At 39.3% G+C, this 43,430-nt stretch carries 40 protein-coding genes and 1 tRNA gene; 21 read left to right on the forward strand and 20 right to left on the reverse strand.

What is annotated here, in order from left to right; genetic code table 11:
- Positions 1-384: 384 nt before the first annotated feature.
- Positions 385-1,131 (forward strand): YciK family oxidoreductase, encoded by a 747-nt coding sequence (locus ON073_RS10010; protein ID WP_274761749.1) that lies wholly within the window; start codon positions 385-387, stop codon positions 1,129-1,131.
- A 67-nt stretch (positions 1,132-1,198) separates the two neighbouring features.
- On the opposite strand, the gene ON073_RS10015 is transcribed toward ON073_RS10010, so the two are convergent.
- On the reverse strand, positions 1,199-2,269 hold the full coding sequence (locus ON073_RS10015) for an AI-2E family transporter (RefSeq protein ID WP_274761750.1): 1,071 nt from the start codon (positions 2,267-2,269) through the stop codon (positions 1,199-1,201).
- Between the two features lie 384 nt (positions 2,270-2,653).
- On the opposite strand from ON073_RS10015, the gene ON073_RS10020 reads away from it, so the two are divergent.
- From ON073_RS10020 to ON073_RS10040, 5 genes are read left to right on the forward strand one after another with little or no spacing between them, the layout of a single operon-like run.
- Complete coding sequence (locus ON073_RS10020; RefSeq protein WP_274761751.1) at positions 2,654-3,322, forward strand: hypothetical protein; 669 nt, start codon at positions 2,654-2,656, stop codon at positions 3,320-3,322.
- Position 3,323: 1 nt separating this feature from the next.
- The gene (gene bepA / locus ON073_RS10025) at positions 3,324-4,772 is read left to right on the forward strand and encodes a beta-barrel assembly-enhancing protease (RefSeq protein ID WP_274761752.1); all 1,449 of its coding nucleotides are present in this window, start codon (positions 3,324-3,326) and stop codon (positions 4,770-4,772) included.
- Between the two features lie 51 nt (positions 4,773-4,823).
- Positions 4,824-5,171, forward strand: coding sequence for an arsenate reductase (glutaredoxin) (gene arsC / locus ON073_RS10030; RefSeq protein WP_274761753.1), 348 nt, complete (start codon positions 4,824-4,826; stop codon positions 5,169-5,171).
- Entirely contained in the window at positions 5,171-5,719 is a 549-nt protein-coding gene (locus tag ON073_RS10035) for an NAD(P)H-dependent oxidoreductase (RefSeq protein WP_274761754.1), read from the forward strand. Before arsC ends, ON073_RS10035 begins: the two co-directional genes overlap by 1 nt.
- Complete coding sequence (locus ON073_RS10040; RefSeq protein ID WP_274761755.1) at positions 5,716-6,150, forward strand: DUF2069 domain-containing protein; 435 nt, start codon at positions 5,716-5,718, stop codon at positions 6,148-6,150. Before ON073_RS10035 ends, ON073_RS10040 begins: the two co-directional genes overlap by 4 nt.
- Positions 6,151-6,172: 22 nt before the next feature.
- Here the strand turns inward: ON073_RS10040 and ON073_RS10045 are convergent, their stop codons facing one another.
- From ON073_RS10045 to ON073_RS10055, 3 genes are read right to left on the reverse strand one after another with little or no spacing between them, the layout of a single operon-like run.
- Positions 6,173-6,619 (reverse strand): flavodoxin domain-containing protein, encoded by a 447-nt coding sequence (locus ON073_RS10045; protein ID WP_274761756.1) that lies wholly within the window; start codon positions 6,617-6,619, stop codon positions 6,173-6,175.
- 41 nt (positions 6,620-6,660) lie between these two features.
- Positions 6,661-7,419 (reverse strand): tRNA pseudouridine(65) synthase TruC, encoded by a 759-nt coding sequence (gene truC, locus ON073_RS10050; RefSeq protein ID WP_274761757.1) that lies wholly within the window; start codon positions 7,417-7,419, stop codon positions 6,661-6,663.
- Complete coding sequence (locus ON073_RS10055; protein ID WP_274761758.1) at positions 7,419-7,709, reverse strand: YqcC family protein; 291 nt, start codon at positions 7,707-7,709, stop codon at positions 7,419-7,421. The genes truC and ON073_RS10055 overlap by 1 nt, the downstream gene beginning before the upstream one ends.
- A 98-nt stretch (positions 7,710-7,807) precedes the next feature.
- On the opposite strand from ON073_RS10055, the gene ON073_RS10060 reads away from it, so the two are divergent.
- Complete coding sequence (locus ON073_RS10060) at positions 7,808-8,830, forward strand: DUF3549 family protein (protein ID WP_274761759.1); 1,023 nt, start codon at positions 7,808-7,810, stop codon at positions 8,828-8,830.
- A 15-nt stretch (positions 8,831-8,845) separates the two neighbouring features.
- Positions 8,846-9,148 (forward strand): DUF3301 domain-containing protein, encoded by a 303-nt coding sequence (locus ON073_RS10065; protein WP_274761760.1) that lies wholly within the window; start codon positions 8,846-8,848, stop codon positions 9,146-9,148.
- Positions 9,149-9,742: 594 nt separating this feature from the next.
- Here the strand turns inward: ON073_RS10065 and ON073_RS10070 are convergent.
- Positions 9,743-10,405 carry a GNAT family N-acetyltransferase gene (locus tag ON073_RS10070; RefSeq protein WP_274761761.1) on the reverse strand — a complete coding sequence of 221 codons (663 nt, stop codon included), beginning with the start codon at positions 10,403-10,405 and terminating at the stop codon, positions 9,743-9,745.
- 379 nt (positions 10,406-10,784) lie between these two features.
- Between ON073_RS10070 and ON073_RS10075 the strand changes: the two genes are divergently transcribed.
- Together ON073_RS10075 and ON073_RS10080 are read left to right on the forward strand one after the other, a co-directional pair.
- Positions 10,785-11,057 (forward strand): hypothetical protein, encoded by a 273-nt coding sequence (locus tag ON073_RS10075; RefSeq protein ID WP_274761762.1) that lies wholly within the window; start codon positions 10,785-10,787, stop codon positions 11,055-11,057.
- A 6-nt stretch (positions 11,058-11,063) separates the two neighbouring features.
- Positions 11,064-11,837, forward strand: coding sequence for a Zn-ribbon-containing protein (locus ON073_RS10080; RefSeq protein ID WP_274761764.1), 774 nt, complete (start codon positions 11,064-11,066; stop codon positions 11,835-11,837).
- A gap of 63 nt (positions 11,838-11,900) precedes the next feature.
- Here the strand turns inward: ON073_RS10080 and syd are convergent, their stop codons facing one another.
- On the reverse strand, positions 11,901-12,449 hold the full coding sequence (syd, locus tag ON073_RS10085; protein WP_274761765.1) for a SecY-interacting protein: 549 nt from the start codon (positions 12,447-12,449) through the stop codon (positions 11,901-11,903).
- Between the two features lie 60 nt (positions 12,450-12,509).
- Here syd and queF point away from each other — a divergent pair, with 60 nt between their 5' ends.
- A complete protein-coding gene (gene queF, locus ON073_RS10090) occupies positions 12,510-13,358 on the forward strand; it encodes an NADPH-dependent 7-cyano-7-deazaguanine reductase QueF (RefSeq protein ID WP_274761766.1) in 849 nt (282 codons plus the stop codon).
- Between the two features lie 32 nt (positions 13,359-13,390).
- On the opposite strand, the gene ON073_RS10095 is transcribed toward queF, so the two are convergent.
- Genes ON073_RS10095 through ON073_RS10105 form a run of 3 tightly spaced genes read right to left on the reverse strand, consistent with a single transcriptional unit; the run spans position 13,391 to position 19,628 of the window.
- Positions 13,391-14,284, reverse strand: a complete 894-nt coding sequence (locus ON073_RS10095) for a peptidylprolyl isomerase (RefSeq protein ID WP_274761767.1) — start codon at positions 14,282-14,284, stop codon at positions 13,391-13,393.
- A 2-nt stretch (positions 14,285-14,286) separates the two neighbouring features.
- Positions 14,287-17,991 carry an autotransporter assembly complex protein TamB gene (gene tamB, locus ON073_RS10100; protein WP_274761768.1) on the reverse strand — a complete coding sequence of 1,235 codons (3,705 nt, stop codon included), beginning with the start codon at positions 17,989-17,991 and terminating at the stop codon, positions 14,287-14,289.
- Positions 17,988-19,628 carry an autotransporter assembly complex protein TamA gene (locus ON073_RS10105; RefSeq protein WP_274761769.1) on the reverse strand — a complete coding sequence of 547 codons (1,641 nt, stop codon included), beginning with the start codon at positions 19,626-19,628 and terminating at the stop codon, positions 17,988-17,990. The genes tamB and ON073_RS10105 overlap by 4 nt, the downstream gene beginning before the upstream one ends.
- Before the next feature lie 207 nt (positions 19,629-19,835).
- On the opposite strand from ON073_RS10105, the gene ON073_RS10110 reads away from it, so the two are divergent.
- A complete protein-coding gene (locus ON073_RS10110; RefSeq protein WP_274761770.1) occupies positions 19,836-20,162 on the forward strand; it encodes a ribonuclease E inhibitor RraB in 327 nt (108 codons plus the stop codon).
- A 49-nt stretch (positions 20,163-20,211) separates the two neighbouring features.
- Here ON073_RS10110 and ON073_RS10115 read toward each other — a convergent pair whose 3' ends face one another.
- The gene (locus ON073_RS10115; RefSeq protein ID WP_274761771.1) at positions 20,212-21,162 is read right to left on the reverse strand and encodes a sensor domain-containing diguanylate cyclase; all 951 of its coding nucleotides are present in this window, start codon (positions 21,160-21,162) and stop codon (positions 20,212-20,214) included.
- Positions 21,163-21,166: 4 nt separating this feature from the next.
- Positions 21,167-22,171, reverse strand: a complete 1,005-nt coding sequence (locus ON073_RS10120) for a response regulator (RefSeq protein WP_274761772.1) — start codon at positions 22,169-22,171, stop codon at positions 21,167-21,169.
- A 266-nt stretch (positions 22,172-22,437) separates the two neighbouring features.
- Here ON073_RS10120 and tpx point away from each other — a divergent pair, with 266 nt between their 5' ends.
- On the forward strand, positions 22,438-23,040 hold the full coding sequence (gene tpx, locus ON073_RS10125; RefSeq protein ID WP_274761789.1) for a thiol peroxidase: 603 nt from the start codon (positions 22,438-22,440) through the stop codon (positions 23,038-23,040).
- Positions 23,041-23,094: 54 nt separating this feature from the next.
- Here tpx and adk read toward each other — a convergent pair whose 3' ends face one another.
- A complete protein-coding gene (gene adk, locus ON073_RS10130) occupies positions 23,095-23,739 on the reverse strand; it encodes an adenylate kinase (protein WP_038642041.1) in 645 nt (214 codons plus the stop codon).
- 245 nt (positions 23,740-23,984) lie between these two features.
- Between adk and ON073_RS10135 the strand changes: the two genes are divergently transcribed.
- Positions 23,985-25,673: a carbon starvation CstA family protein gene (locus ON073_RS10135; protein WP_274761773.1), complete on the forward strand. Its 1,689-nt coding sequence runs from the start codon at positions 23,985-23,987 to the stop codon at positions 25,671-25,673.
- A 73-nt stretch (positions 25,674-25,746) separates the two neighbouring features.
- Here the strand turns inward: ON073_RS10135 and htpG are convergent, their stop codons facing one another.
- Positions 25,747-27,657 (reverse strand): molecular chaperone HtpG, encoded by a 1,911-nt coding sequence (gene htpG, locus ON073_RS10140; RefSeq protein WP_274761775.1) that lies wholly within the window; start codon positions 27,655-27,657, stop codon positions 25,747-25,749.
- A 193-nt stretch (positions 27,658-27,850) separates the two neighbouring features.
- On the opposite strand from htpG, the gene ON073_RS10145 reads away from it, so the two are divergent.
- Entirely contained in the window at positions 27,851-29,041 is a 1,191-nt protein-coding gene (locus tag ON073_RS10145) for a hypothetical protein (RefSeq protein WP_274761777.1), read from the forward strand.
- A 58-nt stretch (positions 29,042-29,099) separates the two neighbouring features.
- Positions 29,100-29,702, forward strand: a complete 603-nt coding sequence (gene recR / locus ON073_RS10150) for a recombination mediator RecR (protein ID WP_274761778.1) — start codon at positions 29,100-29,102, stop codon at positions 29,700-29,702.
- 65 nt (positions 29,703-29,767) lie between these two features.
- Here the strand turns inward: recR and ON073_RS10155 are convergent, their stop codons facing one another.
- The 3 genes from ON073_RS10155 to ON073_RS10165 all read right to left on the reverse strand — a co-directional run bounded on the left by ON073_RS10155 (position 29,768) and on the right by ON073_RS10165 (position 31,557).
- Positions 29,768-30,454 carry a hypothetical protein gene (locus ON073_RS10155; RefSeq protein ID WP_274761779.1) on the reverse strand — a complete coding sequence of 229 codons (687 nt, stop codon included), beginning with the start codon at positions 30,452-30,454 and terminating at the stop codon, positions 29,768-29,770.
- Positions 30,447-30,782, reverse strand: coding sequence for a PadR family transcriptional regulator (locus tag ON073_RS10160; RefSeq protein ID WP_274761780.1), 336 nt, complete (start codon positions 30,780-30,782; stop codon positions 30,447-30,449). Before ON073_RS10160 ends, ON073_RS10155 begins: the two co-directional genes overlap by 8 nt.
- Before the next feature lie 229 nt (positions 30,783-31,011).
- A complete protein-coding gene (locus ON073_RS10165; protein WP_274761781.1) occupies positions 31,012-31,557 on the reverse strand; it encodes a hypothetical protein in 546 nt (181 codons plus the stop codon).
- 325 nt (positions 31,558-31,882) lie between these two features.
- Between ON073_RS10165 and ON073_RS10170 the strand changes: the two genes are divergently transcribed.
- From ON073_RS10170 to ON073_RS10180, 4 genes are all read left to right on the forward strand, one after another.
- Positions 31,883-33,250: a HAMP domain-containing sensor histidine kinase gene (locus tag ON073_RS10170; protein WP_274761783.1), complete on the forward strand. Its 1,368-nt coding sequence runs from the start codon at positions 31,883-31,885 to the stop codon at positions 33,248-33,250.
- Positions 33,250-33,501 carry a response regulator transcription factor gene (locus ON073_RS20585; protein ID WP_446728523.1) on the forward strand — a complete coding sequence of 84 codons (252 nt, stop codon included), beginning with the start codon at positions 33,250-33,252 and terminating at the stop codon, positions 33,499-33,501. The genes ON073_RS10170 and ON073_RS20585 overlap by 1 nt, the downstream gene beginning before the upstream one ends.
- 259 nt (positions 33,502-33,760) lie before the next feature.
- On the forward strand, positions 33,761-34,657 hold the full coding sequence (locus ON073_RS20590; protein ID WP_446728524.1) for a sigma-54 interaction domain-containing protein: 897 nt from the start codon (positions 33,761-33,763) through the stop codon (positions 34,655-34,657).
- Between the two features lie 79 nt (positions 34,658-34,736).
- Positions 34,737-34,979, forward strand: coding sequence for a hypothetical protein (locus ON073_RS10180; RefSeq protein ID WP_038642059.1), 243 nt, complete (start codon positions 34,737-34,739; stop codon positions 34,977-34,979).
- 44 nt (positions 34,980-35,023) lie between these two features.
- Here the strand turns inward: ON073_RS10180 and ON073_RS10185 are convergent, their stop codons facing one another.
- The 4 genes from ON073_RS10185 to ON073_RS10200 all read right to left on the reverse strand — a co-directional run bounded on the left by ON073_RS10185 (position 35,024) and on the right by ON073_RS10200 (position 41,985).
- Positions 35,024-37,519 carry an acylase gene (locus ON073_RS10185; protein ID WP_274761785.1) on the reverse strand — a complete coding sequence of 832 codons (2,496 nt, stop codon included), beginning with the start codon at positions 37,517-37,519 and terminating at the stop codon, positions 35,024-35,026.
- A 137-nt stretch (positions 37,520-37,656) separates the two neighbouring features.
- Positions 37,657-38,586: a class I SAM-dependent methyltransferase gene (locus ON073_RS10190; RefSeq protein WP_274761786.1), complete on the reverse strand. Its 930-nt coding sequence runs from the start codon at positions 38,584-38,586 to the stop codon at positions 37,657-37,659.
- Positions 38,579-40,594: an excinuclease ABC subunit UvrB gene (uvrB, locus tag ON073_RS10195; RefSeq protein ID WP_274761787.1), complete on the reverse strand. Its 2,016-nt coding sequence runs from the start codon at positions 40,592-40,594 to the stop codon at positions 38,579-38,581. Before uvrB ends, ON073_RS10190 begins: the two co-directional genes overlap by 8 nt.
- An 8-nt stretch (positions 40,595-40,602) precedes the next feature.
- A complete protein-coding gene (locus ON073_RS10200) occupies positions 40,603-41,985 on the reverse strand; it encodes an MATE family efflux transporter (RefSeq protein WP_274761788.1) in 1,383 nt (460 codons plus the stop codon).
- Between the two features lie 1,367 nt (positions 41,986-43,352).
- On the opposite strand from ON073_RS10200, the gene ON073_RS10205 reads away from it, so the two are divergent.
- Positions 43,353-43,429, forward strand: a tRNA-Asn gene (locus tag ON073_RS10205).
- Position 43,430: the final 1 nt, after the last annotated feature.

The raw sequence follows: 43,430 nt of genomic DNA on the forward strand, positions 1-43,430 counted from the left end.
TGTACCTAAGAAAAGTAAATCATTAGGAACCGAGACAACTCCGTTTGAGGGATCAAATGCGACAGAACCAGCAACTGTAGGTACAACTGTTTCTGACTCATTTTTAACATCTTCTAAGCTTTCACCACAGCCGTATAATGCTGTTGTAATTGCCATTGTGAGTAGCACTTTTTTCATTTTATTGCTCCAAACCCGATCTTTTTTATTGTGTGTATTTGGTAATAAATTACCAAAATTTAATTTGTCGGTGGTTATTATTAAGACATTAGACCAGTTAAAGTTAACTTAAACAAAGCAATTTCTCCACCTAAATTTAAATAAATCGCAAAACTATTTTACTTGACTATGGTATGATGGCGAAAATTTTTAAGTACCATAACTAATATGCATGATTATCAAGCAAGTAATGACGCTTTAAAGGAAAAAGTCATTCTCGTAACAGGTGCCGGTGATGGCATTGGTAAAGTTGCGGCTATCGAATTTGCCAAGCATGGCGCAACCGTAATTCTTTTAGGTAAAACAGTTGCTAAACTTGAAGCTGTTTACGATGAAATTATCGCTCTTGGTGCTCCGCAGCCAGCAATCGTTCCATTAGATATGAAAGGTGCAACTAAACAGCATTACCGCGATTTAGCAGCAACCATTGAGAATGAATTCGGTCGTTTAGATGGATTGTTAAATAATGCTTCAATTATTGGCTCACTCGGTCCGTTAGAGCATTTCTGTGTATCTACTTTCGAAAATATCATGAAAGTAAATGTGACTGCTCAAGCAGTATTAACGAAATCGCTTTTCCCATTACTACGCAAAGCCCCTCATGCATCAATCGTATTTACTTCAAGTGGTGTTGGTCGTGAAGGTCGTGAGTTCTGGGGCGCATATGCCATTTCTAAATTTGCCACAGAAGGCATGATGCAAACTTGGTCAAAAGAAGTGGGTAAAACCAATATTCGCATTAACTGCATCAACCCAGGTGCAACGCGCACTGCAATGCGTGCAATTGCTTTCCCTGGCGAAGATAAAGCCAAGCTAAAAACACCAGCTGACTTAATGCCAACTTACCTCTACTTGATGTCAGATGATTCAATTGGGGTGAACGGTCAGTCAATTGATGCTCAACCAAAAAATTAATTTTTTGATCTGACAAAAAAAGCGCATATAAAAATATGCGCTTTTTTAATGCGATTAATTTGTCAAATTATGCACTTTCGGCTTTTTCATGATTTGATAACGACCACGCATTTAAAAGCGCTCTTACTAATGAAGCCAATGGAATTGCAAAAAACACCCCCCAAAATCCCCATAAGCCACCAAAGAATAATACCGCAACAATAATGTACACTGGGTGCAAGTCCACAGCTTCAGAAAACAATAGTGGTACTAGTAAGTTTCCATCTAGCGCTTGAATAACCCCATAAGCAATAATCACATACCAAAACTCACTGCCAACACCAAACTGGAACAGCGCAACAAGGGCAACAGGAATAGTTACAAGTGCCGCACCAACAAATGGGATCAAAACCGAAAATCCAACGAGTGTGCCAAGTAATGCCGCATACCTTAAATCAAGAATTGTAAAAGTAATAAATGTGGTTGAACCAACAATCAAAATCTCGAATATTTTGCCTCGGATATAGTTCATAATTTGCTGATTCATTTCTTGCCATACTTGGCTGATTAACTTTCGCTCTTTTGGAATAAATTGCTCAAAGCCGGAAACCAACACATCTTTATCCTTAAGCATAAAAAACACTAAAAGTGGCACTAAGATCAAGTATACGAGCCAAGCAACCACATTTTTTAATGAATTTAATGATGTTGTTAACACCGTTTGACCAATTGTAACAACATGCCCTTCTACTGAAGATAGAATTGTTTTTATTTGTTCTGGATTTACCAATTCAGGGTAATTGCTAGGCAAAGTTAATAAATAGGTTTTACCTTGCTCAACCATCGAAGGTAAATCCTGCACAAAGTTTGACAATTGCTGCCAAAGCACTGGAATAATGCCAACGATGATGGATATTGCTACACCACTAAATAACAACATCACAATCGTGCTTGAAACAATACGGGACGAGCCCATTCTCATCAACTTAGAGACCGGCCAGTCTAGCAAATAGGCAATCACTAGAGCTACCATTACGGGGATGATATAAGTTCCAAAAAAGTATAGTGCTGCCGCCAAACCCAATGTCAGCATAAGTAAGGTAATGGCATTAGGATCTGAAAACTTTCGTGTATACCACTGTTTAAAAATATGAAGCACTAAAAATGTTCCTTACCAAAATGAGACACAGTTAACTGATTTTCTTTATATGAATACTGTAATTGATGATTTTCTAAATAACGTAGCACATCATTTATCTGTGCATTATCAGCAAATAGAAACACCAAAGCTTCGTTTGTATCATGCCTTTTCAAAATATATTTAAATTGAACAAATAGCTGTGGACATACAAACTGAGTTAAATCATACATATTTGTTATTTCTGATAGCAAAAAGCGCTGCTAAATTAACATATTATTTTTCTTTAAACAGCCTACCTTTGTTAGCTAAAGGTATTAATTAATAAACCGCAAGCAAGTTTTTGATGATTATGCTAAATTCTCATTATAAACGTGGAATGTGATGATAGTAGTTTTCTTTTTTATGACGAATCAAAGTAAGAAAAATGATTTACCTAAAAATCCTACCTTAAAAGACATTAACTGGTTCAAAAAACAGCTTAATTGGGGGGAGCTACCACCCTTTTATCATATGGTGGCATCATCGGTAAGTGAAGCAGAAGGCATTTTCAGTCATGGTTTCGATAACGCTATCAAACGGATAACCAATAAGCGCAACTGGAATATAGATTTACTCGGAGGCGAGGAGCTAGATACTGGTGAAATAATCTGCGAGACCCCACCTCGTATTTCACTATACCAAGTATTTACCGACCGCGGATTTGAACTTTTAGCCTTTCCATATGCCAAAGAAAAAGAAATTGATCAATACGTAAAAGACAACAAATTAATGGAGTTTAGACTTTGGGATCCGCACAGCATGCGCAGCATTTTACGTATTAACCAGTTACACAAATACATTCAATTTTATTTTCAACGCGGTGATGAAGCCGACAAAGCGTTAATATTACATTCACATAAAGTAGTGCATAAAACCATTGAATTTTTAAAGAGTGAACTCAACGTCGTAAAACTTTCCGGTGTTTCCATTAAAGAATACTACCAAAAAGCGGAACGTACAGCGGCTGCATGCGAAGATGAGCTTGCACTCACACAGTTAATGGCAAACGAAATGCTACAAAAAAAGGACTAATATGCCAAAACCGACTCTTTTAAAAAAACTTGCTTGTTTTTGTTTTGCACTCTCACTGCCAGTAGTTGCGCAAAGTAATTTCAAGCTGCCCGACTTAGGCACTTCGGCAGTGCAAGTTTTATCCATTGAGAAAGAGCGCGCAATTGGTGAAGTAATGATGATGCAGGTGCGCGGTACATCGCGTGTTATGCAAGACCCAGTACTTGACGAATACCTCACAAACATTGGTAATCGCCTGGTCGCCCATGCTGATGATATAAGATTCCCCTTTGAGTTTTTTTGGATAAACAATAAAGACATAAACGCCTTTGCTTTTTATGGTGGCCATGTTGGAGTGCATACGGGACTTATCATTAACGCCGACAACGAAAGCCAGCTTGCATCGGTAATTGGTCACGAGATTGCACACGTTACACAAAGACACTTAGCAAGGCGATTACAACAAGCTAAAGATAATCAAGGTTTAACCATTGCAGGGATGATAGCTGGTATTCTAACCACCATGGTTGCTCCTGATGCAGGTATGGCCATTTTGGCAGCCAGCCAAACCCAAGCGCAGTTAAGCCAATTAACCCATAGCCGCGGTGCAGAGCAAGAAGCTGATCGTGTAGGCATGCAAACACTTAATAGCGCAGGCTTTGATCCTAGAGAATCCAGTGAATTTTTAGCAAAACTTTCTGACCAAATGCGTCATATGCCAAAACCACCGGCATTTTTACTAACTCACCCACTGCCAGACTCGCGTGTTTCTGACGTGCGCATGCGTGCTTTACAATACCCAGAACGTTTTATCGATTCGTCACTGGATTTTTCCCTTGCAAAAGCCCGTGTTTTAGCGCGTTATGGGCAAGAAAGCGCTAAAGCTGAAGAGGAATTTCGTAAATACCTTCGCATCAACCGTTTTGCACACACTACTGCAGCTGAATATGGCTTAGCACTTACTTTGATTGATCAAGAAAAATATGATGAAGCCGCTGAGTTACTTGATTCCCTTGAGAAAAAAGTGCCAGGAAGCTTGTTTTTATTAGATTCACGAACTGATTTATTGCTTGGTCAAAAGAAGTATGATGAAGCACTTAAAATGCTTAAAAAAGAATACCAGCGCCAACCTAACAATCAAGTGGTAACTCTCAATTATGCAAATGCAGCAATTACAGCTGGTAACTTTGAGCTTGCACATAAACTCTTGAAGTATTTCTTATTGGAGAAGCCCGAACATGTATTGGGTAAAGAGTTAATGGCGCAAACTTATAAAGAACAAGATGACAAAGCTTCTTACCACGAATTACGTGCAAGTATTTTGACCGATTATGGCGCCTATTCACAAGCATCGAACGAAGTACAAAAAGCATTAAACCATGTTGATACCGATGATGATATCAAGCAACAACGTTTAAAAGCGCGATTAAAAGAATACCGTTTAATGCAAAAAGAGCTCGCTAAACTTTAATTTAAAGTACAGTCGAATTACAATCACGCAAAAAATTGATTTGAGATTTTTATGACAATTAAAATTTACCATAACCCACGCTGTTCAAAATCACGTGAAACACTTGCCCTACTCGAAGAAAATTCAGTGACACCTGAGATAATTGAGTATCTTAAAGACGTGCCAAGTGTTGATGACATTAAACAACTTCTTTCAATGTTAAATTTTGACTCAGCACGTCAGTTAATGCGCACCAAAGAAACTATTTATAAAGAGCTTGAATTAATTAATGAATCTGACGAGACGAAATTAATTGAAGCAATGGTAGCTAATCCAAAATTGATTGAGCGCCCAATTGTTGTAAATGTTGATAAAGCCGCAATCGGTCGTCCTCCAGAAAGCGTATTGGCAATTATTTAATGTCTTACTTATTAGTGCTGTATCACTCTCGTACGGATTCAGTGAAAAACATGGCATACGAAATAAGTGATGCAGCACAACATGCCGGTGTTGATGTAAAAATACGCAGTTTCACTGATGATAGTGATGAGCTAAAAGTTTCAATTGATGACTTAAAGCAGTGCGCTGGCCTTGCTTTTGGCAGCCCTACTCGCTTTGGTATGATGGCAGCTCCTGCCAAACAATTTTGGGAAACCACCAGCGATATTTGGCTTGCAGGAGAGCTTATCGACAAGCCTGCAGCCGTATTTACTTCTTCAAGCAGTCTTCATGGTGGCAATGAATCTACCTTACTTACCATGTCTCTGCCTCTACTACATCACGGTATGTTACTTTGCGGTGTACCATATGATGTACCTGCACTTAGCGCAACACAAACCGGCGGTACCCCATACGGTGCAAGCCATGTTTCTGGGTTAACAAATTCAAGTCAGCTAAGCGCTGAAGAGATCAGTATTTGTCACAGTGTTGGCAATCGCCTAGCTAAATTAATTAAGCAATTACAATGAGCAACATAGAAAAGAAAGCAATCACCAAGCGTTATCAAAAAATCGCGTTACTCGGCTTCATAGGATTACTCATCTTAATGCCTGTTTGGCTGTTATGGCTGGTGCCTCGTGAGGGTTACAGTATTGGCTTTATTATTGGTTTATACATTGTGCCTTTATTGTTGCCGCTTAAAGGTATTATTCAAGATAAACCATACACTTACGCTTGGGCTAATTTTATCGTAATCATCTACTTCCTTCACGGTTTTACATCGCTATGGGTGGCTGAAGGCGAACTAGTGTTTGTACTTTTAGAGTTATTCTTTGCCAGCTGCATGTTTATCGGTTGTACCTATTACGCGCGTTACCGCGGTCAGGAATTAGGGCTAAAAATTAGAAAATTAAAAGAAGAGCTAGCTGAAGAGAAAGCAGCTTTTGAAGAAAAAGAATAAAAAAGCGGCATTTGCCGCTTTTTTAATTTAATGCTGTTAAAAATGTATTAAACCAAGGTAATGCAACTGGTGCAGGGTCGTAATTTTCAGTCGCGTCAATCTTTAACATAGCGACCGCCTCACTACCTTGCAATGAAAGTAATAATTCTCGAAATTTCTTACCTGCACCACAAAAGGTGTCTCCATAACTACTATCACCCATCGCAATAACAGCAAACGGCTTATTTTGCATTGTTGGCAATTCCGACTCTAACGCAAGATACAAGGATTCTAATTCATAAGGAATATCGCCTTGACCTGTCGTGGATGTGATCACCAAAATCACATCACTTTCAATAAAGTCAGCAACTGTGCCTGGATTAAATAGCGATAAGTCGTGGCCTTGTTTATCTGCGATTGGTTTTAATTGCTCTGCTAACGCTTCTGCACCACCATAAACTGTACCTATGAAGCACTTAATGTTTGCCATTTTCTTTCCTTGATTTAATACCTTAGCTAAGTTTATGCAGACTAATCTATTTTTGCCAACTGATAAGCTTGTTCATTACTAGGCCAACCCAATTTTTCAAATAATGCCAGCTCTTGTTCACCAATAGATGCACTTATATGAATTTTTTCATTTGTAATTGGATGCGCGAAGGTTAAATCTTTAGCAAACAGCATTAACCGATTCATTTCAAACTCTTGCTGAAAAAAATGGTTTTGCTTGTTATCACCATAATTTGCGTCATTTAAAATGGGATGGTTGATATGGTTCAAATGGCGTCTAATTTGATGTTTACGGCCGGTTTTAGGAAAACATTCAATAAGCGAATAACGAACCGTTGGGAACTTACCTAATGGTTTATCAATGACCGCCTGATGCAAACAATTAAAGCTCGTTTGTGCTTCTTGTGCAGGTTTATCTTTATCTGCAAATTTATCCGCAATTTTGTCATGCTTAAATTTAAGAGGGTGATCAACCTCTATTGATGTTGGCGCAAAGCCGCGTGTTAGCGCCAAATAACGTTTACTAATTTTATGCTCTGAAAAAAGAGCGTTCGCGATGCGCGCTACGTCACTGCTAAGTGCAAATAAGAGCACACCAGAAGTAGGTCTGTCTAAACGATGAAGTGGAAAAACGTGTTGACCAATCTGGTCTCGCAACATTTGCATAGCAAAGTAGATTTCACGTTTATCTAAAAATGATCGATGAACTAATAAACCTGAAGGTTTATCGACCGCAATAAAGTACTCATCACGGTATAAGATGGTCAGTTCCCCATACATTAGCTAAGTGCCTTATCAATTTTTTTAATTACGGTAATAACATCAACATATTCTGCAAGCATTTGTTCTGCCATTGGAGAGATATTTGCGCCCCTTGGCAGGGCTTGTTTTGCAGCAATTAACTGCTTAATACGCACTATAAAAACATATTGAAGCCAGTTTTCAAATGACATGGAGTCATAGCAAAAAGGCGCTGTAGACATAAAAGCATCTGCTTTGGGTGGCGTTTCTGACCAGAGTCCATGTGTTTTCATGGTTTGCTCTAGTTCAATTAACAAAACATCTATCATTTTACAATTCTAGTTTTAAATTTATATCGCGGCATTTTATCAAAACTTACCTGTATTTCATTGTATAATAGCCAAAACGCACTAATGGGTCTTTTTTAATGCAACAATCTATTTCAAGCCTTGCTGAACTTCTTGATAATGCAGGTACAAGTTGGCGTGTGTATGATATGGGTCGCCGAATTCAAAAAATTGATAAATCAACGTTTCTTCAGATAGAAAATAATCAAATCCCCTATCCATTTCCACTGCAGCAGCATGCTTTTTTAGCCATCCAGTTTTGGAATAGCCAGGAGTCACAAACTCCTTACATTTGGTTTTTAAAAATGCCTCTGGATGAACAAAGTAAACTTATTTTGGCAAGTCGTAATCATTTTGCCTCAATGGTACTTGAAGCATTAGGCACTCAATTAACAGGCGATGATAAAGCGCAAAGTAAACTCGATAATAACCCTTATGTATTTACACCGAATGCTAATAAGCTTGCGGCCTTCAATGCGATTATTAAAAATGAATTAAAGCAAAGTGCTTCTGCCTATTATGAACATGTTGAGCTTTATTTTAGTGGAAAGTTGGGCTTTGATGATTGGCAACAACTTGGCTTACAAGGAATTGCCGATTTTGCTATCCGCCTCACTGAGCGCAATCAGCAAAATCTAATTAATGCGCTTGGAAAACTACCTCAGCCTGTGGTTCAGTCGCTTGCTGCAACCCTTGAACATAGCACCATTTCTGTATCATTAACTGAAGCTCTTTATGCCCAGTTTGAACAAGCATTAAAACAGCAAAGTACTGAAAACATCATTAATTACTTACGAATGATGTCAAATACGAGTGCGCTCGGTATTTTACAGCGTGCAGTCGCTGAAATTATGGCAGACGAACATTGCCTTAATCTTGATCTTGTATTAACACTTACAGGCCGTTGTTGGCATGTACTTGAACCCCATTTAGTCGTACTCATGGAATATTTAGCAACACATCAAGAACAAGATGTCTTTTCTGGCATTTTTGCAGATCTTGTTGCAATTCCAAGTTTGCGCCCACATATGTTAGCTATGATCCGAATGCAAAATCGCAGCGAGCAGCTTTCAAGAGCAATCGGAAAACTATTTCAACAATAAACGTTTGGTAACTTTATGGCGTCGATTTGGCTTATTCTTGGTGTGACATGTGTTATTTATCTGTTTTGGCTTGACCGACAAGCCGCAGAGAGCGCGCGCGAATACGCCAATCGCCATAGCAAGCAACTTAATGTGCAGTTTTTAAGTATTGCCTGCATTAAAAAGCGTGTGGGCATTCTTAAAAATGGCAAACCTGGCTTAAAGTCCAGTTTTGCGTGGGAATTTTCCAGTAATGGGCAAGACAGTTATACCGGGATTGTAAATCTTGAGAATGATAAAATTGTCAGTGTAGATGTGCCACCACACAAACTAAATTAGAAATTCATTTTCTGGCATCAAAAAAACTAAGGCGCAACATAAAGTCGCGCCTCAAATCCGAAAAAATATCCTTTTTTCAGTGGTTTTCCTTCACCAATAGTGCCGAAGCACATCCTTTCTCATCCATTGAAGGAAACCATTCCTTGATCCCCTTGCCTTCCTTGTCCTAATTCCAAACCTCTTCCTGAGGTGTCCTTTCGCGTCCTAGCCTTTCCATGAATTTTGGTTTGTCCAAAACCATCCTTGAAACGCTCCTGCGTTTATCCTTTTTGCTTCCAGCAAAACGCTAAATCATTTAGCGCACAATCGTCCTTGCGTCCTTGTCCTTCGATCCCTTGATACACCCTGTATCAATGCCTAAGTCCTTTCCTTGGCAAGAAGAACATAATTCCGTTATGTTCGCTTCCTTGTTGTGGTAATAATAGGGGCAATTTTTCTTGAGAGTAATAAGGTAAATTCAATTTAAATTTATTAATCTTTTAGACATATTTGGATTATTCTTTAATTACATAAGGTTACATTTAATTGTGGTATTATTTCGAGAAGTAAAACATCACAAACTTACATCTATGTGAGATATTTCCTACAACAAAATTACCCATTAACGACTTTTTCCTTCACAAATAATTTTCCGGATACTTTGGTAAATGTCAGTTCCTGCTCGGCATGATAGCCTTCACTGATAAAAAGAGCGCTGTATCTGTCGCGCGTTATAAAAACAGCACTGTAGTTTGCATCATCGCTTTTTACCACATCATCAATCGCCCTTAATAAATAACGGCCAATACCCTGATGTTGTACATGGGGATCAACTGCAAATAATGAGATAAAGCAACAGTTAGGAAAAGAAGCGAGCGCTTGATGGATGGCTTTTTCTTTTTCGATTAGCTGGTTAGTGGATAGCATGCCAGTATTTAACATCAATTTTAAACGCCAATGCCACACCCTATCCGCAGCAAGTGCATCATTCGCTTTTTGCACACAACTTACTGCAAGTAGGTTGTCATCCGAAAAAACCCCAATTAAATGCTGGTGATTTTGCCAAAAAGAAGCCAGTTCTTCGCGAATAAGTAACCTTAGCTTTTTTTCATAAACAGCAGGTTTAGAGCTGTCGTAAGCCAATATTTGTTTAAAAAGTTCATCATCATGGTATGCCTGGTAAAGAACACTCGCCGCAATTTTACAATCTTCCGCAGTGAGATAAGAGGCTTTGAGTTGTTCACTGGTTTCGCTTTGTTCAATAGTTACATCCGACATAATCGCTTCCTTTATTATTATTGTTCACATCTCAAGTTAGCACATTATTTGAGCTATTCTATAATTATTATTGTTTTATATTGACTTAAACAAGGCTACTAGGTGAACAAATGGAGTCCGGCTCGCACACAATGGCAGATTTCTTTTCACAGCTTGGATTGAGTTAAAGCGAGCATGTAATCGATGAGTTTGTCAGTTCGCATAAAATAGCACCTAGCCTTCATTGAGTAGATGCGACTTTTTGTAATAAGAGCAAATCAGCTTTTATAAGTGGGTCATTAGAGCTTGTTGCTGATTGGTGTGAAATTATTGAGCAACTTGATAGCTTGCTTAGTTAGTTTAAAGTAAAATTGCCCGAATATTTAAAAAGGGCAATATTATGCAAGACATCGTTATTGCTGCTATCAGCAAACTTCTAGCTGCAAAAAAGCAACCGAATGTTGCTTTAGTAAAGGCTAATTTATCCCAGCCAGTGCCTATGCCAATTATTATTGATGTTTTGGCGCGTTATAAACAAAACCCATCTGACTTTGAGCAAAACGCTACTCAGGTTACTGCACAACCAAATAAGCAAACTGAGCAAACACAAAGTCAACTCGACCGCATCGAAGCAAAGCTCGATAAACTTCTTTCGCTTTTAGAAACTAAATAACGATTTATGTATATTGTTGATCTCACTTTTGACTGTTATCAAGACACTACGCTAGAAGCAGCAGAGCAAGCGATTGTCCGCCTTGTAAATGCACTTCGTTTTAATGGCCAAATAATTGGTGAAGAATTCCCAACCACCTTGAAAGATGGCTTTTTTATTACCCGTGTAATGTGTCCAGAAGAAGATGCACTACACCCGTTAAATCACAGTCCATTTGTTAAATTTAGCTTAGACAAATTAAATGAAGCCGGCTTACTTCAGCCAAAAGTAAAAGTAATTGGCCAAGATATTCATTCTAATGGCTCTGATACCTGCACATCCCCTTCTAGCTATATTTTATACACGACCTATTTACATACCTGTAGTCCGCTGTATTGTGGTGATGATTTTATGCCAGTACCGCTTTACAAAGTACCCGCCGTTGCCAATGGCGATTTTAAAGCACTACTAAAATGGCAAGAAGATTGGCAAGCCTGTGACCAAATTCAAATTAACGGCGCTACCCGCTGCGAGTTTGCAGCAATTAAAGAACTCGCTGATATTGATAGTGATTTATTCAGACGAGGTATGGATCTCTCTAAACGTATTCGTTATTTAACCAAAAAGCCTGTGTATTACTATTTATACCGTGTAGGCGGGTTATCCAAAGAACAAGAGCTCTCGCGCAAGTGCCCAAAATGTCATGGTGATTGGCGATTAGATGAGCCTTGGTTTGGCTTATTTGATTTTCGCTGTGATGATTGCGAGTTGGTATCAAATATTTCGTGGGACTTTCAGTAATATCAATACAGCAATAAGGCGCATTATGCGCCTTATTGTTTTGTAATACGTTTTAATAATTCATTATTGAACGTAATAAAGCCCTTTACACTCGCATAAAAACGCATCCATCGAATCAGCTAATTTGTGATGCGGTGCTTTGCCTAAATACTCCAACCAAATACTGCCATCAGATAAATCCATTACAAGTAACAAATCATCTTCTTCACAGGTGGCAAAAAATACCGTATCTGCTTGTTTTAATCGGCGCTTCATTAATACATGACCCGTGATATTTTGCTGTAATCGGTCAAAATCTTGCTCACTCCATGCCTGTAACAAACACAGGTTATGCTCTTGATAGCTAACAAATAAATTATCACTGTAAAAACTAGCAAAGTACGCTTTAAGCTGCTCTGGAAATTGTGTTTCTAGCGCTTCTTCTAGTTTATCTAAACTGCCTTGTTGCGCTACTTGCTGCCAAGCCACACTGTCATTTTCAACTGAATCTGCAATTTCGCATGGACTTGGCCACTGAGTATCATGGAAGACACGCGGTGCCTGACCTGTATTTTGTTCTGCTAATTGTTTTATCTCGCTATAAATGCGTTGTAAGTTTTCGCTAATTGACATACTGCCTTTGCCTAATTTATTCGTTACAATAGTAAATTATTTATCGATTCTAATCTGATTATGTCACATTACCAAGATGCACCTGAGCTAAAAGGTGCTTTACTCGGTCAACAAACCGAATATAAAGATAGCTACGATGCTTCGCTACTGTTTCCAATTGCCCGTAAACTCAATCGCGACGATTTAAATATCGATGAAAGTGCATTGCCATTTAAAGGTGAAGATACTTGGACAGGCTACGAGCTTTCTTGGTTAAATCAAAAAGGCAAACCTGTTGTTGCGGTTGCTGAATTTATTTTTCCTGCCACCAGCAGTCATATTATCGAATCAAAGTCATTCAAACTGTATTTAAATAGCTTTAATCAAACAAAGTTTGATTCAATGGCGCAAGTAGCGCAAATACTCACTGACGACTTATCAAAAGCCGCAAACTGTAATGTGGTAGTGAAACTATTTAATGCCGACGAGTTTGATTGTTTAATGCCAACGCCATTTTCGGGAGTTTGTTTAGACGATTTAGATATTGAAGTAACTGAATACGATTTAAATAGCCATTTATTGCAAGCGGATGAGAGTGCTGAAGTTGTCACTGAAACACTATACAGCCATCTGTTAAAATCGAACTGCTTAATTACTTCTCAGCCAGATTGGGCCTCTGTCGTAATCCGTTATACCGGCAAAAAAATCAATCACGAAAGTTTATTAAAGTATTTAATCTCGTTTAGAAACCATAATGAATTTCATGAGCAATGTGTTGAGCGTTTGTACTGTGATTTACAAAACGCCTTTGCGATGAGCAAATTGGAAGTATATGCGCGCTATACTCGCCGTGGTGGCTTAGATATCAACCCATATCGTTCTAGCGATTATGCTACAACCCAGTTTAAATTAAAAAGTAACCGCCAATAGCGGTTACTTTATTTAACCTGAACTCAGGGTAATTAAGGTTTATCGCTGGTTTTGTTACGCATTGGTACGCTTAAACCACACACATCAATGTAGTTTGCTTGATGCTGGAACCATTGTTCTGGACGATTTCGCCTCGATTCAATATAACGCGCAAAGCTAGCACTTTTCGTTTTCATCACTTCAAGGTTATGAGCTGGAGAATTTGCTAAATCCGCTGCCACAGCAAAACCCTTAATTGGATTAAAATTAACATCTTCAATGGTCGTTTCAGGCTTACGCTTAAGCCTTTGAATATGTTCTATGCCACTTACCACACGACCAAAAGAGGTGATATTCAAGTCAAGGTAACGATGATTACCTAAAATCACATAAAACTCCGTACCACCACTATTTATATCGTTACCTCTTGCCATTGCAAAGTTGCCAATACAGTGAGCTTGCCAAGTTTTTGTACCTTTGGCATTTTGCGCAACAGCAAAACCATTTAAAAATCCGGTTTTATCAGCGTAACCATCTTCAGTATCAACCAGCTGAATCTCTATCGGTTGTTTAGTTTCTTTAATAAACTCAGCATTTACCGTTTTAGCTGCACTCTTAGGTTGTTTCTTTTCTGAAATATCACCGCCTTGCGCGACAAAGCCTTCAACAAAACGGTAGATATTAAGGCCATTATAAAAACCTTCTCTTACTAACTTTTTAAAATTCATTACGTGATTAGGCGCTAGCTCAGGATTAAGTTCAATCACCACATCACCTGTGTTAAGCGACAAAATGAGGGTATTTTCTAAATCAAGTGAGCGCCATTCTTTAGCGGATGATTTTTCAATAACTGCTGCCGGTGACAGTGTTTGTTCTTTGGCAATTAACGGCATTGCACAGAGCGACATTAAACCTGTTGCAAGCGCAAGTTGGGTTAGCTTTATCATTATTAGTCCCAATCAAATTTATACAAAATATCGAGTGAATCATTAATGCCACTAATTGCCTCAATGTAAAGCTTTGGTAACAATTGGTAACGCACTGCAACTTCACTCATCGAATCAAAAATACCAATACTGTAACGCACTTGAATACCCGGCGCTACATAGCCTGATATTTCAACTTTGGTTTCTTCACCACTGCCTCGGGAAGATAATGAAACATCCTCTATGCCAAAGGCTTCACCAATTTTACTTATGCTGCCTTCGCCTCTTGCAAGCCCCCTGGCTAATAGCAACTGTGTAAGCATACCGTCACTGGCCGAATTTGACTCGCTAAGTGCCCTTCCTGAAAGTAAATAGGATAACGCCATCGCTTGATCCATATTTGGATCTGAAAAGACATCTAAGCGCGGCTCTTCAACATTACCCGTTAACTTAACACCTGCAGTCACGCCATCTTCTGTTAGTTCTGGGTTACGAATAGCACGCACATTTAATAACGGTTTATCAACAGGCCCATTAAAGATAAGTTGGCCTGTTTCAATCAATAGTTCTTGACCAAATGCGCGGTATTCCCCTTCAAGCAAAGCAATTTCACCGGTTGCAATTAAAGGCGTATTGTCTACTTGTTTAAATAGCACATCGCCTTTTAGTTTGGAGCGAAGACCAAATGAATCAATTCGTACTTTATCATCAATCAAAATCGTCAAATCAAGGCTATACGCAATGGGCACCGATTTATTTTGCTGTTTAGCCGCGTCAATAATTAATTCATCATCCGATACACTCACCGCGCCTTCAGGTAATTCTTTTACTTTTACGCGGCCATCCACAACATGCACTTTACCTTTTACATCAGCAAACTGCTCCGCATAATTAATTTCAATGCTTGGCGAGATAGCAAACCATAAATTAGGCTCAAGGGCGATTTTAAATGCATCACCGTTAATACGCGCGTTAAAGCTTGGCTCTTGCTGCCAATCTGCATTGCCCTCAATGGCAATATTCCCCTGATTATTATCAAAAAACTTTCCTGTTAGCATCGCACTGTGATCGTTAAAAGCGACATTCAGGTTTCCCTGTTCAATCGATAACGGTGTCCATGGCGCTAAAAATGCAAAGCTACTTAAATTGAGCTGCCCTTGAACTTGCGGTGAAAATGCATTGCCTGCAAGCGTTACATCTGCATTAAGCTCGCCAGCAAGTTTATCTATTTGCTGGCTAAAGCCTTTTAGATTAGTAAAATTCAGCGCCTGTAGTGCAAGCTTACCTTTAAGCGGACGTTTGCCTGACACATCGCTAATATCAATATCACCAATAATATTGCCAAGCACAGAAGACTTAATATTGGTATCTAAAGCAATTGCCGATGCATCTGCTTTTAACTTAAAAAACAGTTGCTCAATTGGTACTATCGTGTTGATAAAACTTTCATTTACACCAAAATTTATAGTGTTTGATTGCAGCTCACTATCAATTGATAAGAGTTTAGCGTCTTGCCAACGGGCGTTTAAGTGCCCCGTTATTTCACCGGATGGCGAAATAGTTTTGGGTAAAACTAAACTCAGCACTGATAAATCGAAATGCGTCAGTGCTAAATCAACATTGCCTTTCTCTGCCGAGGCCGTTATCGCCTCAAGACAAAAAGCAGTATTGGTACCTAACCAACAATGTTCACTCACATTAGTAAGGCCTTTGTTAAGATCGTAATCAAACACTATCGCTTGTTGATTCGATAAATTGATCTTTTCATTTTTGAATGCCAGTTGCTTAATTTGACCGCGGTAACGTTCAGCATTAAGACCTCCCTCTATTTGGGAATTAATATTTACTGTTTCAGAGTACAATTGCAGTTTGACGTCATGGTTTTGTAAATCGCCAAATGTATTTAGCTCAATTTTATTAATAGATTGCTCATCTAGGCTAATACCAGCGGCTTCAAGTGATATATTGGCAAGGTAGTTCTTGGCAAAATCTAAGGTACCATCACTTATAATTTTGTCGATGCGATACTCTTGAAAAGCCAGCTGATTAAGCGCCATTTTCCAATTTACAAAGGGTGTTTTGAGCTCACCGGTGATATTAAAATCGGCTTTTCCCTGCCCTGAAAGACGACTATCAATGGTTTCGGGATTTACGAGATTTAAGTTACCGCTTACATTCCAGTTTTTGTTAATATCACCTGAAAGCGTGAGCTGGTTATCTACACTTGAAATTGTAAACTCGTCAATTTCTGCGTGCAGTTTATCGTCTATTGCCAATACAATGTTGGCATCAATCGGTGCATTATTAACATAACCTGCGAGAGAAAACTCTGGCACATTGAGCTGCCAATTTATGCCATCAGAAATAAAATCGACAGCTCCTTTTAAGGCAATATCAGATGCAACTGTTGGTTCAAATTCCTCAACACTTATCTTGTCTGACAAAACAAATAGCGAAGCTTCAATGCCCTGTTGCCAGTTTAGATTACCTGTTAGCGATAAATTGCTGTTAGCTGTTTTAATTAAAAAGCGGTCAATATCAATTTCGCTAATGCTACCTTCACCGACACTTTCAATTGCCATTTGTGGAAAGCCTGAAAGTGTTGCATTAGTATTCAATTGATAGTCAAAGGCTGAAAGATTACCGTCAGCTTTAATAATTGAATTTTGAACGGTAATTTGTTGCGCTTGCTCTGAAATACTTAGTGCGTCAGATTCAATTAACAAATTAAACGGCAACTTTTTTTCAAGTAACGATGCTGATGCATCAAGTTTAGCGTGATAAAGCCCTGTTAATTCACTTTCAATGCTAAGCTTTGCTAAATCACCAAAGATTGTTGTTTCAATTTGATGCTCTTTGTTATTAACGTCGAGCGCAAATTTTAAAGGGTTATTATCAGATAACGACAAACTACCCTCAAGCTTTGCTCGCAAGTCTTGATAAACAAGGGATAACTTTACAATCGTTATGTCACTGTTATGTTGCCCAGCTTGCAATTTTATATTCTTTATAAGCTGAGTCGTTTCGCCCTGTTGTAACTGAAATTGCGAAATTGCAAGTTCACCTATTTGCCAATTAAGCGGTGTTTCAAAATGGATTGGGGATATTTCAGGCAAGGTAATCGTTTTAGCAGATGAAACCAATGCTGTATTTTGCTTTTCTTGCGCTAAACCAATATCAATTTTACCAGTCGTGATTTTCGCTATGTTAAGTTCATTTTCTCGCAATTTTAAGCGGGTAAAAACTTCGTTAACAGAAGCGTTTAATGGGCCTTGTGAAAACGTAATTTGCTTAACGCTAAAGGTGTTTACGGCAATAGACAATGGCAGAGAAATTTTGCTTAATTCACTTTCTTCTCTATTAGCTTGTTGATTAGTATCGCTAGTCAGAGCAATATCCACTAGATCAGCGCTAAGTTCTTCAAAACAGAGATCGGCACAGGAATAGAAACGCAAATCAAGTACCATGTTTTTAAGATTTAGCTTTATTTGCGCATTGTGGTAATTAACACTGAATTTTCCGCCTCGCAGTAAAGGCTTACCATCTGTCTCAATTGCTAAATTAGGCACTAAATGATTGGCACCATATACAAGCACTTGGTTACCAATGCCACTAAACAGTAATGCAACAATACCTATCAGAAGAATAATCACTGCCCAAAACAGATTACGTACAAAACGTAACATGCGCTTGGCCATTGGAGGGCTTTGTTTTACAGCGTCGTTCATATTTCAGGCCCTATGGTAATGCTAAAACGGCCAGTTCGAGTATCATCGGTTATCGCAAAAGCATAATCTATTCGTACTGGACCTATTGGCGTTAACCAACGAACACCTAAACCTGTACCTACTTGAATTTCTTCATCAAAGTCATTAGTAGCGGTACCCGCATCAACAAAGAGTGCTGCGCGCCAATTAGGTAAAAATTGATAATTATATTCAGCACTTGCAGTTACTAAATATTGGCCACCCACAATTTGCTCATTAATTTTTGGCGCAATAGATTCATAGCGATAACCACGCACGCTCTTATCACCACCGGCAAAGAAACGCATGGATATTGGCACAGCGTTAATATCCTCAGTGACAATTGCGCCTACATTTAACCTACCCATTACCATATGACGATTTGCATAAGTGCGTAAATGTTGACCCAAAATTTGTACTTTAAAAAGATCAACTTCAGACGCTAAATGTTCGCTCGCGAACTCTGTTGAAATTAATAGCTGCTCACCCCAATACGGAGTTGTGCCGCCTAACGTGCGTTTTCGGGCATAGCTAATGCCAGGTAACACCATATTGCTATGATAGTTAACACTATCAATTTCATAATTTTCAATTTCATACTTAACAAATGCGGTACGTACCCAGTTATTGTCGGTAAGCCATTGCCTTTGCACTTGGGTTGTTAGTTTTCGTGAAATTTTAAGATCATCATAAATATAGCCTGCACCAAAACGCCAAACATCATTATTAGGATCGTTCACAGGAATGGTGTAGCTAATGCGTGCTTGAGGGTCAATCTGACTCGCTTCGATGTTTGTTTCAAGGTAGTGACCGTCACTAGTTATCCAAGGCTTTGTCCATTTAAATCGAAGTTTAATACCATTATCATCGGTGCTAATACCACCACCCACTTCAAAGCTATTTTCGGGCTTATGTAAAAGCTGTACGACTACCGAAACCTCGCCATTTTGACGATTTACAATATCAGGATAAACGCGCACGCTTTTAAAATAAGGCATATTAGAAAGTTGAATGTTAAAGTCACTAACAATGGCATTATCGTATGCACTTCCTACGACCATCGGGTTGAGTCTATGAACTAAATCATTTGCTTTTATATCTTTCGCTATAATCACCGGACCAAATTTATAGCGAATACCCGAGTCCACATGTAAGCGAATAATGGCAGATGAGGTGCCCCGTCTCACTTCTATAGCATGTTTTAACCACTTTGTATCAAAGTAACCATTTTCAAATAATGTGGCACTAATAAGGGATTTAGCTTTTTCGTATGCACTATGACTAAGTCCATCACCTACCTTTATGCCTAGCTTTGCAATAAGTTCATTTACTGCTTGCTGATTTTTAGCTTCACCAAAGATTTGGATATCAAGTTGACTTATTTTAGTTTGCTGTTTGGGCTCTACGATAACAACTAGCTTTACTTTACCGTCGTTATTTTCAGCTTTAACGTCAATAAAAGGCAGGTAATAACCAAAAGGTTTAAGTGCATTTTGGCTAAGTGTCTTCGCTTTTTTGATAATACTAGGAGAAAACGTCTGCTGCTTAAGCTCGTTAAGATATAATTCAACATTACGCTTTAAGGCTTCATCGTTTGCTTTTACAGTGACCTTTGACACTGTTTGCGCTGCAAAACCTGATATGTTCCAAAAAATAACAGCAAAAAAAACAAGGTAGCGTAACAAGTTAAACCCAAGTTTTAGAAAAGATAAATTATTCTAACCCGACAAATTGCGCTAATAAACAAAAACATTCGCGATTACATATTTACCCAGTCAAACGCACACAGTAAAATTAACACTATAAATTACTATATGAGTACCTTAATGGACTTTCCAACTGACGATAATGGTCAAATTTTAGCTGAGATGCACCAAGAAGGTGTCGATTTAAGCAAAATACATACTCTGGACTTTTTCATTTTGTTTGAAACACAAGGTGATGCAGAAAAATTTGCAAAAGTAATTAGTGAAGATGATTTAGCACCAGCAACTAAACAGCAAAAATGTGCAGATACAGGCGTGTTTGAAGTACTAGTTAGTATTGAAATGGTACCAGACCATCAGCTGATAACAGATATGGAAAATTATTTAGAATCGGTAGCCAACCCATTAAATGGTTATGGCGATGGCTGGGGAATTCTCGCCGACTAATTAAAGTGAAAATATGACGAGTAAGCGCTGAGATAGCGCTTACTGTTCTTTAAGCAAGGCTTATTGTGTTTCGCCCAGATTCTTTAGAGCGATAAAGTGCTTTATCAGCATCTTCAATCCACTGCTCGTACTTTGTATACTTGCCATCAAACTGCGCAATACCAATACTAATCGTCAGTGTAATTTCAGACTCTTCATAATGAATAACGGCTTGTTCAATTGTTTTTCTTAATCGCTCGGCAAATATCTTTGCCCCTTCAATGTCGGTATCAACAAGTGTTACTGCAAATTCTTCACCGCCGTAGCGACCTGCAACATCAGATTCTCGAAGTACATTTTTCAATGTTTGTGAAACAAAACATAACGCCGCATCACCACCCGGATGGCCGTATAAATCATTGATCTTTTTAAAATGATCAATATCAAACATTAACAAACAGCTTTTGTTATGACTGCGTTGCTGACGTTTAAACTCTTTCGCAAAACTTTCTTCCCAAAATCCTCGGTTATAAAGGTTAGTGAGTCTGTCTACTCGACTGAGCTCTTCTAATTTTGCATTTGCCTGTTCTAACTCCAGTTTATTTACCGCTTCATCCGTCACATCGTAAATAATCACACACAAGTGAGATACTTCACCCGTGGTGTTGGTCAGTGGGATCAACGTACCGTTTTGATACATATAATCCGCTTTACCTGTGATTGGACGATAATTTTTAAATTTAAAAATATATGGATGTTGTTCCCAAATAGTAAAAGAGCGGGTTTTTAGCACAAAAACCGATTCCGCTTTTGAACGAAACCATGGCTCATCAATACCTGGAAATGCATCAAATACATCTTTACCTTTTACCGCACTAGGTAATAAGCCAGAATGCGCTTCCATAAAGCCATTCCAAACGCAAATATTGTACTTTCTGTCTAACACCACAAGACCAACGTCGATGGTGTTAAACATATCCATCATCCAGTGAATTTCATTGAGTTCAAAGTCTACGCTCATAGTGTTAGTCTTCTAATAAATATTGAGTTTTAAACTTCAGTGTTTTTAATGAGTCTTCCGTGAATAACAGCATTAAATCACAATTAATATTATGGTTTTCAATACCATAACTTATCTCAATTGCTAAAGTACGTTGCCAGCGGTCTTGGTTTGTACTTACCAAGTCAGCCACATTACAATGTTGCCCCATGACCACAGGGTGACCTTGGCTAAAATGCATATCGAGTTGTTTGGCAAGTCCTGTTAATACCGCACCAATCAAAATATTGCCGACATCCATTAGCAGTTCTAATTCGACTTTTTGATTGAGCTCACCTTCATAATTCATCAATGAAGCAATTTCGACAAAACTGGAATCATTGAGTAGTAATAAGGCTTCACCTGAAACACCGCCACCAATAAATCCTTGGCAAACGCCTGATGTCGATGCGTTGGTGTCGATCGATTGTAATGCCATGGAAAGTTCGTTTACTTCCAAAACATTAACATTCGGGATTGGCAATTCAACAAACACATTAAGTAATCGGGCAAGTAAATTACCTGCTTGCCCCATGGCAACGTTAGTGATCTCTTGGTAAATATCGCGTAATTCTGGGTCGAGCTGCTCACCTAGCGAATGCTGCAGGCGCTCTCGCATGGCTTTGTCTTTAATGCCATGTTTTTCAATGATTTCTTCAAGCTTAGCGGCATCACACGGTTTCTTGATAAAGTCGATTGCACCTAATGCCATTACACGCTCATTGGCTGTGGGCTGAATGTCACCAGACACCACAACAACTAAGACATGTAAATTTTGCTCTTGAATTGCTTGCAGCACTTCATAACCGTCCATTTGGGGCATATTTAAATCAAGGAACAATATTTCCGGTTGAATCGCTTTTATTTGCTCTAAGCAGTGAAGTCCATTTTCAGCGTATTCGATTTGTATGTCCCAATCGTCAGGTAAAGAGCGAGCGAGTTGTCGTCGCGCTAAACGTGAGTCATCGCATATTAAAACTGGGGTAGCCATACTATCACTCTTATTATTAGTCTTTTTAAGTTTAGAGCAGGAAGTTGGATTTCACTAGCACTGCATGGAAACTACGACTATTGTGCTAAAAATTGTAACAAATTACAAAAAAATAGTTCACAAAATAGCTAAATCTTCAGAATTAAGCCAGTGGTTGTACCTCTTTTGCTATATCGCTGTTGAGTATCCATTACTATCGCTTTATCAACAGTTTAGGCTTATGCTAAATTAACCTAACTTTTAGCCGCTGTGTATTTGAAATTATGATGTTAAAAAAAATGTTCACCTTAACTGGTTTACTGACTGCTTCTGTTTTTGCTTTGAATGTGTCAGCAGAACAATACCAATTACCTGTGAACCAAGTAGATTCGGGCAAAGTATCTGCTAATAATAATAAGCTGACTTTGCGTGGTAAGCCCGTGGAACTTGGTCAGCCAGCTCCCAACTTTAAAGCTGCAAACAATAAATTTTCGCCAGTGTCATTAAGTGACTTTGCAGGTAAAGCTGTGTTAATCAGTACAGTACCAAGTCTAGATACTGGTATATGCAGCCTTCAAACCAAACACTTTAACGATAAAATTGCCAATAACTATAGTGATGTAGTAATGCTTACCATCAGTATGGATTTGCCGTTTGCACAAAGCCGTTTTTGTAAAACAGAAAATATCACTCAATTACATACTTTATCGGATGCTGTATGGCGTGAATTTGCACAAAACTATGGCCTTTTGATTGAGGACATGGGTTTACTGGCGCGCAGTGTGATCATTTTAGATAAAGAGCATAACGTGGTTTATAAACAACTGGTGACTAACCTTGCCAAGGAACCCGATTATATTTCGGTAGAAGCTGCACTGAAAAAGCTGTAAAGAAATATACACAAAAAAACCGCCAATTGGCGGTTTTTTTAATGCTTGGTCTAATTAGCCAAGTAATTCTGCAAGCTGTGCGCTTACTGCTTCAACGGCTTGCGTACCATCTAGTTTGTGATACTGCGTATTGCCCGCATCAGCTTCTGCACGGTAGTAATCTACTAATGGCTTAGTTTGCTCATGGTAAATTGCTAAACGCTTACGTACTGTTTCTTCAACATCGTCATCACGAATGATTAAGTCCTCACCCGTTACGTCATCTTTACCTTCCGTCTTTGGCGGATTGTAAACAACATGATATACACGACCAGAACCAGGGTGAACGCGACGGCCGCCCATACGCTCTACGATAATTTCATCAGCAACATCAAACTCAATACAGTGATCAACAGTGATGCCATTTTCTTTCATTGCGTCAGCTTGAGGAATCGTGCGTGGGAAACCGTCTAATAAGAAACCGTTTTCGCAATCAGCTTTAGCCACACGTTCTTTAACAAGACCAATGATGATTTCATCAGATACAAGTTGACCTGCGTCCATTACCTTTTTAGCTTCAAGACCAAGTGGTGTGCCCTCTTTAATCGCAGCGCGTAACATGTCGCCTGTCGAAATTTGTGGGATACCGTACTTATCCATTAAAAATTGTGCTTGTGTACCTTTACCTGCACCTGGCGCTCCTAAAAGAATAATGCGCATGACCTTTCCTCAAGATGTTTTTTTAATTGTGTGGATTCTTTCATAGTGACAACTGATTCTCAATAGTGATTAGCCAAAAGTTTAATCTTTGTTTAATTACCATGACGCAATCATCATTGTCCGTTACAAGTACGCAACTAAGTAGGCTAACTAATGCCAAAGTCGTGGTGTTCGCACTTGCTTTTATCTTAGGCTGCATTAAGCTGGAATTTGGATTAAATAACAATCAATAACAAGGAACTTATATGCAATCCGTGTTTATAGTGTTACTAGGCATTATCGGCATGTTGTTTGGCTGGTTTGTCTACTCAAAATTCATCGCCTCGCGTATTTTTCAAATGGACGATAAATACATTACTCCCGCCCACGAAATTAACGATGGCGTTGATTTTGTCCCCACCAAAAAAGTCGTTCTTTGGGGTCACCATTTTACTTCTGTCGCCGGTGCTGCGCCAATTGTCGGCCCTGCCATTGCTGTTTATTGGGGCTGGGTACCTGCAGTTATTTGGGTTGTATTAGGTACCATTTTCTTTGCTGGCGTTCACGATATGGGCGCACTATGGGCAAGTAGTCGTCATAAAGGAAAATCGATTGGCGCCTTGTCTGAAGAGGTGATAGGTAAACGCACCCGCGCACTTTTTATGATTGTGGTGTTTTTAGTACTGCTAATGGTAAACGCAGTGTTTGGTGTGGTTATCGCAAACTCGTTTGTTAGCCAACCAACAGCGGTTTTACCTGCGTGGGCTGCAATTGTATTTGCCTTAATTATAGGTCAGTTAATTCGCCGTAATTTTAACCTTGTATTCCTTTGTGTGTTAGGTGTTATAGCGCTTTACCTCACAGTTTATGCGGGTAGTGAAATGCCAATGGCACTACCAAAAGAAATGTTTGGTTTAAGTGATAAAGCTAATTGGATTATTTTGCTATTTGTTTACGCCGCAATTGCATCACTTTTACCTGTTTGGGTGTTACTGCAACCGCGTGACTTTATTAATGGCGTACAACTATTAGTTGGCTTAATTCTACTTTATGGCGCCGTATTTATGTTTATGCCAGACATCACTGCGCCTGCTTTTAATACTGAAGTTGCTGAATCTACTCCAAGTATTATTCCGCTGCTGTTTGTCACCATCGCCTGTGGTGCAGTGTCTGGCTTCCACGGTATTGTGTCGAGCGGTACAAGTTCTAAGCAATTAGATAAAGACACCGATGCCCGCTTTGTAGGCTATTTAGGCGCGGTAGGCGAAGGTTCGCTTGCGCTTATTACTATTGTTGCAGTCAGTGGCGTAACGCTTGCAATGAGTCCACAGCAATGGCACGAAGTGTACAGTCACCTTGGTGCAGGCAGCGTTGGTGCGTTTATTCAAGGTGGTTCTAACCTGATTTATCAAGGCTGGGGCATTCCAGCAGAACTTGCCTCCACATTACTTGCTGTAATGGTAGTGTTATTTGCTGGTACCACAATGGACTCAGGCGTTAGATTACAACGCTATATCATTCAAGAGTGGGGTGAAATTTACCAAATCAGTGCATTTAGAAATGGCATTATTGCAACCCTAATTGCGGTTGCCTGTTGTTTACTATTAGCCTTTGGTGCTGGCGGTTCGTCAGGCTCAGGTGGCATGATAATTTGGCCATTGTTTGGTTCCACAAATCAAATTTTAGCAAGCCTTACCTTATTGGTTATCTCTGTCATGCTAATTAAGATGGGACGCCCTGCCCGTTACACTTTAGTGCCCATGCTATTTGTCTTAGTGATGGCGTTTTTAGCCGGCATTCTTAAGTTGCAAGAATACTACAATGCTGGCAATTGGTTACTTGTAAGCCTTGATATTATTGTACTTGTTGTGTGTGTGTTAGTAATGTTTGAAGCGTGGACGGTGATAAAACAACACAAGCAGATCGAGCCAAGCGTAAATGAGTCAACAGAGTAATAAATTACAAATATGTTAATTTGTTTCATAAAAAAGGGCGCTAAGCGCCCTTTTCTTTTAAACCTAAAGCTGGTTACTTGCTTAAATCTAACATCAGTTTGTTTAAGCGAGATACAAAGCCCGCAGGGTCTTTTAAGCTACCTCGCTCAGCTAGTAATGCTTGATCGAGTAAAACATCAGCCCATTGTGCGAAATTATCTTCATTCTGAACATTGTTTAGGTGTTTCACTAATTGGTGCTCAGGGTTTAATTCAAATACAGGCTTAGTTTCTGGTGCTTGTTGACCGATTTGTTCCATCAGCTTTTGCATTTGCGAGCTCATGTCGTGTTCATCGGCAACAACACAGGCTGGTGAGTCAGTTAAACGGTGAGTAAAGCGCACTTCTTTTACTTTATCGCCTAATGCTGTTTTAACACGCTCAATTAAACCTTCTACTTCTTTTTCAGAAGCTTCTTGCTCTTTTTTGCTCTCTTCATCATCCAGATCACCAAGATCTAAATCACCACGAGTAATTGATGCAAGCTGTTTGCCGTCAAATTCTGTTAAGTGGCTCATCATCCATTCATCTACACGGTCAGAAAGCAGTAATACTTCAATACCTTTCTTACGGAAGATCTCAAGGTGTGGAGAGCTTTTCGCTGCTTGGAAGCTATCCGCTACTACATAGTAAATTTTATCCTGGCCTTCTTTCATACGTGCAATGTATTGCTCAAGCGATACATTTTGCGTTTCTAGGTCAGAATCAGTAGAAGCAAAGCGTAGTAACTTCGCAATTGCTTCTTTATTGGTCATATCTTCCGCTGGACCTTCTTTGATCACTTGGCCAAACTCATTCCAGAATGTTTGATATTCTTCTGGCTTGTTTTTACCCATACGGTCAAGCATTTTAAGCACGCGTGATGTACAACCTTTACGTATTGCTTGCGTTACTTTGTTATCTTGAAGAATTTCGCGCGATACGTTAAGTGGTAGATCATTTGAATCTAATAGACCTTTTACAAAACGTAAGTAGTTAGGCATAAACTGCTCAGCATCATCCATAATGAATACGCGTTGCACATACAGTTTTAAACCATGTTGACGGTCGCGGTTCCACATATCAAATGGTGCTTTTTTCGGGATATAAAGTAGGCTTGTGTACTCTGTTTTACCTTCTACTTTATTGTGTGCCCATGTTAGAGGCTCTTCCCAATCGTGACCAACGTGCTTGTAAAACTCTTTGTACTCTTCGTCAGAAATTTCTGACTTATCACGCGTCCAAAGTGCGGTTGCTTTGTTAATTGCTTGCCACTCACCTGGTGTTGCTGGAATTTTTTCGCCATCAGGACCTTCTGACTCTTCTGTTGGCGCTTGATACATTTCGACAGGAATTGAAACGTGATCTGAGTATTTAGTAACGATTGAACGTAAACGGTACTCTTCAAGGAATTCTTTTTCATCGTCACGTAGGTGAAGAATAATTTCAGTACCACGCTCAGCTTTTTCGATATCAGCAAGTGTATATTCACCTTCACCTTGCGAGTGCCATTCTGTCGCCTGCGTTTCACCAGCTTTGCGTGTGCGAACAGTCACACTGTCGGCAACAATAAATGCTGAATAAAAACCAACACCAAACTGACCGATTAATTGTGAGTCACGAGCTTGGTCACCTGTTAAATTTTGGAAAAACTCGGCAGTACCTGATTTTGCAATGGTACCTAAAGAGCTGATCACCTCATCACGCGTCATACCGATGCCGTTATCAGAAATCGTCACTGTGTTAGCGTCTTTGTCAGCACTAATGCGAACGCGTAATTCACCATTACCTTCGTAAAGGTCATTATTTTCTAGTGCTAAAAAACGTAACTTATCAGCAGCATCCGAGGCATTTGATACTAATTCGCGTAAAAAGATCTCTTTATTTGAATAAAGAGAGTGGATCATAAGCTGTAGAAGTTGCTTTACTTCTGTTTGAAAACCGAATGTTTCTTTTTGGGCAGACATTGATAACTCCGTCAAAATCTTCGTTTTTAACCAATATGCAAACTTATATAAGGTTGAGAATTTAGATTTCAAGGGAAAAAATTTAATTCTCACCGTATTGCTGAATTTAGCATCAAACAGACGTGGAGTTGTTTAAAATGGTTCCTATTCTCGCTACAATCATTGGCTATTACATATTGATAAAATAACAATAATGACAATCGCTATTCGTACCATCGGCTTTTTATTAATTTTGTGCGGTACCGCGTTTATCTATTCAGCGATTCATGACCGCAATGTTCAATTAACGCATTTTGATTTTTTAAGTAGCCATCAAATGCTCACTGTTAACAAAAAACCTGAGTTACCTGGTTGGCATTTTAATGCTTACCCCTACAGTCATTACCGGTATGGTTTTTCTAAAAAACAGGTTCACGAGGGTAATAAAAGCATTTTTATAATTAATAAATTACCCATTGATGAAGGTGGCGGTTCGATTCGCCAAACCATCAATGCTGCGGCTTATAATGATAAAAAAATTGAGTTTTCAGGTTATTTTAAAGCGCAAAACTTAACAGGTGAGGTCTTATTCGACTTAGATATCTTTAATGAAAATGACGACGTTATCAGACGAGCTGAAATTAGTTTTAATACCAGTGAATATAATAAGGGTTGGCAGCGCTTTTCGATTATTGCGCTAATCCCTGATAATGCATCTGTGATCAGCTACTCTGCTAACTTACTTGGTTCTGGTCAAGTATGGTTTGATGATTTCAACTTTAGTAGTGCACCTGTTGACGCAAAAGATTCTACTGTAGTATATCAAACTCAAGCTCCTAACAGAGAAGCCGAAGGCCCAGAGCGAACCAAATACCTTAATATTGTTGGTTATAACACAGAACCATTTGGACAATTACCCATTGGTGAACACACTTCCAATATTCAACAGTGGTGGATAAGCGATGACCTAAAAGGCGAGTATGCTTTACGCCAAGATGGCAATGCATTACTGCTTGAAAGTTTAATAAACGAACCTGAATTTGGTGTTGTTTTAAAACGTTTTCGTTTTAAAGATAGTGATGTAAAAGCAATCAAATTTAGTGCTCAAATAAAACATCAATTTGTTAAATCAACCGCCAGTATTTGGATGCGTATTGAAGATAAGAACACCGATGTATTGGCATTTGATAATCAACGTTTTAGTAGTGAAGGAGGCAGTTCTGATTGGCAAGATGTTGAAGTAATACTGCCATTCGATGAAACTGCCGAAATTGTTTCCTTTGGCACATTACTTATCAGTAAAGGTAAGATGTGGATTAGAAACCCCAATATCGAACTACTTTATGAAGAAGTTGACACAAATAAGCATCTTTTAGAAAAACCAACAAACCTTAACTTCGAATAATTGGCTCAGTTAATAACTTAGTGTATGTTATAGCAAATTTGGAAAATACAAACTCCGTATGAAATTAACCTCTGGCGTTAGCCAACTTGTTGAAGCATTAAGATGCTTACCGGGCATCGGGCCAAAATCTGCACAACGCATTGCCTTTCACTTGTTAGAACACGATCGTGATGGCGGTCGACAATTAGGTCAAAGCCTTACCTTTGCAATGGAAAACGTTGGCCATTGCAAAAGCTGCCGTACTTTTTGTGAAGCCGAACAATGCGATATTTGTTTAAGCCCAAAACGCCAAGATTCAGGGCTAATGTGTGTTGTGGAATCACCAACAGATATCCTTGCTATTGAACAAACAGGTCAATTTCAAGGCCGATACTTTGTTTTAATGGGGCATTTATCTCCTCTTGATGGAATTGGCCCTATGGAGCTTGGCCTTGATATTTTTGAGCAACAGCTTAAATCCGGCACCATCGAAGAAGTAATTTTAGCCACTAACCCTACTGTTGAGGGTGAAACAACAGCCCATTACATTGCCGATATCTGTGCTAAACACACTGTGAATGCATCCCGTATTGCACACGGTGTACCTGTAGGTGGAGAACTTGATTTAGTTGATGGTATGACTTTATCGCATGCCTTCTCAGGCAGAAAAAAAGTTAACTAAATTTGCCACAAAAAAGCCCATAGCGACAAACGTTATGGGCTTTTTTAAAAAGGTTACATAAGCTATTAATTTAACATTTTCGACGCAATACGCTGCTCAGCCACATAACAAATCAGTTTTACAATTGCACCGTAATAAAAAGTCAAAATTGACACCGCAAATGCCGGCCCTATCACACTACTAAATTCTTCCGCTCGAATATTTGATGCCATCGCAACCCAACCAATAAGCGTTGTAATACCACCACACCAAATCGCCGTATTGCCCAGCACTGAAAAAACCCGTCTAGATTGAATAAGTTCTTCTTCACAGAATTCGCCTTTTTCGCTTACAACACAGCCAAAAGCAAAGAGAAAATCTTGCCAAGAGGTGGCGGCAATAGCAAAGAAAATGGCCGGTGGAAACACCAGCATGGCTGATGGTACATCAATAAACGCGTAAACATCCGCTCCCATCGCCATGCCAAATACCATCATGGATAGAAATACTACTAAGCTCAGAATAAACATAATTAACCCTCGTTGTGTTGTCGGCATAAAACGGTATGCAAGATTCAGCGCTTGCTGCCAATACCAGTATTGAAGAACAATACTTGCCTGCCCTTGTTGTTGTTTTAATAAATACGTTTCTTCAAGATCGCCAATCACTGCATCAACCAGTGATTCTGGCAGTGACCATGCTAATAATTTGTTCGCAAGCGCTTTTGAAAGCGCCTCATCTTCTGGTTGTTTTAATGGAGCTGAATTATGCATAAAGCGCCTTTTGCTTTAGCTGGATACCCTGCCAAAGTGTTTCTAACGCATTTTTAGAGCGGTTTAATGCTTGTTTTCCCTGCCCTGATACGGCATAGAATTTTTTGGCACGACCGCCGCGTTTAGCTATTGCTTCTCCCTGCGAGCTGGTTAACAACCCTTTTTTCTCGAGTCGCTCTAATGTGGTATAAAGCGCCCCCACGCTCACATCGCGTCCAATAGCATCGATTAATAATTCACGAATTGAAACACCATAGGCATTGTCAGCTAATTTTAAAATGGCGAGCATTACCATTTGTTCAAACTCGCCCAAATATTTTTCTTGCATAATGATACTAATGAATATTTTTATCACAATGTAGAATAAATAAATTGATGCGTCCAATTAATTCTACAATGTAGTATTAATATACGAAAAAAGCGTGATACAACTTAATAAACATGAGGTGAGTTGTTACATTAAATAAAAATATAAATTCAGTAAGTTAAGAAATTTGGGAAGAAACGAAGCCAAATATTGTTAATACTGTTTGGCTTCGTTTGATGAAATATTTAGATTATTTTTGACTTAAAATGTTTTGCAGCTCAACTATCTGATTTGGTGTTAATTCGCTTGACTCAAGTAAATGCTTAATTGCTTTGAACGCACCATCACCTTCTTCACCTTCAAATTTAAACTTAAATACTTGGGCATGTTTAGTGCCATCACTCATTACAAACACATTATTGCCTTCGGATGTTGAAAATTCTGCATCTGAATGAATTTCGATATGCTTTTCAACATCTGAATCACCCGTTTTAAAGGCAAAGACTTTTACGCCATCATCACTGTGTTCAACATTTAAGTTTTTAACAATTTTACGGATTTTTTCTTGCTTTTCAGGTGATAAATCAGCAATTGCCTTTTCAATTTCTTCTTCACTTGGCTTACCGTCAAATACCAATTTGATTGGCGCGTGTTCTCCATCAGCAGAAACAAGTTCTACGTCTGTTTTCATTTCTACCACTTTTACTTTCTTTTCTTGTTCGCCAGCAATCGCACTCGTACCTGCAAAGGTTAATGTCGCAATAACAGGTAATAGTAGTGTTTTTTTCAGTAACATAATGAATTCCTTATTCTATGGTTGTGTTAATTCGTTACAGCCAATCCTATTGGAAATACCATGCCAATTTTTAATGCATTGATTTTATTGTAATTTATAAAAATTCATTATGAGGCATCTTGAAATAGATACTGATATGCGGTTACTAATCTCCTGATATCGGGATATATCAACTTGGAAACGATTTACTTCTTCTATTACTTTTTTGTCTTTTAAAAATTATCAGCTAATTTTCAATGTGTTATAACAGCTTAAATGAATGCAAGTATTATGGTACAAAGTTTGTAATGTAGATTGTTACGCTTTTAACCTAAGGAATGGCTTTTTGAGTATTCGTAAACTATTAATCATTACGTTGGTGTTTCTGTTTGCAAGTGTCGCATTAGTGCAAACGGCTCTGACGATTTATTTTAAACAACAAATTGAAAATGAAATTGTTGATAAAAGTGAACGCTTAACAGAAAAAATATTAACCTCCACAAAAGATAAAGTACGCAAAAAATTAATTGAAATTGCACCTAACGATGGTAGCAACAAAGAAGTTAAATTTGAATTTCATATAAGCGCCGAAAATGATAGTCATGGGTCAAGTGGATCTGAGTCATCAGACGGCAACACTACCGTTGTAAAACGACAAATAGTGCTCGATTCAGATAACGAGCGCAGTATTGAAATTTTTAGCAAAAATGCTGAGCAAATCGAAGCGGTGTTTATGGCGGTTGATAATCTCGATAATATGCAGTTACATCATCAAATATCAACCGAATACCTGACAGACAGTTCTAGCTTTGAGCGTTTTACCCATTTGATTCTCTGGAGCATTGCGATTTCATCGGCAATAGCTCTGTTATTGGCGCTTTGGCTTACCAATAAAATTACACAACCGATTAATCAATTAATCGGCGCCATGGATGAATTAGACAAAGATAAATTAGGTATTCAAATTCCACCAAAGGGTGTGACTGAATTAAAACGTTGTGCTCAACAATTTAACTCTATGAGCGCTAAACTTGCCAATTTTGCTAAAGAACAGCACAAAATGGAGCAGAAAAAACACTTAGCACAATTAGGTGAACTAAGCCGTGGCATTGCTCATGCACTTCGTAATCCTGTGCATACTCTTAATTTAACCATTGATCAGTATTTTAAAGCACCAGAGGAAAATCGCGCCAAACTTGAGCAAATTGCACATACCAAAATTGAGCATATCGACAAAAACATTAATGCTTTGCTTACCTTATCGAAAGGTAAAGTTGAGCGTACCGTGCAAGTACCTATTAATGCGGTACTTAATGACATCAAATTAGAGTTATTAAACGAAGCAACCCCGATCACGATTAATTGCGATAACCACCTTAAAATAACCGGGTTAGAAACGGAGATACGCAGCATTCTTCATACACTTCTTGTGAATGGCGTTGAAGCTGGCAAAAATAACAACGCAATTAAAGTAGACGTGTGTGAAAAAGAGTCTGAAATACATGTTGATGTTTTCGATAAGGGCAACGGGGTATGCGCTGAAATAAAGCCCCATTTATTTAGCCCGCACGTCAGTGATAAACCCGATGGTGCCGGCATTGGTCTTTACCTTGCCAAGCAAATCATTAATTTATATTACGGTGGTGATATTCTTCTCATAAATAGTGATGCGCATGGCAGTCACTTTCGCGCAATTTTTAAAAGAGAGCTGTAATGGAAAACGCACATATTTTATTGGTAGAAGATGATATTGCGCAAAATGAACTTATTGCGTCAATGCTTAGTGCTGAAGGCTTTATTGTTACGGCAACTTCTAGCGTAGAAGAAGCTATCGTCGCTTTAAAAGCTAATAGCCAAATTAGTTTAATCTTTAGTGATTGGAAGTTAGGTCAATTAAGCGGCCTTAATTTACTTGAATTTGCGCGCAGCAATAATTTTCCTGTTGGTATTGTGATTGCAACTTAATTTACTTGAATTTGCGCGCAGCAATAATTTTCCTGTTGGTATTGTGATTGCAACCGCTTATGGCTCCATCGATCACGCTGCTCTTGCAATTGAAAAAGGCGCCGATGACTACTTAGCTAAACCTTTTCAGCGCCAAGAATTGCTACTAGCACTGGCTAAAGCAAACAAAGCCAATCAACTTCGGTTAGCAAATCAAACGCTCAATAGCCAACTTAGCCAGCAAGATACCATGGTCGAGTTGATAGGTAGTGCGCCCTGTATGCAAAAGGTATTTCAGCGCATCGAAAAAGTCGCCTCCACCAGCGCAACCGTATTAATTAGTGGTGAAAGTGGCACAGGTAAAGAACTTGCCGCGCGCGCATTACATAAAATATCACCGCGCAAAGATTCCCCTTTTATAGCCATCAACTGCGGCGCCATTCCTGAGTCCATCGCAGAGGCAGAATTATTTGGTGCCAAAAAAGGTGCATTTACCGGAGCAAACCAAGACAAACTCGGTAAATTTGCCGCAGCAGATGGTGGTACGCTATTTCTAGATGAAGTTGCCGAGCTTAGCCCTCAATTACAAACAAAACTGCTACGTTTTTTACAAGAGGGTGTGATTACCCCGCTTGGTTGCCACGAGGAAGTTTCTGTTGATGTGCGTGTAATTGCAGCAAGCCATAAGCAACTGTTAGCACAAGTGGAAGAAGGCTTGTTTCGTGAAGATTTATATTACCGCTTAAACGTAGTGCCTATTCATATGCCTGCCCTTCGTGAGCGTACTGAGGATATTGGTAAATTGATTCATCACTTTAAAACTAAATTTTGCCAGCAGTATGGCAGTCAAGAACAGCAATTAAGTGCAACAACTTTAAAACAGTTACTCAGTTATTCATGGCCTGGTAATGTAAGGCAATTATCAAATTGTATTGAGCGCTATGCCCTTCTTGGTGATGAAAATGAGTTAATAGAAAGCCTTAACCACAATAGCCAATCACCTGCTCAAAGCGAGCAATTTGTGATCCCAGATGAGGGTATTGATTGGCATCAATTTGAACGCGATATATTACTGCAAGCTTGTAAACGTGCGGATAATAACAAAACCGCTGCAGCTAAATTATTAGGATTAAGCTACAAAGCCTTTTTGTATCGGCTCGAAAAACACCAAATATAGCCGTTTATCATTAAACTTCACTTACTGATCCGTTTTGCATTAAGCTAATTACAACATTAAGAAAAAGTTAGGAGTGACAATGAGCGGAACAACAATGGTGGTAATGATTGTGTTTTTCTCTGTGGGTTTTGGTGTACTTGCTGATATGTATAACAAACATATTAAGTTTAAAGAAAAAACACTAAAGCATAATCAAGCAAGTGACGCACAAACCGATGAGCTAAAACAACAAATAAACAAGCTAACTGAACGTGTACAAGTACTTGAAAAAATAGTGACTGATGAAGGTTATCAAGTAGCCAAAGAGATTAATAAACTATAAAAAAGCGCCAAGTATCCACTTGGCGCTTTTTATTTGTCTAAAAATTACTGGCTGATTTCCATTGATTCAATGGTACTCGTTGCAATGTCACTTTCTTTAAATAGTATTGGACGCAAACGGGTTGTCTCAGAGTAATGTTTAGTTTGGTCATCCATATGTGCTGAGTTGTCATTGCTCGATTGTGAATAGCTTAATAAACCACGTGCCTCGGGGCCGTCGTCTTTAAAGTTAACAACAAACATCCAGCTTGAACCATAATTCACATGGTAACCCACATCATTTGCGAGGCCTGACGCAAGAGTGCTATCGGTAGTTACCGATTTAGCTCGTGGGTATTGATGAATAGCATAAAGGGTATCGTCACTTTCTGCTGATGAGAAAATATTAAACCCACCCTCTACGTGCTTCGCCCCAGCCCATGGGTAAATAACCCCACTGCCTAGACCATTAGCTAGTGTTTTTTCAGCAAATTGAATTTCTGATAACGGCGCATCAAGTGCAATATTGGCTTTTTGTAAATCCGCAACGGCTTTGGCTAGCGACCATAGTGCCGAGCCATCAGTAATCAATGAGCTTGGTGTATTCGCCGGATCGGCTACATCAAACGGCACGGTAAGCTGCGCCTTTGCATTAAAGTTATATGCAAACTCACGTAAAATTTGGCCACCTTTACTGGTTAAATTAAAGCGCCCATCCCAATTTTTCAAAATTGTGCACGCCTTTGACACATCAACCGATACCGAGTCTGTGACCGCAATCGGATTTGCGCCATTTGCCTCACATTGAGCAATCAGTTCATTGCCAACTAATTCGTGTAAATAACTACGATTACTGAAAAGCGCCGACTCTACTTCCGCAGCATTAAAGAGTGCATCTTCACCTCGGCTGTCTGTTAACATTTTTAAGCTCATACGCGTACGCAATGACAGAGGCGACAAATCATCCCCATACAAAATAGAATAACCTGACAAAGGCTCTGCTGGATTAGTTGCCCAATAAGAATCGTTAGAATTTTGAATATAATCACTACGCAATAGTTTTGGCGCTTGTTCATAGCTATTTAAGCCATTGGCTTCAAATAGCGCGGTATTGCCTGGGAGCACATCAAAACCCAGCATATTACGTGTTGCCACTAATGTTGGCTCTGTACGCATGATTGAAAGCGCGGTGTCATTCAAATTAAGTACGTTGCTTTTATCGATGTAAAAGGCATTACCGGCATTATCAGCATACATAGTATTAACCCAAGGAATACCGTTGTAGTCTTTGAATGCTTGTTGAAATTCATCCAAATTAGTTGCTAAGTTAAGCGCCAACCAATGGTCGATTAAATCCATATTAAACTCACTCGCGTCTTTTAATGTAAACGCGTGTTTGTCATCCCAAGGGAATAATGGAATTGTCGGCGGGGTTTCTATCATTAACCCATGGTGGCTATAGTAATAATCTTTTGCCAAGTACATGGTAGAACCCGGCGCTATCATCACTTCAACTAAATAAGTTTGTTTTGAAATATCTTTGGTTTCGCCATCAACCACATATTGCATCGGATTATTTTCAGCAAGGTCTAAACGGTAAGTAACAAAACGGCGTGACTTAGATACCGTATGAGTCCAACCAAGGTGCTGATTGAAACCGATGTTGACAATACCCGGCATCCCTTGCAAACCAGCGCCCATTACATCCATATGGCCTGGAATGGTTAAATGCGATTGCCAAAAACGCAGGTGACCGGTAAATGGAAAATGTGGATTAGCGAGTAAAATTCCTTTGCCATTGTCGCTTGCATCTTTACCAATTGCCCAGGCATTTGAGCCTAAATCGCCCAAATCTAAATCGGGGGCACTGGCTTGGAATGACATCGAAAAAGGTTTTTCACTGCCTTCTAAACGAGGAAAACGCGGCAAATACTCATCACCCATCGCTGGATTTGCGTAAAATGACGTATCTAAAAAGCGTAGGCCACTAGCAAGTTGCGAGGTTGAGAACATGTATGCAACAAGCTGCTCTTTTTCGATAGGTTTAAGCCATGGTGCTGCACCACAGTGAGGGTCGCGCTCTGCAACTGGCGTTTCTGCTAGATATTTATTGTAACCTGCCACATAACCTTCAACGAGTGCACGTGAACGCTCGCTCATTTCATCGTAGCGTGCTGTTGCCTGCTCCATTACTCGCAATGCTTTATGGCCGAAATCGGAAATAATATTTGCGCTATCACCAGAGCCAGGCACTTTATCTGGGCCAAAGTATTTAGAGCGCTCGGAACTTACTTTGACAATTTGATCTGCCAAAATACACATATTATCTTTGGCATACGCATAACCTGAGCCAAACGCTAAGCTTTGTAAGTTATCTGCAGTGATATGCGGCACACCGTAATCTGTCCAGCGGATTGAGGCAGATAAGGTGCCATCAGGATCAAAAGCATGTAATACGGACGGTTGCTCGGGCTCGGGAGTAATAGGTTCAACCTCGTAGTCAACACCACAGGCGGTTAAACCTAATATTGAGCTCGCAATAAGGGCGAGTTTTAATTTCATAATTATTCCAATTTATTATTTGAGTTCCATGCTGTGTGAAAGACACACTAAGACCATCCTAGCAAGGCAACACAAGATCCATAAATATGAAATAATTCTAATTAGTGTAATTACTATAAGTTATTGAAATAAATACTCTAATTTACCGATAATCGATACACCATAGCTTTTAAGTTAGCACCATCCTGCTCTTCAAAGCGCGGCGCGGCTGGTAACCGCTCGACCAGTGATAGCTTACCTTCGGTGGCGAGTGCTATCATTTCAATAAACATGCTTTCACTGACATCTGGGCTATTTGCACATAGCAACAACTGGGTGTCGTTATGACACAGATCCGGTAAACGGCGCAGTATTTTTTGATAATCTTTGGTCAGCACAAAACTCCCTTTTTGAAAGCTAGGCGGATCGACCACTATCACATCAAATGGCGCAGCTTTTTTTAATTTACCAAAGGACTTCAAAATATCGTGAGGTAAATAACTTATATTTTCAGCCACATTGTTTAAACGATGATTATCAGCACCGGTTCTTAACACAGACTTATTCATATCCATATTAATGACTTGATGCGCGCCCCCTAATTTAGCAATCACTGAAAATGCACAGGTATAGGAAAACAAGTTAAGTACTTTTGCATCTCTACTGTTGTTTTTAACAAATGCACGCCCTTCACGCATATCGGGGAAAATCCCAGTATTTTGCGTTTTTGTCAGTTGCACCCAATAGCTCGCACCAAGCTCATTAACTTCAAACCGCTCAGGTACTTCACCAAATGGCACAGAGACCTGTGTATCGCGACCAGCCCGATATTGAAACACTAAGCCACTTGCATTAAAGCCAGCTTGTTGCTGTGCTTGCCAAACGGCATGTGTTAACTCAGTTTGCGCATCATCTTCAATGGGGTTATAACAGGCTAAAAATAAATATGGTGGATACCAATCCAAATTAATGAAGTTGGTATCACCTTGGCTATCGCCACGACCGTGATAGACACGACACACTTCATCGCTAAATGGCGCGCCCTTTGCAATGGCAGCCAGTAAATGGGTTAAATCAATTTTAGGCATTAATCAGTTCTTGATGTAATTGTTGGATTTCGTCACGTACTTTTGCTGCCTTTTCAAATTCAAGGTCGCGTGCAAACGCCAGCATGTCAGATTCCAATTGTTTAATTTTCTTATTAATTTCATCCGCAGATAAAATTTCTTTGTGAGCCACCGTACGCGATTTGGGAGGCTTAGCGTCTTTGGCATCAACTTGCTCACCGACATCCATAATGTCGGTGATTTTCTTATTCAGTGCTTGTGGCGTAATGCCATTATCAAGGTTGTACTGATGCTGAATGCTGCGGCGACGTTCGGTTTCATCAATCGCTCGTTTCATTGAATCAGTGATACGATCAGCATATAAAATAGCCCGGCCATTAATGTGACGCGCAGCGCGACCAATAGTCTGAATAAGCGATCGTGTTGAGCGTAAGAAACCTTCCTTGTCGGCATCTAAAATAGCAACAAGTGACACTTCAGGCATATCTAAGCCTTCACGAAGCAAGTTAATTCCGACCAGTACATCAAATACGCCAGCGCGTAAATCGCGAATAATTTCAACACGTTCAACGGTATCAATGTCTGAATGCAGATAACGTACTTTGACATCGTGATCGTTTAAGTAATCAGATAGGTCTTCCGCCATGCGTTTGGTTAGGGTTGTTACCAGCACACGCTCATTAAGTTCCACTCGTTTGTATATCTCGGAGAGTAAATCATCAACTTGTGTGGCTACAGGGCGAATTTCAAGTTCAGGGTCAAGTAAACCTGTTGGACGAATAACTTGCTCGGCCACTTCGTTATTAGAGCGCTCTAATTCGTAATCGCCTGGGGTCGCTGATACATAAATGGTTTGCGGTGAAATCGCTTCAAATTCTTCAAACTTTAATGGACGGTTATCTAGCGCTGATGGCAAACGGAAACCATATTCAACCAAGTTTTCTTTTCGGCTGCGATCGCCACGATACATCGCACCTACTTGCGATACTGTAACGTGCGATTCATCAATGATCATTAAGGCTTCATCAGGTAAATAATCAAGCAAGGTCGGTGGTGGCTCGCCAGGTGCTCTTCCCGATAAATAACGCGAGTAGTTTTCAATGCCAGAGCAATAGCCCAGCTCACTCATCATTTCAATATCGTATTGGGTGCGCTGGGCAACCCTTTGCTCTTCAACTAAACGGTTATTATCAAGCAGCTGTTTACGGCGAATTTTCAACTCTTCTTTAATATTGTCAATTGCCGCTAAAATTTTCTCGCGTGGCGTTACATAGTGGGTTTTTGGGTAAATTGTGGCACGGATAATGTGCCTTTCCACTGCACCTGTGAGCGGATCAAAAATACTGATACGGTCCACTTCATCGTCAAACATTTCAACCCGAATTGCCATGGTTTCTGATTCAGCAGGGAAAATATCAATGACTTCACCACGCACACGATACGTACCGCGTTGAAAGTCGATATCATTGCGCGTGTATTGCAATTCAGCGAGCCTGCGCAGTAAGTCGCGCTGATCAACCGTATCGCCCTGTTTAATCAGCAACATCATTTTTAGATAAGAGTCAGGATCGCCTAAACCATAAATGGCAGACACTGACGCAACGATAATAACGTCTTTGCGCTCTAATAAAGCCTTAGTGGCTGATAAACGCATTTGCTCTATGTGGTCGTTAATTGAAGCGTCTTTTTCGATAAAAGTATCACTTGCAACCACATAGGCTTCAGGTTGGTAATAATCGTAGTAAGAAACAAAATACTCTACCGCATTATCAGGAAAGAACTCTTTCATTTCACCATAAAGCTGAGCTGCAAGCGTTTTGTTATGTGCCAAAATAATGGTTGGGCGATTTAGCTCTGCGATAACATTGGCCATGGTAAAGGTTTTACCTGTACCCGTTGCGCCCAACAAGGTTTGGTGGGCAAGGCCCGCTTCTAAACCATCCACTAATTGTGTGATAGCAGTTGGTTGATCACCACTGGGTTTAAAAGGCGATACTAATTTAAAATCAGTTACTCCATCTTTACTCATAGTGTCTCCTAAGCCGTTTGTGATGAAATATTACTTTGGCACTGTGTAATTTGTTTTTTAAACCAGTTATAGGACACCAGAGCCGTGCATAAATTACCAATCAGTGCACCGATAAAGAGCCCTTTTAAATCGCCGATTAAACTGCCTACATAAGCAAAGGGTAAATAAAATACAAATAAGCGAACAATACTTAATACCAGTGCATGCATTGGCTTATGCAATGCATTTAAAGAAGAATTAGTTAGGATAATGATACCTTGTAAGCCATAACCCAGCGGTAAAATATAAATAAACAGCTTAATCACATCGATAACATTTTGCTCTTTAGCAAAAATATGGCCGATTACACCACTGAGTGCGATAAGCACCAAATAAATGATAAATTGCCATACGAGGACAAACTTCAGGCTGATCAAATACGCCTGTTCTACGCGATCATAGCGATTGGCACCAAAGTTCTGACTAATAAAAGGCGGTAAGGTCATTGAGAGTGCTAGTACAACAATACTAGCAATTGATTCTATACGACTGCCAACCCCAAACGCTGCGACAGCATGTGCTCCATATGTTGCAACTATCGCGGTCATAATTGCCATCGCAATGGGCGTGAGCATATTTGCACTGGCTGCAGGAACACCAATTTTAAGCATTTTCATGGTGGCAGACATAAAGCTTTGTTGGCACTTTTCCCAAGCCACCAATTTGCGTTTAATAATAAGTAAATAAAGTATAAATGCCACACCAAATGACCAAGCGATTACACTTGCAATTGCGGCCCCCTGAATACCAAGGGCAGGTACTGGGCCAAAGCCGAAAATTAAAATTGGGTCGAGAATGGCATTTATTACTCCGGCTCCCCCCATAATGATGCTCGGTGTTTTTGTATCACCGCTGGCACGTAAAACGGCATTGCCGATCATAGGGGTAATTAATAGTGCACTACCAACAAACCACACAGCCATATAATCATGGATATAAACTAACAGATCAGGTGTTGCACCCAGCAAAGTAAAAATTGGATTAATTAAGAGATAACCAATAAATGAAGTAATAAGTACCAATAAAGCTGAGACAATTAATGCCACTGCGCCATCAAAGCGTGCCTCTGCTTTATTATTAGCACCAAGTGCCTTTGCAATAATCGCTGATGTTGCAATGCTTAAGCCTATCGCCAAACTAATTACGGTAAAAGTCACTGGAAAGGTGAAACTAATCGCAGCGAGTTGGTCTGTGCCTAACATACTGACAAAAAAAGTATCGACGATATTAAAAAGCATTAATGTGATCATGCCGAAGATCATCGGGACTGTCATTTTCACAAGCGTTTTATCGATAGGCGCTTCAAGAAGCGATGCGGTACTGTTTTCTTTTTGCGATTTAGATTGTTGCATGAGAACCCTTATTTAAGCACGGCAACATTCTAATGAAATGAACGCGTTGATACCATCTCAATTTGATATTTTGAATAAGCAAAAATACCATGTAAATAAAAAGTAAACATACAAGCCATTTGGTTTACAACTTTTACAAAGAAATATGACGGAATTGCAATAGATACTCAGTTAGTAACAGCTAACAACATGGCGTCAGACTAGTTTTTGCACAACAACTTGAACAATAAATATACCGCAACAAGATTTCGAACGTTTCTTAACCAAAAAGAACCAACTTAAATAAGGTATTGATTTTTATATGGAATATTTTTTTACTTAAAACTATTGCATTTCTCTTACGGCCGAGAAATAAAGGGCTCGAATATGTTCTCAAAGTTTCATAAACAGAGTTATCCACAGATTTAGTGGATAACTAAATACAGCCCTTTATTAATAAGCGGTTGTAAATTTTTATAATGAAATTACAAAAGTTAATTTTAGAATATTTAGTGAATAAAATTTAATGTTGATACTTTTTCATTAGCACATATTTATGCCAAATATTTTGTTGTCAGTCGCAATTATCGAGCACTAAAAGTATGGCTTTAACGGTTTTTTTAATTACACTTGCTAGCGCGGTGTAACTCCAAATGCATAGCAATTTGAGTCTTCAGACAAGGGACTGTTGATCTTTGCTGTTCTATTTTTGCTCTGTTTGAGCATGCATTTATCGCAACACTCGATGAGTGGCCTAGCAATATAAGCGAATATCGAGCAAAGCTTCCGCGTCCAACTCACGCCCCTTACCTAGTTCCGTGTTAGGCAACAATGAGAAAACTGCGTTCAAAAGAACCGTTCGGCAGCGCTTGATTGGGTTTTCTACTGTGTTGGCGGCTGACTTAAATAGAATAACTATGCCACGCAGCCTCTGCCTTGTATAAAACCCAATAAAACTGCTGCAAAAACGAACTTGAAAGGTAAACAGACCCTAAAATGTGGCTATTACTTATATAATGAAGGTGTTTTTTTAAGTGACGAGATCAGGTTTGCTTGCATTAAAAACGTTATTGGCTGCTGGATTAATTGAAAGTGGCATTAATTAAAACTTTAAATCTATAAACACACTTTAATTAAAAACAAAATATAACCGTTAAAAAATTAAATTTGTGTAATTTAAGTTATCTTTCCTTATGAAAATGAGTATTCCCCACTCTACACTGCCATATTAAACATTTTCTTCTGGCCAAATAACCCACAGAAAAGTCAAAAAACTAGCAAGTTGAACAACAAATACGCATTCAAACCACTTTTTTAACTTTCTTAAATAATAGTTGTTGACACTTCCTCATGCTGTCATTAATATTTCGCCCCGTTGAGAAGGCCATTCCCCCTTAGCTCAGTTGGTTAGAGCGACGGACTGTTAATCCGCAGGTCCCCCGTTCGAGTCGGGGAGGGGGAGCCAA

The organism is Pseudoalteromonas sp. G4, from assembly GCF_028875915.1.
In the GTDB taxonomy this organism is placed as follows: domain Bacteria; phylum Pseudomonadota; class Gammaproteobacteria; order Enterobacterales; family Alteromonadaceae; genus Pseudoalteromonas.

Bases quoted from the DNA above. Each gene is read 5' to 3' on its own strand.
- ON073_RS10095 (WP_274761767.1), bottom strand. From the start codon at position 14,284: ATGATAAAGCTAACCCAACTTGCGCTTGCAACAGGTTTAATGTCGCTC.
- ON073_RS10135 (WP_274761773.1), top strand. From the start codon at position 23,985: ATGCAATCCGTGTTTATAGTGTTACTAGGCATTATCGGCATGTTGTTT.
- ON073_RS10145 (WP_274761777.1), top strand. From the start codon at position 27,851: ATGACAATCGCTATTCGTACCATCGGCTTTTTATTAATTTTGTGCGGT.
- ON073_RS10035 (WP_274761754.1), top strand. From the start codon at position 5,171: ATGTCTTACTTATTAGTGCTGTATCACTCTCGTACGGATTCAGTGAAA.
- syd (WP_274761765.1), bottom strand. From the start codon at position 12,449: ATGTCAATTAGCGAAAACTTACAACGCATTTATAGCGAGATAAAACAA.
- ON073_RS10180 (WP_038642059.1), top strand. From the start codon at position 34,737: ATGAGCGGAACAACAATGGTGGTAATGATTGTGTTTTTCTCTGTGGGT.
- tpx (WP_274761789.1), top strand. From the start codon at position 22,438: ATGTTAAAAAAAATGTTCACCTTAACTGGTTTACTGACTGCTTCTGTT.
- ON073_RS10115 (WP_274761771.1), bottom strand. From the start codon at position 21,162: ATGAGCGTAGACTTTGAACTCAATGAAATTCACTGGATGATGGATATG.
- htpG (WP_274761775.1), bottom strand. From the start codon at position 27,657: ATGTCTGCCCAAAAAGAAACATTCGGTTTTCAAACAGAAGTAAAGCAA.
- ON073_RS10060 (WP_274761759.1), top strand. From the start codon at position 7,808: ATGCAACAATCTATTTCAAGCCTTGCTGAACTTCTTGATAATGCAGGT.
- adk (WP_038642041.1), bottom strand. From the start codon at position 23,739: ATGCGCATTATTCTTTTAGGAGCGCCAGGTGCAGGTAAAGGTACACAA.
- ON073_RS10155 (WP_274761779.1), bottom strand. From the start codon at position 30,454: ATGCATAATTCAGCTCCATTAAAACAACCAGAAGATGAGGCGCTTTCA.
- ON073_RS10055 (WP_274761758.1), bottom strand. From the start codon at position 7,709: ATGATAGATGTTTTGTTAATTGAACTAGAGCAAACCATGAAAACACAT.
- tamB (WP_274761768.1), bottom strand. From the start codon at position 17,991: ATGAACGACGCTGTAAAACAAAGCCCTCCAATGGCCAAGCGCATGTTA.
- ON073_RS10110 (WP_274761770.1), top strand. From the start codon at position 19,836: ATGGACTTTCCAACTGACGATAATGGTCAAATTTTAGCTGAGATGCAC.
- ON073_RS10070 (WP_274761761.1), bottom strand. From the start codon at position 10,405: ATGTCGGATGTAACTATTGAACAAAGCGAAACCAGTGAACAACTCAAA.
- recR (WP_274761778.1), top strand. From the start codon at position 29,100: ATGAAATTAACCTCTGGCGTTAGCCAACTTGTTGAAGCATTAAGATGC.
- ON073_RS10160 (WP_274761780.1), bottom strand. From the start codon at position 30,782: ATGCAAGAAAAATATTTGGGCGAGTTTGAACAAATGGTAATGCTCGCC.
- ON073_RS10185 (WP_274761785.1), bottom strand. From the start codon at position 37,519: ATGAAATTAAAACTCGCCCTTATTGCGAGCTCAATATTAGGTTTAACC.
- ON073_RS20590 (WP_446728524.1), top strand. From the start codon at position 33,761: ATGCAAAAGGTATTTCAGCGCATCGAAAAAGTCGCCTCCACCAGCGCA.
- ON073_RS10065 (WP_274761760.1), top strand. From the start codon at position 8,846: ATGGCGTCGATTTGGCTTATTCTTGGTGTGACATGTGTTATTTATCTG.
- arsC (WP_274761753.1), top strand. From the start codon at position 4,824: ATGACAATTAAAATTTACCATAACCCACGCTGTTCAAAATCACGTGAA.
- ON073_RS10120 (WP_274761772.1), bottom strand. From the start codon at position 22,171: ATGGCTACCCCAGTTTTAATATGCGATGACTCACGTTTAGCGCGACGA.
- ON073_RS10190 (WP_274761786.1), bottom strand. From the start codon at position 38,586: ATGCCTAAAATTGATTTAACCCATTTACTGGCTGCCATTGCAAAGGGC.
- ON073_RS10200 (WP_274761788.1), bottom strand. From the start codon at position 41,985: ATGCAACAATCTAAATCGCAAAAAGAAAACAGTACCGCATCGCTTCTT.
- ON073_RS10045 (WP_274761756.1), bottom strand. From the start codon at position 6,619: ATGGCAAACATTAAGTGCTTCATAGGTACAGTTTATGGTGGTGCAGAA.
- ON073_RS10165 (WP_274761781.1), bottom strand. From the start codon at position 31,557: ATGTTACTGAAAAAAACACTACTATTACCTGTTATTGCGACATTAACC.
- bepA (WP_274761752.1), top strand. From the start codon at position 3,324: ATGCCAAAACCGACTCTTTTAAAAAAACTTGCTTGTTTTTGTTTTGCA.
- ON073_RS10080 (WP_274761764.1), top strand. From the start codon at position 11,064: ATGTATATTGTTGATCTCACTTTTGACTGTTATCAAGACACTACGCTA.
- ON073_RS10020 (WP_274761751.1), top strand. From the start codon at position 2,654: ATGACGAATCAAAGTAAGAAAAATGATTTACCTAAAAATCCTACCTTA.
- ON073_RS20585 (WP_446728523.1), top strand. From the start codon at position 33,250: ATGGAAAACGCACATATTTTATTGGTAGAAGATGATATTGCGCAAAAT.
- truC (WP_274761757.1), bottom strand. From the start codon at position 7,419: ATGTATGGGGAACTGACCATCTTATACCGTGATGAGTACTTTATTGCG.
- uvrB (WP_274761787.1), bottom strand. From the start codon at position 40,594: ATGAGTAAAGATGGAGTAACTGATTTTAAATTAGTATCGCCTTTTAAA.
- ON073_RS10010 (WP_274761749.1), top strand. From the start codon at position 385: ATGCATGATTATCAAGCAAGTAATGACGCTTTAAAGGAAAAAGTCATT.
- queF (WP_274761766.1), top strand. From the start codon at position 12,510: ATGTCACATTACCAAGATGCACCTGAGCTAAAAGGTGCTTTACTCGGT.
- ON073_RS10075 (WP_274761762.1), top strand. From the start codon at position 10,785: ATGCAAGACATCGTTATTGCTGCTATCAGCAAACTTCTAGCTGCAAAA.
- ON073_RS10040 (WP_274761755.1), top strand. From the start codon at position 5,716: ATGAGCAACATAGAAAAGAAAGCAATCACCAAGCGTTATCAAAAAATC.